The 57671-nt window shown below is 67.3% G+C and carries 47 protein-coding genes and 1 pseudogene (2 of these 48 only partly in view); 26 read left to right on the top strand and 22 right to left on the bottom strand.

The window, feature by feature from the left end:
- Nucleotides 1–164, bottom strand: partial view of an electron transfer flavoprotein subunit beta/FixA family protein gene (locus Q0907_RS00560; protein ID WP_296279563.1) — the 5' portion only. The gene continues 583 nt to the left of window position 1, outside the view; 164 of the gene's 747 nt are visible here — the first part of the coding sequence; the start codon lies at nt 162–164; its stop codon lies off the left edge, out of view.
- Between the two features lie 73 nt (nt 165–237).
- Entirely contained in the window at nt 238–1170 is a 933-nt protein-coding gene (locus Q0907_RS00565; RefSeq protein WP_299340462.1) for a hypothetical protein, read from the bottom strand.
- Nucleotides 1171–1282: 112 nt separating this feature from the next.
- Between Q0907_RS00565 and Q0907_RS00570 the strand changes: the two genes are divergently transcribed.
- The 3 genes from Q0907_RS00570 to Q0907_RS00580 all read left to right on the top strand — a co-directional run bounded on the left by Q0907_RS00570 (nt 1283) and on the right by Q0907_RS00580 (nt 6062).
- Entirely contained in the window at nt 1283–2014 is a 732-nt protein-coding gene (locus tag Q0907_RS00570) for a CoA transferase subunit A (protein WP_299340464.1), read from the top strand.
- Nucleotides 2014–2649 carry a CoA transferase subunit B gene (locus Q0907_RS00575; protein WP_299340465.1) on the top strand — a complete coding sequence of 212 codons (636 nt, stop codon included), beginning with the start codon at nt 2014–2016 and terminating at the stop codon, nt 2647–2649. Before Q0907_RS00570 ends, Q0907_RS00575 begins: the two co-directional genes overlap by 1 nt.
- Before the next feature lie 254 nt (nt 2650–2903).
- Nucleotides 2904–6062, top strand: coding sequence for an FG-GAP-like repeat-containing protein (locus Q0907_RS00580; RefSeq protein ID WP_299340467.1), 3159 nt, complete (start codon nt 2904–2906; stop codon nt 6060–6062).
- An 88-nt stretch (nt 6063–6150) separates the two neighbouring features.
- Here Q0907_RS00580 and Q0907_RS00585 read toward each other — a convergent pair whose 3' ends face one another.
- Nucleotides 6151–8208 (bottom strand): glycoside hydrolase family 99-like domain-containing protein, encoded by a 2058-nt coding sequence (locus Q0907_RS00585; protein WP_299340468.1) that lies wholly within the window; start codon nt 8206–8208, stop codon nt 6151–6153.
- Between the two features lie 7 nt (nt 8209–8215).
- Nucleotides 8216–9826: an electron transfer flavoprotein-ubiquinone oxidoreductase gene (locus Q0907_RS00590; protein WP_299340470.1), complete on the bottom strand. Its 1611-nt coding sequence runs from the start codon at nt 9824–9826 to the stop codon at nt 8216–8218.
- Nucleotides 9827–9908: 82 nt separating this feature from the next.
- Here Q0907_RS00590 and Q0907_RS00595 point away from each other — a divergent pair, with 82 nt between their 5' ends.
- Complete coding sequence (locus Q0907_RS00595) at nt 9909–10532, top strand: alpha-ketoglutarate-dependent dioxygenase AlkB (protein WP_296279572.1); 624 nt, start codon at nt 9909–9911, stop codon at nt 10530–10532.
- 15 nt (nt 10533–10547) lie between these two features.
- Here the strand turns inward: Q0907_RS00595 and Q0907_RS00600 are convergent, their stop codons facing one another.
- The 5 genes from Q0907_RS00600 to Q0907_RS00620 are packed head-to-tail and all read right to left on the bottom strand — an operon-like array spanning nt 10548 to nt 14922.
- Nucleotides 10548–11177 (bottom strand): ABC-type transport auxiliary lipoprotein family protein, encoded by a 630-nt coding sequence (locus Q0907_RS00600; protein ID WP_296279574.1) that lies wholly within the window; start codon nt 11175–11177, stop codon nt 10548–10550.
- Entirely contained in the window at nt 11174–12100 is a 927-nt protein-coding gene (locus Q0907_RS00605; protein ID WP_296279576.1) for an MlaD family protein, read from the bottom strand. Before Q0907_RS00605 ends, Q0907_RS00600 begins: the two co-directional genes overlap by 4 nt.
- A gap of 3 nt (nt 12101–12103) precedes the next feature.
- Nucleotides 12104–12913 (bottom strand): ABC transporter ATP-binding protein, encoded by an 810-nt coding sequence (locus Q0907_RS00610; protein WP_296279577.1) that lies wholly within the window; start codon nt 12911–12913, stop codon nt 12104–12106.
- A 6-nt stretch (nt 12914–12919) separates the two neighbouring features.
- Complete coding sequence (locus tag Q0907_RS00615; protein ID WP_299340472.1) at nt 12920–14035, bottom strand: MlaE family lipid ABC transporter permease subunit; 1116 nt, start codon at nt 14033–14035, stop codon at nt 12920–12922.
- Nucleotides 14032–14922 carry a DMT family transporter gene (locus tag Q0907_RS00620; protein WP_299340473.1) on the bottom strand — a complete coding sequence of 297 codons (891 nt, stop codon included), beginning with the start codon at nt 14920–14922 and terminating at the stop codon, nt 14032–14034. Before Q0907_RS00620 ends, Q0907_RS00615 begins: the two co-directional genes overlap by 4 nt.
- An 83-nt stretch (nt 14923–15005) precedes the next feature.
- Between Q0907_RS00620 and Q0907_RS00625 the strand changes: the two genes are divergently transcribed.
- On the top strand, nt 15006–16253 hold the full coding sequence (locus tag Q0907_RS00625) for a threonine/serine exporter family protein (RefSeq protein WP_299340475.1): 1248 nt from the start codon (nt 15006–15008) through the stop codon (nt 16251–16253).
- On the opposite strand, the pseudogene Q0907_RS00630 reads toward Q0907_RS00625, so the two are convergent.
- The 4 genes and pseudogenes from Q0907_RS00630 to Q0907_RS00645 form a co-directional block, all read right to left on the bottom strand.
- Nucleotides 16170–16683: pseudogene (locus tag Q0907_RS00630) on the bottom strand (H-NS histone family protein). The gene Q0907_RS00625 and the pseudogene Q0907_RS00630 sit on opposite strands and share 84 nt — an antisense overlap.
- A 120-nt stretch (nt 16684–16803) precedes the next feature.
- Nucleotides 16804–18498, bottom strand: coding sequence for a proline--tRNA ligase (locus Q0907_RS00635; RefSeq protein WP_299340478.1), 1695 nt, complete (start codon nt 18496–18498; stop codon nt 16804–16806).
- 70 nt (nt 18499–18568) lie between these two features.
- Nucleotides 18569–18856, bottom strand: coding sequence for a DUF4124 domain-containing protein (locus Q0907_RS00640; RefSeq protein WP_299340481.1), 288 nt, complete (start codon nt 18854–18856; stop codon nt 18569–18571).
- A 9-nt stretch (nt 18857–18865) separates the two neighbouring features.
- Nucleotides 18866–19267, bottom strand: coding sequence for a DUF4124 domain-containing protein (locus tag Q0907_RS00645; protein ID WP_299340484.1), 402 nt, complete (start codon nt 19265–19267; stop codon nt 18866–18868).
- Between the two features lie 91 nt (nt 19268–19358).
- On the opposite strand from Q0907_RS00645, the gene pssA reads away from it, so the two are divergent.
- Genes pssA through rimI form a run of 3 tightly spaced genes read left to right on the top strand, consistent with a single transcriptional unit; the run spans nt 19359 to nt 21078 of the window.
- Complete coding sequence (gene pssA, locus Q0907_RS00650; RefSeq protein WP_299340487.1) at nt 19359–20138, top strand: CDP-diacylglycerol--serine O-phosphatidyltransferase; 780 nt, start codon at nt 19359–19361, stop codon at nt 20136–20138.
- Nucleotides 20135–20572, top strand: coding sequence for an alanine acetyltransferase (locus Q0907_RS00655; RefSeq protein ID WP_299340490.1), 438 nt, complete (start codon nt 20135–20137; stop codon nt 20570–20572). The genes pssA and Q0907_RS00655 overlap by 4 nt, the downstream gene beginning before the upstream one ends.
- Complete coding sequence (gene rimI / locus Q0907_RS00660; protein WP_299340493.1) at nt 20569–21078, top strand: ribosomal protein S18-alanine N-acetyltransferase; 510 nt, start codon at nt 20569–20571, stop codon at nt 21076–21078. Before Q0907_RS00655 ends, rimI begins: the two co-directional genes overlap by 4 nt.
- Nucleotides 21079–21178: 100 nt before the next feature.
- Here the strand turns inward: rimI and Q0907_RS00665 are convergent, their stop codons facing one another.
- The 3 genes from Q0907_RS00665 to Q0907_RS00675 all read right to left on the bottom strand — a co-directional run bounded on the left by Q0907_RS00665 (nt 21179) and on the right by Q0907_RS00675 (nt 25940).
- The gene (locus Q0907_RS00665; RefSeq protein WP_299340496.1) at nt 21179–23950 is read right to left on the bottom strand and encodes a valine--tRNA ligase; all 2772 of its coding nucleotides are present in this window, start codon (nt 23948–23950) and stop codon (nt 21179–21181) included.
- Between the two features lie 69 nt (nt 23951–24019).
- Entirely contained in the window at nt 24020–24442 is a 423-nt protein-coding gene (locus tag Q0907_RS00670; protein WP_299340499.1) for a DNA polymerase III subunit chi, read from the bottom strand.
- A gap of 22 nt (nt 24443–24464) precedes the next feature.
- Nucleotides 24465–25940 (bottom strand): leucyl aminopeptidase, encoded by a 1476-nt coding sequence (locus tag Q0907_RS00675; RefSeq protein WP_299340501.1) that lies wholly within the window; start codon nt 25938–25940, stop codon nt 24465–24467.
- A 129-nt stretch (nt 25941–26069) separates the two neighbouring features.
- Here Q0907_RS00675 and lptF point away from each other — a divergent pair, with 129 nt between their 5' ends.
- Nucleotides 26070–27149 carry an LPS export ABC transporter permease LptF gene (gene lptF / locus Q0907_RS00680; protein ID WP_299340504.1) on the top strand — a complete coding sequence of 360 codons (1080 nt, stop codon included), beginning with the start codon at nt 26070–26072 and terminating at the stop codon, nt 27147–27149.
- The gene (gene lptG / locus Q0907_RS00685) at nt 27146–28249 is read left to right on the top strand and encodes an LPS export ABC transporter permease LptG (protein WP_296279600.1); all 1104 of its coding nucleotides are present in this window, start codon (nt 27146–27148) and stop codon (nt 28247–28249) included. The genes lptF and lptG overlap by 4 nt, the downstream gene beginning before the upstream one ends.
- Nucleotides 28250–28256: 7 nt before the next feature.
- Here lptG and Q0907_RS00690 read toward each other — a convergent pair whose 3' ends face one another.
- The gene (locus tag Q0907_RS00690; protein WP_299340507.1) at nt 28257–28727 is read right to left on the bottom strand and encodes an RDD family protein; all 471 of its coding nucleotides are present in this window, start codon (nt 28725–28727) and stop codon (nt 28257–28259) included.
- A gap of 178 nt (nt 28728–28905) precedes the next feature.
- Between Q0907_RS00690 and xerD the strand changes: the two genes are divergently transcribed.
- The 3 genes from xerD to purL all read left to right on the top strand — a co-directional run bounded on the left by xerD (nt 28906) and on the right by purL (nt 34786).
- Complete coding sequence (xerD, locus tag Q0907_RS00695; RefSeq protein WP_296279605.1) at nt 28906–29859, top strand: site-specific tyrosine recombinase XerD; 954 nt, start codon at nt 28906–28908, stop codon at nt 29857–29859.
- 109 nt (nt 29860–29968) lie between these two features.
- Nucleotides 29969–30811 (top strand): DsbC family protein, encoded by an 843-nt coding sequence (locus Q0907_RS00700; protein ID WP_299340509.1) that lies wholly within the window; start codon nt 29969–29971, stop codon nt 30809–30811.
- 78 nt (nt 30812–30889) lie between these two features.
- A complete protein-coding gene (purL, locus tag Q0907_RS00705) occupies nt 30890–34786 on the top strand; it encodes a phosphoribosylformylglycinamidine synthase (RefSeq protein WP_299340511.1) in 3897 nt (1298 codons plus the stop codon).
- Nucleotides 34787–34816: 30 nt separating this feature from the next.
- Here purL and Q0907_RS00710 read toward each other — a convergent pair whose 3' ends face one another.
- The 4 genes from Q0907_RS00710 to Q0907_RS00725 form a co-directional block, all read right to left on the bottom strand.
- A complete protein-coding gene (locus Q0907_RS00710; protein ID WP_299340513.1) occupies nt 34817–35389 on the bottom strand; it encodes a relaxation protein in 573 nt (190 codons plus the stop codon).
- 25 nt (nt 35390–35414) lie between these two features.
- Nucleotides 35415–36806 carry a hypothetical protein gene (locus Q0907_RS00715; protein ID WP_299340515.1) on the bottom strand — a complete coding sequence of 464 codons (1392 nt, stop codon included), beginning with the start codon at nt 36804–36806 and terminating at the stop codon, nt 35415–35417.
- Nucleotide 36807: 1 nt separating this feature from the next.
- Nucleotides 36808–37398 (bottom strand): hypothetical protein, encoded by a 591-nt coding sequence (locus Q0907_RS00720; protein ID WP_299340517.1) that lies wholly within the window; start codon nt 37396–37398, stop codon nt 36808–36810.
- Nucleotides 37399–37528: 130 nt separating this feature from the next.
- Nucleotides 37529–38101 (bottom strand): hypothetical protein, encoded by a 573-nt coding sequence (locus Q0907_RS00725; RefSeq protein WP_299340519.1) that lies wholly within the window; start codon nt 38099–38101, stop codon nt 37529–37531.
- Nucleotides 38102–38486: 385 nt separating this feature from the next.
- Between Q0907_RS00725 and gspE the strand changes: the two genes are divergently transcribed.
- From gspE to Q0907_RS00740, 3 genes are all read left to right on the top strand, one after another.
- Nucleotides 38487–40199: a type II secretion system ATPase GspE gene (gspE, locus tag Q0907_RS00730; protein ID WP_299340521.1), complete on the top strand. Its 1713-nt coding sequence runs from the start codon at nt 38487–38489 to the stop codon at nt 40197–40199.
- Between the two features lie 5 nt (nt 40200–40204).
- The gene (locus Q0907_RS00735; protein WP_299340523.1) at nt 40205–40654 is read left to right on the top strand and encodes a hypothetical protein; all 450 of its coding nucleotides are present in this window, start codon (nt 40205–40207) and stop codon (nt 40652–40654) included.
- Between the two features lie 136 nt (nt 40655–40790).
- Nucleotides 40791–42614: a family 43 glycosylhydrolase gene (locus tag Q0907_RS00740; RefSeq protein ID WP_299340524.1), complete on the top strand. Its 1824-nt coding sequence runs from the start codon at nt 40791–40793 to the stop codon at nt 42612–42614.
- 55 nt (nt 42615–42669) lie between these two features.
- On the opposite strand, the gene Q0907_RS00745 is transcribed toward Q0907_RS00740, so the two are convergent.
- Entirely contained in the window at nt 42670–48462 is a 5793-nt protein-coding gene (locus Q0907_RS00745; protein WP_299340526.1) for an ESPR-type extended signal peptide-containing protein, read from the bottom strand.
- Nucleotides 48463–49046: 584 nt separating this feature from the next.
- Between Q0907_RS00745 and Q0907_RS00750 the strand changes: the two genes are divergently transcribed.
- The 10 genes from Q0907_RS00750 to Q0907_RS00795 all read left to right on the top strand — a co-directional run.
- Nucleotides 49047–50846 carry a S8 family peptidase gene (locus Q0907_RS00750; protein ID WP_296279623.1) on the top strand — a complete coding sequence of 600 codons (1800 nt, stop codon included), beginning with the start codon at nt 49047–49049 and terminating at the stop codon, nt 50844–50846.
- Nucleotides 50847–50972: 126 nt separating this feature from the next.
- Complete coding sequence (locus Q0907_RS00755) at nt 50973–52187, top strand: type II secretion system F family protein (RefSeq protein ID WP_296279835.1); 1215 nt, start codon at nt 50973–50975, stop codon at nt 52185–52187.
- Between the two features lie 40 nt (nt 52188–52227).
- Entirely contained in the window at nt 52228–52644 is a 417-nt protein-coding gene (gene gspG / locus Q0907_RS00760; RefSeq protein WP_296279836.1) for a type II secretion system major pseudopilin GspG, read from the top strand.
- Nucleotides 52645–52688: 44 nt separating this feature from the next.
- The gene (locus tag Q0907_RS00765; protein ID WP_299340528.1) at nt 52689–53174 is read left to right on the top strand and encodes a GspH/FimT family protein; all 486 of its coding nucleotides are present in this window, start codon (nt 52689–52691) and stop codon (nt 53172–53174) included.
- Nucleotides 53171–53602, top strand: coding sequence for a prepilin-type N-terminal cleavage/methylation domain-containing protein (locus Q0907_RS00770; protein ID WP_299340531.1), 432 nt, complete (start codon nt 53171–53173; stop codon nt 53600–53602). The genes Q0907_RS00765 and Q0907_RS00770 overlap by 4 nt, the downstream gene beginning before the upstream one ends.
- Nucleotides 53599–54270 (top strand): prepilin-type N-terminal cleavage/methylation domain-containing protein, encoded by a 672-nt coding sequence (locus Q0907_RS00775; protein ID WP_299340533.1) that lies wholly within the window; start codon nt 53599–53601, stop codon nt 54268–54270. Before Q0907_RS00770 ends, Q0907_RS00775 begins: the two co-directional genes overlap by 4 nt.
- The gene (locus Q0907_RS00780) at nt 54267–55118 is read left to right on the top strand and encodes a type II secretion system protein GspK (protein WP_299340535.1); all 852 of its coding nucleotides are present in this window, start codon (nt 54267–54269) and stop codon (nt 55116–55118) included. Before Q0907_RS00775 ends, Q0907_RS00780 begins: the two co-directional genes overlap by 4 nt.
- The gene (locus Q0907_RS00785) at nt 55115–56254 is read left to right on the top strand and encodes a PilN domain-containing protein (protein WP_299340537.1); all 1140 of its coding nucleotides are present in this window, start codon (nt 55115–55117) and stop codon (nt 56252–56254) included. The genes Q0907_RS00780 and Q0907_RS00785 overlap by 4 nt, the downstream gene beginning before the upstream one ends.
- Entirely contained in the window at nt 56235–56855 is a 621-nt protein-coding gene (gene gspM / locus Q0907_RS00790; protein WP_299340540.1) for a type II secretion system protein GspM, read from the top strand. Before Q0907_RS00785 ends, gspM begins: the two co-directional genes overlap by 20 nt.
- Nucleotides 56845–57671, top strand: partial view of a general secretion pathway protein GspN gene (locus Q0907_RS00795; RefSeq protein ID WP_299340543.1) — the 5' portion only. Its footprint extends 7 nt past the window's final position; only the first 827 of its 834 coding nucleotides appear in the window; the start codon lies at nt 56845–56847; its stop codon lies off the right edge, out of view. Before gspM ends, Q0907_RS00795 begins: the two co-directional genes overlap by 11 nt.

Below are 57671 nucleotides of genomic sequence, written 5' to 3' on the forward strand. Positions count from 1 at the left end.
GCGATACCCTTGTCGCGCAGGCGCAGGGCTTCTTCCAGCGCGATCTCGTCGAAGGGATTGGGGGACAGCTTGACGCCGTCGGTGACCACGCCGGACCCGTCCGGCTTGACCTGGATGCGGACGTTGTAGTCCACCACGCGCTTGTAGGCGACGAGAATCTTCATCCTGAGGGAATTCCTGTATGCGACGGTGAGGCCCGGCGGCGGCTGGCCGAGGGCAGGCGTGGGATTTTAGCCGTCAGGCGGGGTCCATGCGAGTCCGTACGGTACCGTCCGCCAGCTGGGAGACCAGCACGGCCGCGAAACGGGCGGCGCTGCCGGGGGCCTGGGCGAAGAACAACGAGGGCTCCGTCAGCTCGAGTTCCAGCAGCTGCGGTTTGCCGTCGGCGCCCGTCAGCAGATCGATGCGCGCATACGGAAGAGGCGCCTCGAGCTGGCGCAGGCGCGCGGTTGCGGCAAGAACCTGTTCGGCCAGCGCTTGCTCGGCGGGGGGAGCGACCGTTGCCGCGATCTCACCGAGTGCCATGGGCGCCTGTCGCGCCGTCTCCCCCAAGGGCAGCTGCGCGCACTTGCGGGCGGCATGGCTGAACCGGCCGTCGAAATACAGCAGCGCGGTCTCGCCGTGCTGGTCGACCGAGGGCAGGTAGGGCTGCAGCATCACGCTGCGCTCCTGCTCTAGCAGGCGGCCGATGTGGTTGCCGGCCACGAACTGCTGGTCCCGGGCATACCGTTGGGTGTCGCGGGCGCCGGCGCTCACCGTGGGTTTGACGACGAACTCCGGTGCATCGAACTCGTCCAGAAATCCGGACAACGCGTCCATGGGCTCGGCATCGGGCTCGACGAACCGGGTTGGAACCACGGGGATGCCGATGGTGGCCAAGTCCGCGAGATAGTGCTTGTCGGTGTTCCAGCGGACGACATTCAGCGGGTTGAGCAGACGGGTCACCCGGTCCGCGTGTTCGCACCAGGCCAGGAACTCGGACAGTCGTTCGGTGTAATCCCATGGCGAACGCAGCAGAGCCGCATCGAAGCGGCCCCAGCTCACGGTGGGGTCGTCCCAGGCCACGGCACGGGCATGCAGGCCGGCGTCGGCGCACGCATCGAGCAGCGGTACGAGGTCGTCATCGTGGCCGGTGGCTCCCACGGCGGTGACGAGGGCAAGGGTCTTCATGTGCCTCAGTGTACGCGCACGTCCCGCGCGGGATTCCCATTGCCCGAAAGTACCTGTGTCGGCGACGGGGTGCTGGGTAGAATGCCGCTTTCCTTATCGAATGGATCACGCCATGGCGGGTAACCCCGGCTCCGGAGGCAAGCAGAAGCTCTATCCCAGCGCGGCGGATGCGCTGCGGGGTGTCGTAGCCGACGGCCAGACGCTCGCGGTCGGTGGCTTCGGCCTGTGCGGCATTCCGGAAGCGCTGATCGGCGCGCTGCGGGACAGTGGCGTGAAGGGGCTGACGGCCATTTCCAACAATGCGGGCGTGGACGGTTTCGGCTTGGGCTTGCTGCTCGAAACCCGGCAGATCAAGAAGATGATTTCGTCCTACGTAGGCGAGAACAAGGAATTCGAGCGCCAGTTCCTCTCGGGCGAGCTGGAACTGGAATTCAATCCGCAGGGCACGCTGGCCGAGCGCCTGCGCGCCGGGGGCGCAGGCATTCCCGCGTTCTTCACCCGTACCGGTTACGGCACGGTGGTGGCCGAAGGCAAGGAAACCCGCCAGTTCGGGGAGCACTGGTATGTCATGGAGACAGCGCTGATCGCCGACGTGTCGCTGGTCAAGGCGTGGAAGGCCGACAAGGCCGGCAACCTGGTGTTCCGCAAGACCGCGCGCAATTTCAACCCGGCCTGCGCCATGGCCGGCAAGGTCTGCATCGCCGAGGTCGAGGAAGTGGTGGAAGTCGGCCAGATCGACCCGGACCACGTCCACCTGCCGGGCATCTACGTGGACCGCATCGTCCACAACCCGACCCCCGAGAAGCGCATCGAACAGCGCACCATCCGCCAAGGAGACAAGTGATGCCCTGGACCCGCGATGAGATGGCGCAGCGCGCTGCCCGCGAACTGACCGATGGCGCCTACGTGAACCTGGGCATCGGCCTGCCTACGCTGGTCGCCAACCACATTCCCGCCGGCGTGGACGTCTGGCTGCAGTCCGAGAACGGCCTGCTCGGGATCGGCCCGTTCCCGACCGAGGACGAGGTCGACGCCGACCTCATCAATGCCGGCAAGCAGACCGTCACCGCCCGCGCGGGCGCCAGCTATTTCGGCAGCCACGACTCCTTCGCCATGATCCGCGGCGGCCACATCGACCTGGCCGTGCTGGGTGCCATGCAGGTCACCGACAAGGGCGATCTGGCGAACTGGATGGTCCCGGGGAAGATGGTCAAGGGCATGGGCGGGGCCATGGACCTGGTCGCCGGCGTCAAACGCATCGTCGTGCTGATGGAACACGTGGCCAAGGATGGCAGCCACAAGATCCTGCCGCAGTGCGACCTGCCGCTGACCGGCGTGGGCGTGGTGGACCGGATCATCACCGATCTGGCGGTGTTCGACGTGACCCCCGACGGTCTGGTGCTGGTGGAAAAAGCCGACGGTGTGACGGGGGAGGAACTGGTGGCGAAGACCGGCGTACCCTTCCGGCCTGTCGCCTGAGTCGCCCCGAGTCGTGACGCACGTCCACTTCTTTTGCGCGATGGCGCACGCCTGACTTTCAGCTGTACGTTTTGCTGCCGATAACCCGGAGAGGCGAACCCGTTGGCTGTTTTGTGGCCCGGGGGCTGGGCTATAGTGTCGGTTCAGGGGCTCTATCCGTTTTTCTCAGAGGCGTACGTATGAAACTCCGGGTCGGCGCTTGCGCCTTGATGTTGGTCTTGGCCGGGTGCAGTGGGGAAAGCCCCGAATCGGGCATGGCAGGGATGCGGGGTGTCGCCGCCAGCAAGCCGACCGGCGCGCTGCCGACGTCGCTGCCCCTGGCGCGCGCGATTGGCGCTTCCATCGCGAATTTGCCGGACCGCGGCGCGCTGCTGTCCTTTCCCGACAAGGCAAAGTCTACCAGGCAGGAGGGCGCCTATACTTGGTTCCCGACCGCGATCAGCGAAGCGCACGCCTTCAAGGGCATCGCCACGGGTGAAATGACCGTGCCCTCGCCCGATGGCAGCCAGGTCAAGTTGCGTTATGAGCGTCACGTCGAAGAGATCGACGGCAACTGGACCTGGATCGGCCGCGTCGTCGGTGGCGATCCGATGCAGGAAGCCATCATCACCTTCGGCGAGAAGGCCGTGTTCGGCTCGATTCCCCAGGCGAACGGCAAGCCGGCCCTGAGCCTGCAGACCCGCAACGGCACCGTCTTCGCGGTCCAGACCGATCCCACCAAGGTGGTGTCGGCGACGAAGGGCCATGTGGACGTGATGATCCCCGAGGCGAGGGCGCTTCGCTCGTCGATGGGCGCGGCTGCTAGCCTAGCGATGCCAACCACGCAAAATACGACTGCAATCGCGCAGGGCGCTGTTCAGACGGCAGCCAATACGGTGGACGTGGCAATTGGCTATACGCCGGAGTTCGCAACGGCAAATGGGGGCGCCTCCGCCGCTACGTCTCGTCTGGTTTTTCTGGTTCAAGTGGGCAATCAGGCGTTTACCAATAGTGGCGTCAACGGCTACTTGCGAATTGTCAACTTGGTGCAGGTCAACTACACCAATACGAATACTAATCAGACTGCACTGCAGGAGTTGACCGGTAATACTGGTAGTTCTTCTGTGGTAGTGCCCGCTAGCCTAGCGCCGTTGCGGAATGCGCGTGAACAGTACGGCGCGGACATCGCGGTGCTGGTCCGAAAGTTCAATACCCCCGAGAACGAAGGTTGCGGTATTGCATGGTTGAACGGTGCCAATCAGACAGCAATCACCGCGGCTGACGCTTCGTGGGGATATGCGGTAATTAGTGATGGTTTTGATCAGGGCACCGACGGTAAGACCTACTACTGTGCCGATGAAACGCTGGTCCATGAAGCAGCGCACTTGATGGGTTCGGCGCACGATCGCGCTAACTCGCTGAATTCATCGAATGGTCTATTGTATGGCCGATACCCATATTCCTTCGGTTACAAGACCGCTGCGAACGCCGGTAACTTCTACACGGTAATGGCGTATGGTGATACAGGGCAGATTGCTCACCGCATTTTCTCAACGCCGCTCAGGAGTACTTGTGGTTCAGGTGGTAACCTCGCCTGCGGTATCGTGGATAGCGAGGACAACGCGCGTAGTCTGAATCAGACTCTCCCGCTGGTCGCAGCGTTCAGGCAGAGTGTAGTCGCCGATCCTACCTTTGTGCTGGCTGGTGGTGATTTCAACGGGGATGGTCGCGCTGATTTGGTCCGTATTGACGACGGGACCCAGACACGTGTATGGCTCAAGTCTTATGGCGCGTCTTTCACACAGAAGATTCCAGCGGTTTACCCGGCAGGGTGGTCTTTAGTAGGTACTGCTGATATCGATGGGGATAGGAAGAGTGATTTGGTCTGGTACAACGCCACGACCGGCGCCCTCCATTATTGGTTGATGAATGAATCTGGCGTTGTTCGTTTTGTCAATGGAGGCACGGTTCCCAGCGGTTTTAGTCCTATTGCAGTCAAGGATTTGAGCGGTGACGGGCGCGCTGACATCGTTCTAACTGACAACTCGAGCCAAGTCCGTCTTTGGACGAAGAATGCGTCCGGTGATGCATTCACTGAAGGCGTGATCGGGGCGTTCCCCGGAGGTTGGCGCTTCGCTGGTGCCGCTGACGTTGACGTGGATGGGCGTGCCGATCTGTTCTGGCGCAATCAGCAGACTGGCGAGCTGCACTATTGGCTGATGAATGGAAGCACCATTCGTTCTTTCAACGCTGGCGGTACGCTTGACGGTGCTTACTCCGTGCTTGCCGTGACCGATCTCAATGGCGATGGCCGCGCCGACATTGTCTGGTCCAATGGCAGTGAGTTACGTGCATGGCTCAAAAATGCCTCTGGCACGGCCTTCACCTCCCTCAGCTTCGCCGGCCAACCCGGCGGCTGGACGCTCGTTGGGGCCGGTGATGTCGATGGCGATGGTAAGTCCGATTTGTTCTGGTACGAGCAATCGTCGGGAACGATCGATTACTGGTTGATGGATGGCGGGGCTGTGCGTGGCTTCAGACGTTCCCAGTTGACCGCCGGCAAGTACGCGCCGGTCGCCGTGGCGGATATCAGCAACGACAATCGGGCTGATATCTATTGGGCCAATGGCCTCTCCGACGTTCGGATGTGGATCAAGGATGCCGCGGGCACCAGTTATTCAACCGACGTGAGCCTGAATTTGTATCCTGGTGGCTGGACGCCGGCCGGTGCGGGAGATGTGGATCTTGATCGCAAGGCGGACTTGTGGTGGTTCCAGCCCACTACGCGAGAGCTGCACTATTGGCTGATGAACGAAGCGGGAATACGTTCCTATAACGCGGCGGGCACGCTGCCTGCTGGGTTCACTCCCAGATCAATCAGTGATTTCAACGGTGATGGCCGCTCCGATGTCCTGATATCGGATGGCAACATGCTCCGTATCTGGACGAAGAATGCCGGTGCCGGATTCACCGAGGCATCTGCTGGCAACTATCCGGCGGGCTGGGTATTGGTGGGTGCGGGTGATGTCGACGGCGACGGAAAGGTAGATCTGTTCTGGTATAACTCGACCGGTGCCCTGCATTATTGGCTGATGGATGGCCCAGTGGTCCGCAGCTTCGTGAATGGTGGCACCATGACAGCAGGCTACACGCCTCGTGCGGTTGGTGATTTCAATGGCGACGGTCGAGCCGATGTTGTCTGGGCCAACGGTGCGGATGTGCGCATGTGGATCAAGACCGCTGCAGGTGCCGGCTTCACGTCAGCCACATTCTCGAGCTATCCGACGGGTTGGAACGTGTTTGGCGCGCGCGATGCGAACGCTGATGGCAGGTCCGATCTGTTCTGGTATCACGAGGCCTCTGGCACGATGGATTATTGGCTGATGAACGGCGCTTCCATCACCGGTTATTACCGGGCAGGTGTGCTGCCCTAACGCCTGAAGGCTCTTCAACAAACGGCTCGCGACATCAGTGCGATGTTGCGAGCCGCTCTTCTTGTCGGGGATGGCGCGAATGGCGAACTCAGTCGGCTCGCGCATATGGATAGCGAATTCTGTTCGCGAGTTCGGCGGCTCCGGCTGGTGCAATGCGGTAACCGCTCGCATCCACACATGCCGCGAACAGGCGCTCCACAGCATGAGCTAACGTCCCGTCAAGCTGCCCGGCTTCCGTTTCGAAATCCGAGGGGCGGAGGCTGGATTCGAGTAGAGGCCGAATGGCATCTAGCCTCACCCAGAACATGCTGCCGGAAGCAAAGAAAGTCTTGTCAGTGACGGCGTCTAGTAGGCCGAGTTGGGATGCCAGCGCCCTAACTTTGGCGGCGTTTGATCCCATGTACGTGTCCAAGTGAAGGAAGTGGGCAGCCGGGGCAATAAGACCGAGCGTGGGATCGCGCTCGAATTCAGCCATTGCCGCGCTGCCTGCACGTACCAAGGTTTGCACCAGTTCTTTGCGCCACGCAGCGCCGTTGGTCAGGTGGGGAGACTTCTTCGTATGCAGCTTTAGGACAACTGCGACACCTTCTTGAGCGAGGCGTGACGCCAGCTGCAGGAACGGGAGAATGTCCCGGCCTCTGTTAGGAACCACGACGAGTTCATGCGGTAACGCGGCTTTTTGCATATGAATAGCAACCCTGCCAGCCAGGTCCAGGGGGCAGGTGATCAACAAGGGCGGTCGATCCTCCCAGTCGACTAGTTCCTCGACGATGTCATTGAGCGCGTCGAGATACCATACATGTAGGACTATCCTGGTACTTCGCGACGGATCGACGAATGGTCCGATGCCACCCAAGGCACGGCGAGTCGCGCGAAGATATGCGTGGCCATGCATGAGATCGGGCTCGAGTGTCGCCCCTTCGGCCCACTCGTTCCACGCGTTGATGAACACATGTCCCATTTTTTGCGGGGTCTGGTCAGATTTGGCGATCGAGCGTCTGAGCCAGCGCTCATATCGCAGCGGCGTGGCATGAAGGAAGCTAAGTCCTTTCCCCGGCCGTCTTGCCTCATTGTCCCAGCCGGGATTCACACCGGGATAAACCCTGCTTCCTGACGAGCTGGCTGTTCTCTCGAATGCACTTGCCATCTCCCGAAAATCCAGGATGCGCCCTGCGAAATGCTCATTGATAAGTTGAGCTTGTGCCACATCAGCCGCGTGAGATTGTCCCAAAGGTGGAAACTCTATTGCCGCGTCGAATCCAAACGTCGAGGGGTCGGATGCGTCAAACGACTGGACATAGGCAAGCTCTACGGCGCCGATGCCGTTGTCCATGCACCAGGCGCGCCAGCGTGCCGCAGTGGCTTTCATATCAGGGAACAAACCGGGCCGATACACCACCAGCATAGGCTTCCCATCAACTCGCAGATAGCGCGGGTCCCGCATGTAATCCGCCACATACTCGATGAAGGCGATATCGTCTTCCGGCGAGTGCTTCTGATCGATCAGGATCTCGTCGCCCCGGCCGTCCCACGTGCGTGTCCACTTTTCGTTCGCCCAGCACAGGCAGAACTTCAGGTCGATGGTCTTGTCGTTGAGCCAGTTGCGTAGCGGGGTTTCGAGCAGGGTCTTGCCGCCGAACCAGTAGAAGTAGAAGCAAAAGGCGCTGATGCCGTACTCGCGGGCGAGGCGGGCTTGTTCATGCATGACCTCGACGTTGCGCAGGTCGTAGAAGCCGAGGTCGCCGGGCAGCTTGGGTTGGTAATGGCCTTCGAACTGGGGCAGGGCACGGGTGACGTTGCGCCATTCGGTGAAGCCTTTGCCCCACCACTCGTCGTTCTCGGGAATGGTGTGGAATTGCGGCAGGTAGAACGCGACGAGCGTGGCGGGCAGCGGGTCCGGCAGCTCGCCCTTCTCATAGGGCACGTAGCCGATCGCGCGCTCATCGGAACGCACGTACGGCCGGCGCGGCAGCTCGCCGGTCGGCGCCTTGCCCTTGGGGCCTTCCGGCACCCAATGGCCCTTCGTGTCGAGGAAGCGCTCGCGCAGTCTGTCGCGCGTGCCTTGCGGCATCGGCGTCAGCCGGAATGCGGTTCGCAGCGCGTAGAAAAGACCGGTGCGAAGGCGGCGTGACAGTGGAGTCGCCACAGGCGTCCTAGAGGTTCTGGTAATTCGGCCCCGCGCCGCCTTCCGGCGTCACCCAGTCGATGATCTGGTAGGGGTCCTTGATGTCGCAGGTCTTGCAGTGCACGCAGTTGGCGGCGTTGATCTGCAGGCGCTTGCCGTCGCCGTCGTCGACGATTTCGTAAACGCCTGCCGGGCAGAAGCGGGTACAGGGGTTGTCGTATTCGGCGGCGCAGCGGGTGACGCACACGGAGGTGTCGTGCACGCGCAGGTGCACGGGCTGGTCTTCGTCATGCTCGGTGGCCGCGTAGTAAACGCCCTGCAGGCGATCACGCGGTGCCAGCGTGCGGTCCACGTAGTCGCGCTTGGGTTGCTCGTGCTCGCCGACCTTGTCGAGCGAGGACCAGTCGGGCTTCACCTTGAGCGTCCACGGCGACAGGCCGCCGGTGAGGGTTTCCCAGGCGGCGTTGGCCATGCCGAACCACAGGCCCTTCTTGAAGCCGGGCTTGATGTTGCGGACGGACTTCAGCTCGGCCATCGCGTCCGAGGCGCGCAGCTTCGCGTCGAATCCTTCGGGTGCCAGCTGCGATGCCACCAGGTGCTCGGCCGCCAGCATGCCGCTGCGGATCGCCTGGTGCGTGCCCTTGATCTTCGGCACGTTGAGCAGGCCGGCGGTGTCGCCGATCAGCAGTGCCCCCGGCATCTCGACTTTCGGCAGCGACTGCCAGCCGCCGGTGACGATGGCGCGCGCGCCGGCGGACAGTATGCTCCCGCCTTCGAGCAGCGGCTTGATCAGGGGGTGGTTCTTCCACTGCTGGAAGGCCTCCCAGGGCTTGTACTCGGGGTCCTTGTAGTCCAGGCCGCTGACGTAGCCGAGCGCGATCTGGTTGTTCTCAAGATGGTAGAGGAAGCTGCCACCGTAGATGTCGTTGCTGGCCGGCCAGCCCAGTGTGTGCACGATCTTGCCGGGCGTGACGCGGCCCTCCGGCACCTGCCACAGTTCCTTGATGCCGATCGAATACGCCTGCGGATCGCTGTCCTTGTCCAGCGCGAAGCGCTTCACCAGCCGCTTGGTCAGGTGGCCGCGCGCGCCTTCGGCCAGCACGGTGACCTTGGCTCGGATGTCGATGCCGGGCGTGTATCCTGGTTTGTGGCTGCCGTCTTTCGCGATGCCCATGTCGCCGATGCGCACGCCCACGACTTTGCCGTCGTCATCGTGCAGCGTTTCGGACGCAGCGAAACCCGGGTAGATTTCCACGCCCAGCGCTTCGGCCTGCGGGGCCAGCCAGGCGCACATCGCGCCCAGCGAGACGATGAAGTTGCCATGGTTGCGCATGCCCGGCGGTACCACCGGGAACTTGCGGCCGCCGTCCTTGCTGAAGTACCAGAACTCGTCGTCCTTGGCCGGCACGCAGACCGGCGGCGGGTTGTCGCGCCAGCCGGGGAGCAAGGCGTCGAGCGGCTCGGGTTCGATGACGGCGCCGGACAGGATATGTGCGCCGATGGTGCTGGCCTTCTCGATGACGCAGACTGAGATATCCGGATCCAGTTGCTTGAGCCGGATGGCAAAGGCAAGCCCCGACGGTCCTGCGCCGACGGTGACGACGTCGTACTCCATCACATCGCGTTCGACATCGGACATCGGGTTCGGCTCCAGCGTGGCGTTAGGCTTCCCGCATTTTCGGCGTTTGCGCGGAGCGGGGCAAATCCGCGAGCATCACGGCATGACCATACCCCTTCCGCTCTCGCCGGATGGACGCCATGAGGCGCTGCCGGGCGCATCGCTGGCCTGTCATGCCGACTGGCTGCCGGCCATGGAAGCTGACACGCTGTTCGCCGATTTGCGGGCGTCGCTGCCGTGGAGCGTGCATCGCATCCGCCTGTTCGGCCGCAGCGTCGATTCGCCGAGGTTGAGCGCATGGATCGGCGATGCGGATGCCGTGTACCGCTATTCCGGCACGGATTTCCTGCCGCATCCGTGGACCCCGGCGCTGTCGGGACTGCGGGCGCGACTGCAGGACGCACTGGGCGTGCCGTTCAACAGCGTGCTCGCCAATCTCTACCGCGATGGCCGCGATGCGATGGGCTGGCATAGCGATGACGAGCCGGAGCTGGGCCCGGCGCCTGTCATCGCGTCGATCAGCCTCGGCGGCGTGCGCCGGTTCCTGCTCAAGCACAGGCAGGATCCCGCGCAGAGGGCGGCGTTCGAACTGCCGCATGGCAGCCTCTTGGTGATGGCGGGCGAGACGCAAAGGCACTATCGGCATGCGCTGCCACGCACGGCGAAGCCGGTGGCGCCGCGCATCAACCTGACGTTCCGCCTGATCGATCCCGCGCGTCGGCGCTGAGGTTCCGGGGGGCCGCTAGCGGTTAGCCTTGGGGTCGCTGTTGCCCGACACCAGGATCCAGCCGGCGATGTCGCCAGTGGCCGCTTCCAATGCCTGTTCGAAGGCGTCCGCGACCTGCGGGACATCGGTGCTGGCGGCCGGCTTCTTTTGCAGGAACGTGCGCGACGCGACCACGCGCTGGTCGCGGTTGTTGACCAGCTTCGCGTTCACCTCGACCACGGCGGCGGGTACCGCGCCACCCGCGTAGTCGGCCTCGAAACGGCGCAGGTCCATGACCAGCTTGTAGTCGCCGAGGATGCCGGCGTCGGCGCTGGCCACGGCGGGAATCTTCCCGGAATCCTCAAGCGTGCGCTGCACGGCGTCCTGCAGCATGTCGGTCGCGGGCAGGGCCCACGAGACGCCGCGATACACCTGCAGCTCGCCGGGCGTCGGCCGCACGCTGATGCGCGGGCTGTCGATCACGCGCGCGGCGGTGGGCTTGGCCACGATAAGGGTCCAGGCGACCTGCGGCCAGCCCGGCTCGGGCGCGACCCTGACATCGGGCGCGTAGATCGTGACCGGGTCGCGCTGCTCGCTGCCCAGGATCGAGCAGCCCGCGAGGGCGAGGGAGACAGGAAGGGCGAACAGAAGGCGCATCGGCTTCATTTCGGGTCGAACTCCTTGGGTGCGTCGCGGCCGAGCAGGTAGCGCGCGGGATTGCCTTCGAGACGGTCGCTGACGCGGCGCAGATCGCGTACGAGGCCACGCAACTCGGTCAGCGTGGGGCCGAGCTGGCCGAGGCCATCGCTGGCGAAGCTGTTGATGGCGGCTCGGTTCTCGCCGAGGATCGCGTCAGCATTGCCAGCGGCGGAATCCAGCTTGCCCAGCGTGGTTTCCAGCTTGTCGAGGATGCCGGGCAGCTCCTGCACCAGGTTCTTGTCCAGCCGCTCGATGGCGCCGTTGGTGGTGGTGAGCGTCTTGTCCAGGTTCTGCGCGGCATCACGCGCGCTGACGATCAGGGCCTCGATGCCATCCTCGCGGCTGGCCAGCGACGTGCTCATTGCTTCCAGGTTCGCCAGCGTGGTGGTGATGCTGGCGACGTTCTTGTCGCTGAGGGCCTGGTCCAGCCGCTCGACGATGCGGTTGGCAGTATCGGTGATGTTCTGCAGTGCGGACGGCGCGGTCTGGATGACCGGCGCTTCGCGCGTGTCAACGCTGGTCAGCGACGGCGCCTGCGGCGTGCCGCCGCTGAGCTGGATGATGGTCGGGCCGGTGAGACTGGTGATGGCCAGCTTCGCGCGGGTATCGGTCTTCACTGGGGTATACGACTCCACCCGGATGCGGGCGATCACCTGGCGCGGATCGTTCGGCGCCAACGAGAGTTTGGTGATGGAGCCGACCGCAATGCCGTTGTACTGCACCGGGCTGCCGACGGTCAGGCCGGTGACCGCTTCGCGGAAAACCACCTGGTATTCCTGCCAGGTACGCTCGGAGGAGTACTTCGCCGCCCACAGGCCGAACAGCAGCAGCGCGGCGGCGATGATGAGGGTGAAGGCACCGATGAGGACGTAGTTGGCGCGTGTTTCCATGGATCAGACCGCCGTTTGCGATTGAAGGGGCCCGGAGGCCTGCTGCCCGCCGCGCGCTGCGCGTGCGCGGGGGCCGTGGAAGTATTCCTGTACCCAGGGGTGATCGAAGCGCTCCACCTCGGGCAACGGTGCCACGGTGATGACCTTGTGGTCCGCGAGCACCGCCACGCGATCGCAGATCGCGTACAGCGTGTCGAGGTCGTGCGTGATCAGGAAGACGGTCAGGCCGAGCGCTTCCTGCAGTGTCTTGATCAAACGGTCGAACGCGGCCGCACCGATGGGGTCCAGGCCCGCGGTGGGCTCGTCGAGGAACAGCAGCGGCGGATCCAGCGCGAGTGCCCGCGCCAGGCCGGCGCGCTTGCGCATGCCGCCGGACAGCTGCGACGGCAGCTTGTTCAGCGCATCGGCCGGCAGGCCGGCAAGCTTCACCTTCAACAGCGCCAGCTCGTAGCGCCAGCTGTCCGGGAGTTCCGGGTGATGCTCCTTCAGCGGCACCTGCACGTTCTCGCCGACGGTCAGCGACGAGAAGAGGGCGCCATCCTGGAACAGCACGCCGGTGTTGCGCTCGATGTGCTGGCGCGCGGCCGGATCTTCCGAACGCGCATCTTCCCCGAGCACGGTGATCTGCCCTTCGTCGGGTTGGCGAAGGCCCAGGATCGAACGCATCAGCACCGACTTGCCGGTGCCGGACCCGCCGACCACGCCGAGGATCTCGCCGCGACGCACGTCCAGGTCCAGGCCTTCGTGCACGGTCTGTGCGCCGAAGCGGTTGGCCAGTCCGCGCACCTGGATGATGGGGGATTCATCGGTCATGCGCCGTCACCAGTCCATGTGCATGAACCACAGCGCAGCCAGCGCGTCGATCATGATGACCAGCGAGATCGTCTGCACCACGCTGGAGGTCGTCCGCTCGCCCACCGACTGCGCCGTGCCTTCCACGCGCAGCCCTTCCAGGCAGCCGATCAGGCCGATCACCAGCGCGAATATCGGCGCCTTCGACAGACCGACGAGGAAATGCTTCACCTCGATGGTGTCGTGCATGCGCGCGATGTACATCTGCGGCGGAATGCCGAGATCGAAGGCGCCGACGGTGACGCCGCCGGCCAGGCCCGCCATCATCGAGATGAAGGTCAGCAGCGGCAGCATCACCAGCAGCGCGATCAGCCGCGGGATCACCAGCAGGTCGACCGGATCCAGGCCCAGCGTGCGGATCGCATCGATCTCCTCGCGGCTCTTCATCGCGCCGATCTGCGCGGTGAACGCGGAGGCGGTGCGACCGGCCAGGACGATCGCGGTCATCAGCACGGCGAACTCGCGCAGGAACGCGATGCTGACCAGTTCCACCACGTAGATTTCCGCGCCGAAGTCACGCAGCACGGTGGATCCGAGGAAGGCGATCACCGCGCCCACCATGTACGACAGCAGGATCACCAGCGGCACCGCGTCCAGCCCGACGGCTTCCATGTGCGCCACGGTGGCGGTGGCACGGAAGCGGCGCGGCTCCTTGACCATGCGGACCAGCTTGACCAGGTTCTCGCCGGTGAAGCTGAGCAGGGCGACGATGTCCTGCTTGTTCTGGTGCACCCGGTAGCCAAGGCGCGAGAGCGCAGCCAGGAAGCCGTAGTCGCGCTTGCGCGGCGGTCGGTCGTCGGCAACGTCCTCGATGGTGCTGACCAGGGCCTGGTGGTCCTGGCGGAACTCGATGTCCGACGGCTCCATGCCGCGGCGCTTGGCGAAGCGGAGCAGTTGCAGCACGCCCGCCGAATCGATGCGGTTGATGGTGGTCGCGTCGAGCCGGTTGACGGCGTCGGGCAACGTCTTCAGCTGTTCCGCCACCGTCAGCGCACTGGCGAGCGTCCAGTCGCCCGCCAGCTTCACGCGCTGGGGGTCACCGGGATCGGCTTCGTACTGCGGGCGGGCAAGGGTGGGGGTCATGGCGTCGCTCGGCCAAGGAGCATACAGGCTATCCCAGTGAACGTGAGTGCCACGCCGACAACGCCGCGACGGCCCAACGGTTCACGCAACCACAGCGCCGCCAGCACCACAAGGAAGACCGATGCGGACTCGTTTAGGATCGCCGCGACCGAGGCCGACGTGAACTTGTAGCCCCCCAGCCACAGCACCATCGACAATCCCTGGCCGATCAGGGCGGCCAGCACCAGCCGGTGCCAGGGAACATCTGCGGGGACGAAGCGCATGCGTCGGCGCATGGAGGGCAGCAAGGCGAGCAGGAGCAGGCCGGCCAGCGCGCCGGACAGACGCAGCAGGGTGACCCACAACAGCGGCTGCGATTCCAGCGTGCGTTTCACCATCACGATGGCGACTGCCATCAGCGCGATCGCCAGCACGCCGAGCGCGATGCCGCGCACGGTGTGCCCGGGATCGGCAGGGCGCCCGTGCGAGGGGCGGCTGACCAGCAGCACGCCGCCGGCCACCAGCGCGAACCCCACCCACTGCACGCCGCCCAGGCGTTCGTCGAGGAAGACGAACCCCAACAGCAGCACCAGCGGACTGTAGAGATTGCCGATGACGCCCATGCGGCCGGCACCGAGCTCGTTGAGCGCGCGGAAATACAACGTGTCCGCCAGCGCGATGCCGATCACGCCGCTGGCCAGGACGATCAGGAGGTCCTGCCTGGGCAGGACCGGCCACGCACCGGCATGCAGCAGCAGGGCAACCGGCGCCAGTACGCACAGCACCAGCGCGTTCTTGAGCAGGTTCAGCGTCAGGGGTGGCAGGTGCGCACCCAGCTGGCGCGCCAGGATGACGCCAACCGCCCATGCGGCCGCACTGCCCAGCGCCATGGCTTCGCCGATCCCCACGGTGCCCCCTGCCCACGTCGTGGTGCGTAGTGTAAGCAGCGCGAGGTGAAGTCATGTGCGGGTGCTTGGGCGATACTGTGCCGATGCCCGACGACATCCTGATGTCCGCCACCTACGCCCAGCGCATCGCCTTCGTCTGCGAGATCGCCGGGCGCCTGCACAGCTACGGCACGACCGCGCAGCGCCTGGAAGGCACGGTGGTGGGCCTGTCCCAGCGCCTGGGCCTGGATTGCGAACCGTGGTCGAACCCCACCGGGCTGATCCTCAGCTTCAGCGATCCTTCGCGCCCCCTGGGCGCCAGCGACAGCACGCGGGTCATCCGCCTGGCACCGGGCGAGACCGACCTGCACAAGCTGAGCGAAGCCGACCGCATCGCCGATGCGGTGTCGTCCGGCGAGATGAGCATCGCCCAGGGCCACACCGCGCTACGGGCCCTGGACCGCACCCCGAGCCGGCGCTGGCGCGCGATGCAGATCTTCGCCTCGGGCCTGGCGGCAGCGGCCGTGGCAGGCCTGTGGCGGTTGCCGTGGCTGGATATCGCCACGGCGGGGCTGATCGGCGTGATCATCGGCGTGCTGGGCGAGCTGATCGCGCGTCGTCCGCAGATGAAGGAGGCCAGCGATGCGATCTCTGCACTGGTCGCCGGCTTCGTCGCGATCCTGGTGGCGAACTTCATCGCCCCGTTGAACCTCAACACGGTGATCATCGCGTCGCTGATCGTGCTGTTGCCCGGCATGGCGCTGACCAACGCGGTCAACGAACTGACCAGCCAGCACCTGGTGTCCGGCGTGGCGCGCTTCGCGGGTGCGCTGGCGACGGTACTCAAGTTGACCGTGGGCAGCATGATCGCGGTGACGTTGGCGCAGCTGCTGGAGATGTACCCCGATGTGCGCGCCTCGCGTCCGCAGCCGGAATGGGTGGAATGGGGCGCCATGGTGGTCGCCGCCTACGCTTTCGCCGTGTTGTTCAAGGCGCATCGTCGCGACTATTTCTGGGTGATGGCGGCCGCCATCGCCGGCTACAGCATCTCCCGCTATGCGGGCCAGGCGTGGGGCGTGCCGGTCGGCATTTTCCTCTCCGCCCTGACGCTGACCGCCGCCGGCAATGCCTTCGCGCGCTGGGCCAACCGGCCGGGGGCGCTGATCCGCGTGCCGGGCATCCTGATGCTGGTGCCGGGCAGCACAAGCCTGCGCGGCCTGCTGACGCTGGTGCAGCAGCAGGATGTCGGCGTGGGCCAGTCGGCGCTGTTAGCCGTCACCAACGTGGTGATGGCGCTGATCGCGGGCCTGCTGTTCGGCAACCTGCTGATCTCGTCGCGCAAGAATCTCTGACGCGCGCAAACGGAAACGTGAGGCCCAGGCCTCCCGTTTCTTTCCATCACGCGAAGCGCGGTTACTTCTTCTTGATGATGAAGTCTTCGGCCTTCTTGCCCTTGGCGATCAGGGCGGCCATCCAGCGCGGATGCTTGCCGCGACCGGTCCAGGTTTCCTTCGGATTGGCGGGGTTGCGGTACTTCGGCGCGACCTTGCCGAGCTTCTTGCCGGCGCGCGGGCCAGGCTTGCTCGCTGCCTTGGCGGGGCGCGTGCCGCCGGTGCCGAACAGCTCCTCCAGCGTGTAGCCCTCGGCCTTGGCGAATTTGGTGATCTTGCCGCGCACCGTCGCGATGGGCGTGCGCTTGGCCAGCTTGCTCTGCTGTTGCTTGGCCTTTTCGATCAAGGCGCCAAGTTCCTTGGCGGACAGCTTACGCAGGTCGATCGACATCAACTATCTCCAGTCAGGAAGGGAAAGCCCGTCCTTGGCAGTGGCACGATGGTAAGCGACCACGGAATCGCCGCACAAACCCGGGGGTGCGGGGATGCCGGTTCGCGCATCCCCGCGGCATCAGGCGCGCAGGCGTGCGAGCAGGTCCTCGCGGCCGATGTTCTCCGCGTCCTGCGCGCGACGCGCACGGTATTCGAACGTGCCAGCCGCCAGCCCGCGCTCGGATACCACCACCCGGTGCGGAATGCCGATCAGTTCGATGTCGGCGAACATCGCACCCGGGCGCAGGCCGCGGTCGTCCAGCACTGCTTCGATGCCGGCAGCGTGCAGGTCGGCGAGGAGCGCCTCGGCGGCATCCTTCACCGCGGCGTCGTCCTTCGGATTGATCATGCACACCGCGACGGCCCACGGCGCCATCGGCGCGGGCCAGACGATGCCGTTGGCGTCATGGTTCTGCTCGATCGCCGCCGCGACGATGCGCGACACGCCGATGCCGTAGCAGCCCATGGCCGGCGTGGCGGCCTTGCCGGTTTCGTCCAGCACGGTGAACTTCATCGCTTCGCTGTACTTGCGGCCGAGCTGGAACACGTGCCCCACCTCGATGCCGCGCACCAGGCGGATCTCTCCACCGTCGGCCGCCGTGTCGCCCGCGACCACGTTGCGGATGTCGGCTACCGTCTCCGGTTCCGGCAGGTCGCGACCCCAGTTGACGCCGGCGAGATGGAAGCCGGCCTCGTTGGCGCCGACGACGAAATCCGCCATCGCCGCCACGTCGCGGTCGGCGACCACGCGGATCGCCTGCTTCGCGCCGATCGGGCCGAGGAAGCCCGGTTCGCTGCCGAGGTGGGCGAGGATCTCCGCCTCCGTCGCCAGCCGGTAGTCGGCCATGCCGGCGACCTTGCCCAGCTTGATCTCGTTGACGGCATGGTCGCCGCGCACCAGGGCCAGCACGAAGCCGGCGTCGGTCATGACGGCGACCGACTTCACCGTGCGCTGCAGCGGGATGCCGAGCAGCGCGGCGACCTCCTCGCAGGTCTTCTGCGTGGGCGTGGCGACCTTGCTCAACGTCTCCGTGGCGGCCGGCCGCGGACCCGGGGCCGCGGCCTGCGCGGCTTCGACGTTCGCGGCGTAGTCGGAGCCGGTGGAGAACGCGATGGCGTCCTCGCCCGAATCGGCCAGCACATGGAATTCCTGCGAGGCATCGCCGCCGATGGCGCCGCTGTCGGCCTGCACCGCTCGGAAGTCGAGGCCCAGGCGGGTGAAGATGCGCGTATAGGCCGCATGCATGTTGCGGTACTCGCGCACCAGGTCCTCGTCGGTGATGTGGAACGAGTAGGCATCCTTCATCACGAACTCGCGCGCACGCATCACGCCGAAGCGCGGGCGGATCTCGTCGCGGAACTTGGTCTGGATCTGGTAGAAGTTGACAGGCAGCTGCTTGTAGCTGGACAGCTCCTGGCGCGCGAAGTCGGTCACCGCTTCTTCGGCCGTGGGGCTGTAGCAGAAGTGCTGCTCCTTGCGGTCGGTGATCTTCAGCAACTGGCCGCCGAACTTCTCCCAGCGGCCCGTCTCTTCCCACAGCTCGCGCGGCTGGATGGTCGGCATGATCATCTCGATCGCGCCGGCGCGGTCCATCTCTTCGCGTACCACGGTTTCCACCTTGCGCAGCACGCGCAGGCCCAGCGGCGACCAGGTGTAAAGGCCGGCGGCGAGCTTGCGGATCATGCCGGCGCGGAGCATCAGCTGGTGGCTGACCAGCTCGGCATCGGCCGGGGTTTCCTTGGTGGTGCGGAGGTGGAACTGCGACAGGCGCATCGGCAGGGGGATCCGGGAGGGGCGAATCGCCTATTTTGCCAGCCTTGGCCGCACGCGGGGCGGCGCTGGGTCAATCGGCGTCGGTCGCGGCGTCGCCGCTCACGCGGATGCCGGCGGGCGTGTCGCGGTCGATGCGTTCGTAGCGCCGGCCCTTTGGCGGCTGCTCGGTGATCTGCAGCACGCCGGCGTCGTCGCGCCAGCGATACAGCGAAGGACGGGTTTCGCGCGCCTGGGCGGCCGCGGCGTCGTCCGCGCGCGCCTGCTTGCGCGATGTGGCGTCAGGGGCTTCCCGGCCGAGCCACCAGGCGACGCCGGCCCCCAGTGCGATGCCTGCCGCGATCGCCAGCCAGGCGCGCATCCGGCCGGATCAGGTGCCGGCGGCCGGCTTGCAGTAGGCCTTCACCGCGGCCTCGGCGAGATTGCGCTGGTTCTCCCGACCGGTGTCGTCCAGCGTGGTGTCCGGCTTGCCGTCACCGTCGGTGTCCTGCTGGATCGGGCCTTTGGTGGCCGCCAGCATCTGCAGGTTGGCGCGCGCGGTCGTGCACTGCGGGTTTTCGACCGGCTTGCCGGCCGGCTGCGGCGCATCCGCGGCCGCGGCACCATACTGGTTGATGCGGCGGTTCTGCGCAGCCTGCTGGTTGGGCGGCGGGCTGTCGGAGTAGTGCGTCACCCCGTTCTTGTCCTTCCACTGGTAGACCTGCTGGGCCTGCACGGTAGAGGCGGTCGCCAGGCAGAGCGCCAGCACGGACAGGCAGGACAGGAGGCGCATGGGAAGCTCCGGATCACGGGGGACCCGATTGCAGCACCCCGGGGCCGCGCAGGCAAGCCGGGCAGGGGAGCGCTGGGCTAAACTGCGACCCATGAACGAAATCAAGCCGCCCCCGCGCTCCCGCGGGATCTACCTGCTGCCCAACCTGTTCACCACCGCGGGCCTGTTCGCGGGGTTCTTCGCGATCATCGCCGCCGCCAACGGCCAGTTCGTGAATGCGGCCATCGCCGTGTTCGTGGCGGGCCTGATGGACGGCATCGATGGCCGCGTGGCGCGCCTGACGGGCACCAGCAGCGATTTCGGCGTGCAGTACGACTCGCTGGCCGACCTGGTCAGCTTCGGCCTGGCGCCGGCGCTGGTGATGTACCACTGGTCGCTGTCGGCGCTGAAGTTCGACGGTGGCGTGATGGGGCGCGTGGGCTGGGTCGTGGCATTCCTGTATGCGGCGTGCGCCGCCTTGCGCCTGGCGCGCTTCAACACGCAGGTCGGCACGGTGGACAAGCGCTGGTTCATCGGCATGGCCAGTCCGGCGGCCGCCGGACTGATGATGTCCTTCGTATGGGCGTTCGCCGACGGCGAACTGGGCTGGACGGGCGAGGAACTGCGTTATCTGGCGCTGGCGGTCACGCTGGTCGCGGCGCTGCTGATGGTGAGCCGCATCCGCTTCTGGAGCTTCAAGGGCACGGGCGAGGGCGGGGCGAAGGCCGACCGCATTCCGTTCGTGGTGCTGGCGCTGGTGCCGCTGGTGCTGGCGATCCTGTTCATCGACCTGCCGCGCACCTTGTTCGCGGTGGGCGTGGTGTACGCGCTGTCGGGCCCCGGTTACTGGCTGTGGCAGCGCGCGCGCCGGCACAAGGATGCTTCCGCATGACGCTGGCGGCGGACCGTTTGTGGTCGGCCGAGCAGCAGGGCTGGCTTCGCGCACTCGGCCACGCCATCTACCTGCCCGCCGACTGGCCGACCGAGGCCGGCGGCCCGGCGGCGGCTCGGGTGGATATGCAGGACGTACGCACGGAGGCGGCGACACCGACAACGCCTGCGCCGCGTGCAAGACCACCGGCACCCGACGCTGACGAGCGACCCGCACCCGTGCGCCAGGCATCGGCGCCCCGGACCGGTGGCGCGAAGCTGCCGGACCGCCTGCATTTCGCGCTGATCCGCGCATCGGGCTGCAATCCCAATGCGCCGGAAGCCGCCGCCCTGATCGCGCAATGGCCGAGTTCGGCGGAATTGCGCGGCAACCCGGCCGCCAAGCGCGCGCTGTGGCCGCTGTTGCGTCGCCTGCGCCGCGGTATCGCGACATGAGCGCGCTGGGCGTCGAGGCCTCGCCGGGGTCCACGTCCAGCCTGCGGCCGATGCGCGAGGGCGACCTCGACGCGGTGATGGCGATCGAGCAGCGCGCCTATCCGTTTCCCTGGACGCGCGGCATCTTCAAGGATTGCCTGAAGGCCGGTTACCCGTCATGGGTGATGACGGAGCACGGACTGGTGATCGGCTACGGCCTGCTGAGCATCGCGGCAGACGAGGCGCATGTACTGAACGTCTGCGTGGCACCGGAACGCCAGGGGCGCGGTCTCGGTCGCCACCTGTTGCGCGCGCTGGTGAAGATCGCCCGCGACCACCGCGCGCAGCGCGTCTTCCTGGAAGTGCGCCCGTCCAATCCGGGCGCGATCGCGCTGTACCACAGCGAAGGCTTCAACGAGATCGGCCGCCGGCCGCGCTACTACCCGGCCCGCGATGGTCGCGAGGACGCACTGGTCATGGCGATCGAGCTGGTCGCCGACGACATCAGCTCGATGCCGCCGCTGTAGGGCGGAGCTCGCTCCGCTGCTTTCCGGTCAGTCGATGGAAGGGTAACGCCTGCGCGGAGTCGAGCAAGCTCGACTCTACCGGGCCGGAATGACGTGAGCGTCAGAGCTTCGCGCGCTGGCCGTGCAGGGCGGCGAGCTGGTTGCTCCAGTCGACGAGGCGCTGGCGTTCCTGTTCGACCACCGCCGGCGGCACCTTGTCGGTGAACTTGGCCAGCTTGGCCTCGCTCTTCTCCTTCTCGCTGGCGACGCGCGCGATTTCCTTGTCCAGGCGCGCGCGTTCGGCATCGAGATCGACCAGGCCTTCCAGCGGCACCAGCAGCTTCAGCTCGCCGACGACCGCGGCCGCCGAGGCGGGCGCATCGGCGCCGGCGTCAAGCCACGCGATGCCTTCGAGCTTCAGCAGGAACGAGAGCGGCGCGGTGAAACGCTCGATCCGCGCGCGGTCCTGCGCGGCACCGTCCTGCAGCAGCAGGCGGACGGTCTTGCCCGGCGAGACGTTGAGCTCGCTGCGCACGCGGCGCAGCGTGGACACCATCGTCTTCAGCCATTCGACGTCGGCATCGGCCTGCGCGTACTCCTGGCCGGCGAAGTCGCTGGCGACCGGGTAGGGCCGCAGCGACACGGTGCCGCCGTCGATGCCCAGCTTCGGCGCGACCTGCTGCCACAGTTCCTCGGTAACGAACGGGGTCAGCGGATGCAGCAGGCGCAGCAGCGACTCCAGCACGTACAGCAGCGTGTGGCGGGTGCTGTCGGCGGCAGTCGCGTCATCGCCATTGAGCGCGGGCTTGGCGAGTTCGACGAACCAGTCGCAGAACTCGTTCCAGGCGAACTCGTACAGCGCCTGCGACAGCAGGTCGAAGCGGTAGGCGGCGAACTGCGTTTCGGCCTCGGCGACAACCTTGGCCAGGCGCGAGAGGATCCACTTTTCCGCATCGGTCTTCGGCTGCGGCGCACCGTTCGCAGTGAAGCCGTCGGTGTTCATCAGCACGAAGCGGGTGGCGTTCCACAGCTTGTTGCAGAAGTTCTTGTAGCCCTCGGCGCGGCCCATGTCGAACTTGATGTCGCGGCCGTGCGTCGCCAGCGCGGCGATGGTGAAGCGCAGCGCGTCGGCGCCGTGCGGCACGATGCCGTCCGGGAATTCCCTGCGCGTGGCCTTCTCGATCTTCTCGGCCATCTTCGGCTGCATCAGGCCGCCGGTGCGCTTGGCCACCAGGTCTTCCAGCGAGATGCCGTCGATGATGTCCAAGGGGTCGAGCACGTTGCCCTTCGACTTGGACATCTTCTGGCCGTCCTTGTCGCGGATCAGGCCGGTCATGTAGACGTCGCGGAACGGCACCTGGCCGACGAAGCTGTCGGTGGCCATCACCATGCGCGCCACCCAGAAGAAGATGATGTCGAAGCCGGTGACCAGCACCGACGACGGCAGGTAGCGGTCGAAACCGCGCGCGGCCATCGCCTGCGTGTCCGGCCAGCCCATCGTGCTGAACGGCCACAGCTGCGAGGAGAACCAGGTCTCCAGCACGTCGCTGTCCTGCGTCAGCGCGACGTCGGCGGACAGGCCGGCCTTGGCGCGCGCCTCGGCTTCGTCGCGGCCGACGTAGCAATTGCCCGCGCTATCGAACCATGCCGGGATGCGATGACCCCACCAGAGCTGGCGGCTGATGCACCAGTCCTGGATGTTCTCCATCCAGTGCCGGTAGGTGTTGATCCAGTTCGGCGGCACGAACTTCACCTCGCCGGACTCGACGAGTTCGAGTCCGCGCTTGGCCAGGCCGTCCATCTTCACGAACCACTGGTCGGTCAGGTAGGGCTCGATCACCTGGTTGGTACGGTCGCCGCGCGGCACCTGCAGCTTGTGCGGCTTGGTCTCGACCAGCAGGCCGAGATCCTCGAGATCCGCCAACACGACCTTGCGCGCTTCGTAACGATCCAGGCCGCGGTATTTCTCCGGCGCGTTCTCGTTGATCGCCGCCGTCGGCGTCAGCAGGTTGATCAGCGGCAGGTCGTGGCGCAAACCCACCTGGTAATCGTTGAAGTCGTGCGCGGGTGTGACCTTCACCACGCCCGTGCCGAACTCGCGGTCGACATAGTCGTCAGCAATGACGGGAATCTCACGGTCGGTCAGCGGCAGTTTCACCGCCTTGCCGATCAGGTGCGCGTAACGCTCGTCTTCCGGGTGCACCATCACCGCGGTGTCGCCGAGCATGGTTTCCGGCCGCGTCGTCGCCACCACCAGCGAGCCACTGCCGTCGGCCAGTGAATATTCGATCGACCACAGGAAGCCGTCTTCCTCGACGTTCTCCACTTCCAGGTCGGAGATCGCGGTCTTCAGTACGGGGTCCCAGTTGACCAGGCGCTGGCCGCGGTAGATCAGGTCTTGCTCATGCCAGCGCACGAAGGCTTCGATGACCGCCTTCGAGGCGTCTTCGTCCATGGTGAATGTGCTGCGCGACCAGTCGCCGGACGCGCCCATGCGGCGCATCTGCCGCTCGATCGTGTCGCCGGACTGCGCCTTCCAGTCCCAGACCTTGGCAATGAAACCGTCGCGGCCCAGCGAGTCGCGCGTTTCGCCCTTGCCTTCCTGCGCCAGGTTGCGGCTGACGACCATCTCCGTTGCGATGCCGGCATGGTCGGTGCCCATCTGCCACAGCGTGTCGAAGCCGCGCATCCGGTGGTAGCGCACCAGCGCGTCCATCAGCGTGTGCTGGAACGCGTGGCCCATGTGCAGCGTGCCGGTGACGTTCGGCGGCGGCAGCAGCACGGTGTACGGTTCGCCCTTGCCGCTGGGCTTGAAGTAGCCGGCGGCTTCCCACTGTGCGTACAGGCGGGATTCGAAGGATTTCGGGTCGTAGCTGGAGGCGAGGTCGGTCATCGTGTCGGTGTGGTTGCTGCGATCGTGCGAACGCGGATCGCGTGGCCGGCGGCAGCGCCGCCGAGGGCATTACATGTCGTGCTTGTTCACGTCGTAGCCGCGCGCCTTGTACTGCTTCCAGCGCTCGCGCAGCGGCTCGCGCGCGGACGGGTCGGCGGGCACCACTTCCAGCACGCGCTCGCAGGCGCCGGCGAAGGCGTCGTCGCGCAGGTTGATGACCAGCGCGCGGGCGGGTACGTCGACATCGGGCGTGGCGATCAGCACGGGCGTCAGCTCGTCCTCTTCGTCGCCGGCGATCTGGTGCGGGATGTAGGCGTCCGGGTCGAACTCCCACAACAGTTCGTCGAGCGCTTCGGCCTGCGCCGCGTCGCGCGCCAGTACCAGCGTCCACTGGTTGCTGTCGTAGGCCTTGCGGGCCAGTTCGCAGACCAGCTTGAGCGGTTCCTCAAGGAAGCGCGGCTTGGTGATCAGGTAGAAGTCGGCACGGGCCATGGCGTCGGGTTCGCGTCGCCGGTCAGGCGACGCGGTCCAGCAGCCACTGGCTCAGCAGGCCGACCGGTCGGCCGGTGGCCATGCCGCGCTTGCCTTCGTCATTGGAGACGCCGGCGATGTCCAGGTGCGCCCAGCGCTGGCCTTCGGTGAAGCGCGCGAGGAAGCAGCCGGCGGTGATCGCGCCGGCCCAGCGGCCGCCGATGTTGTAAACGTCGGCGAAGCTGGATTCCAGCTGGGTCTGATACTCGTCCCACAGCGGCAGGCGCCATGCGCGGTCGAACACGGTCTCGCCCGCACCGAGCAACTCGTTGCTGAGGTCGTCGTGCTTGCTCATCAGGCCGCTGGCGTAGCGGCCGAGCGCCACGATGCAGGCGCCGGTCAGCGTGGCGACGTCGACCAGCGCGGCGGGCTTGAAGCGCTCGGCGTAGGTCAGGGCGTCGCACAGGATCAGGCGGCCCTCGGCGTCGGTGTTGCCGACCTCGATCGTCTTGCCGGACATGCTGGTGATGACGTCGGAGGGACGGTACGCGTTGCCGTCGATCGCGTTCTCCACCGCCGGCACGATCACCACCATGTTCAGCGGCAGCTTCATCTTCACGGCAGCCACGAAGGTGCCGATGACGCTGCCCGCGCCCAGCATGTCGTACTTCATCTCCTCAATGCCGCCCTGCGTCTTCAGGTTGACGCCGCCGGTGTCGAAGGTGATGCCCTTGCCGACCAGTACGTACGGCTTGGTGTCGGCGTCGCCGGCACCGTTCCACTTCAGCACGATCAGGCGCGGGCGGTTGGCCGAACCGCGCGCCACGGCCAGCAGCGAGCCCATGCCGAGCGCTTCCATCTGCGTCTCGTCGAGGATCTCGGCTTCGGCGCCGTGCTCCGAGGCCAACTGCTGCGCCTGCTCGGCCAGATAGGCCGGGGTGCAGATATTGGGCGGCAGGTTGCCGAGTTCGCGCGTGGTCTGGACGCCGGCGGCGATGGCAATACCCTGCGCCAGGGCATCGGCATCCTCGCCGGCGATGGCGAAGTGGGTCAGGCCCGGGTCGTCGTTCTTCTTCTTGCCCAGCGTGGCGGTATAGCGGTAGCAGGCATGGTCGGCGGCGATCACGGCCTGGCGGATCTTCCACGCGGCGTCGCGCTCCTTCACGTCCACGTCGGACAGGGTGAACAGCGCGCTCTTCACCGGCCCGATCTTCAGGGTGCGGGCGGCATCGCCCACGGCCTTCAGGTACTGCGCCACGCCGAACTTGGCCGCTTCGCCCAGGCCCACGACCAGCACGCGCGGTGCGGCGACGCCGGGCAGGTCATGCAGCAGGGTGGTCTTGCCGGTCTTGCCGCCGATGTCGCCCCGCTGCAGCAGCGCGGACAGCTTGCCCCCGCTGGCCGCATCCACGGCCTGGCCGGCCGCGGTCAGGCGCTTGTCGGCGTACGCGCCTACCACGAGGCAATCGACGCCGGCCTGGGCGGGGGCTTCGTGGTTCAGGGTGAATTCCAGCGTCATTGATCAGATTCCCGGTTCAGTTACGTACAATCGCGGGCCGGATGAAGGTGGCTGACGCCATCCCGGACCGCAGAGACTGCCGCCGCAGGCGCGGCGCACAAGCCCGAGATTGTAAATCAAGCCCTCCTGATGCCGAAGCTGGACCGCTACCTCTTCCGGGAATTCACCCAGAGCTTCCTGGCCACCCTGATCATCCTGCTGATGGTCAGCGTGGGCGGCGTGATGGCGGACCTGCTGGGCGACGTGGCCGACGGCAAGGTACCGGCACGCCTGCTGCTGTCCCAGTTGGGCCTGCAGTTCCTCAACTACATGCCCTACATCATCCCGCTTGCGCTGATGCTGGGCCTGCTGCTGGCGTTTTCGCGCCTGTACCGGGATTCGGAAATGGCGGTCCTGACGGCGGCGGGTATCGGCCCGCGCCGGCTGCTGCGGCCGCTGATGATGCTGGTGGTGCCGGTGGTGGTGATCGTCGGCGTGTGCTCGCTCTGGCTGGGCCCGTGGGCGCTGCGCACCGCGCAGAACATGCTGGAGCATGCCAACCGCAGCCTGGTGGTGTCGGGCCTGGACGCGGGCAAGTTCACCGTCCTGTCCAGTGGTGCCGTGGTCTATGTCAGTGCCCTGTCGCCAGACGGTACCGGGCTGAGCAAGGTCTTCATGCACCGCGCCAACGAGGGCCGCATCGACGTGGTGACGGCGAAATCGGGGCAGATGTTCTTCGAGGGCGAACGCAACCGTTACCTGCGCCTGGACGACGGCTTCCGGGTCGAAGGTCCGGATGGTGCGGGGCTGGATTACCGGCTGATCCGCTACAAGTCCAATGAGGTCGCGTTGCCCGACCGGGCCGACACGCTCGACAAGGACGATCCTGCGCTGCAGCCGACGCCTCAGTTGCTCGGCGATGCACGCCCCGAGGCCAATGCGCAACTGCATGCCCGGTTAACCCCCCCGTTGCTGGCACTGGCGTTCGCTTTGCTCACCCTGCCACTGTCGCGCAGCTCGCCGCGGCAGACCCGCTACGGGCGCGTGATGCTGGGCTTCCTGGCGTATCTGGTCGGCGTCAGCCTGATGATCAACGGCACCCAGTTGCTGGTCGACGGCAAACTGCCCGGGCTTGTGGGCTTGTGGTGGCTGACCGTGCCGCTGCTGGCGGCGGCGATCTGGTTCTACCTGCGTGACGGCCGGCTGTCGCGGCCGCGGAGGCGCGCATGAGGCTGCTGCCGCGCCTGCATGACACCTACGTGGGCCAGGTGGTCCTGGTCACGGTGCTGCTGACCTGGGCGGTGCTGGTCGGCCTGGACGTGGTGATGGCGCTGTCGGGCGAGATCAGCGACCTGGGCACCGGCAACTACACCTTCGGCCATGCGGTCGCCTGGGTGCTGTACACCGTGCCGCGCCGCGCCTACACCATGTTCCCCACGGCAGCGGTGATCGGTTCGCTGATGGGGCTGGGCCAGCTCGCGGCCAGTTCGGAACTCACCGCCCTGCGTGCGCTGGGCCTGTCGCGCCTGCGCCTGAGCATTTCGGTGGCCGCCGCGCTGGGCATCCTGACCGTGCTGATGATCTTCAGCGGTGAGACGCTGGGTCCGTGGGGCCAGCGCCAGGCCGACGTGCTGAAGATGGCGGCGCGCACCGGCAACGTGGCGATGGACCGCTATTCGGGGCTGTGGGCGCGGGAAGGCAACACCTTCCTGTACGCGCAGAGCGGTGAAGAGAAGGACCAGGGCGGTGGCAAGGTGTCCCTGCAGCTGCGCGACGTGCGCATGTACGAACTCGCGGACGACGGCAGGCTCGCCTCGATTGCGCATGCCGCCACCGCCGAACATCTGGACGGTTACTGGCTGTTGAAGAACGTGCGCCGCACCACCTTCAAGGAGCGCTCGGCCGTGCAGACGACGGTACTGGGCGAGCGCTGGGAATCGGAACTGGACGCGGCTGTGCTGTCGTCCAGCCTGGTGCGCGCACGCAACATGCCCAGCACCGAGTTGAGCCAGAACATCGATTACCGCAAGCGCAACGGGCTGGACGCGCGCGACTACGAGGACCAGTACTGGGCGCGCTGGTTCTATCCGCTCAACGTGCTGGCCCTGTGCCTGGCCGCCATCCCGTTCGCGTTCGGCAGCCTGCGCAGCGGCGGCATGGGCAAGCGGTTGTTCCTGGGCATCGTGTTCGCCGTCGGCTTCTACGTGCTGCAGACGATGTTCGTGCGGCTCGCAGGCGCATTCCGGCTCGACTATCGGATCGCGTACGCCATCCCGCCGTTCGCCCTGCTGGGCATTTCCTGGCTGATGTTCCGGCGCAGGAGCCGCTGAGGCGCCATCAGGCGTGCTTCGGCAACCGCACCACGCGCGTGCCGCTGAAGCGGTCGTGGAAGGCCAGCCGGTCGCGGTCCAGCCACGCCCACCAGAAGCCCAGGCCCGCGGTCAGCGTCGAAAGTGTCGCCAGCGCATAGCGTCGCCACAGCGCGGCCAGCGTCGGTGTGCCGCCGTCGGCCGCGATCACCTTCAACCGCCACGGCCGCATGCCCAGGGTCTGTCCGCCGCGCAGCCAGCTGAAGGTGGCATACAGCCCGGCGGCGCCCCAGCAGCACGTCCATAACAGCCACCACATCGGGCTGAAGGGCTCGATGTTGTGGCGGACGTTGTCGCTGATCACCACGTCCACCAGCACGAACGGAATCGCCACCGCCAGCCACATGGCCAGCACGGGCCAGAAATCGTAGAGCAGCGCGAGCAGGCGCCAGCCGATCAGGGCGCGGGAGGATGCGGGGGTGGTAGCGGGATCCGTCATCGCGACAGGATACCGGCTACGCCCCGTCGACTCTCGTGGGAGCGACGTCAGTCGCGAAATGAGCCGGCGACGGCGCATAACGCCTTCGGGTGCGGTACTTCCATGCGTTCTGGGGCGATCGGCATTCGCAACTGCCGTCGCTCCCACAAGAACGATCCGCATCGCCTAAGCTTGGCGCATGACTGCCCGCACGCCCGCCGAACGCCGCCAGCAGGCGAGCACATTGCCTCCGGTACCGGACGCCGATGCGAACGACATCGCAGCCTTCCTGGATGCGATCTGGGCCGAAAGCGGTCTCGCACGGCCGTCGCTCGACAGCTATCGGCGCGATCTGGAAGGCTTCGCGCGCTGGCGCAACGGGCGCGGGGGAGGGTTGGCGGCGGCGGATCGTGCCGCGCTGTTCGACTACCTGGCCTGGCGCACGCGCGAGGGCTATTCGCCGCGCAGCAATGCCCGGCTGCTGTCCGCCCTACGGGCCTTCTACGCCCACCGCCTGCGCCGGGGCCAGCGTCGCGACGATCCCACGGCACTGCTCGAGCCCCCCCGCCTGCCGCGCTCATTGCCGAAGGCGCTGGCGGAAACCGAGATCGATGCGCTGCTGGCCGCGCCGGACATTGACACCCCGCTGGGCCTGCGCGACCGCGCCATGCTGGAGCTGATGTACGCGGCCGGCCTGCGCGTCAGCGAACTGGTCACCCTGCCGGCGACGGCAGTCAACCTGCGGCAGGGCGTGCTGCGGGTCACCGGCAAGGGCAGCAAGGACCGCCTGGTGCCGTTGGGGGAAGAGTCGCAGCACTGGCTGGAAACCTACCTGGCTCGGTCGCGGCCCGCGCTGGTCGGCAAGCGCAGCGTGCCGGCCCTGTTCGTCGGCGCAACGGGCGAGCCGCCGACCCGGCAGCAGTTCTGGTCGCTGGTGAAGCGCTATGCGGGCGCCGCGGGCATCGATCCCGTCCGCATCAGTCCACACGGGCTACGCCACAGCTTCGCCACCCACCTGCTGAACCGCGGTGCCGACCTCCGCGCGCTGCAACTGCTGCTGGGTCACAGCTCGCTGTCGACCACCCAGATCTACACGCTGGTCGCGCGCGAGCACCTGAAGCAGCTGCACGGACGCCATCACCCGCGCGCGTGAGCCCGCTCACACTGGCGGGCGGTTAAGCCGCCTGCCTGCCACCGTGTGCCAGAATTCCCGCCTGTTCCCTGCCAGCCAGCCGCGTCGCGGCTCATTCCGGATGCCCCTGATGCCCCGCCTGATCACCGCCGCCCTGCTGGGTGCCCTGAGCCTGACCGCCTGCGCGCAGGCCCCGCAACCGCCCGCCAAGGACCAGGCCGCGACCGCGTCGCCCGCGCCGGCCTCCGCGCCCCAGCTCAAGCCGGGAACCGGGAGCACACCCGACGACCGCGCGCGCTCCGCCGTGGCGCAGTTGAACCCCCGCGCCAAGATCGACTACGTCGGTGCCGCGCCGTTGCCGGGCTTCCGGGAAGTGATCGTGGGCGGGCAGTTGCTGTACATCAGCGACGACGGCCGCTACGTCATGCAGGGCGCCGTGCTGGACCTGCAGCAGCAGCAGGACGTGATGCAGAACAGCGTCGCCCTGGCCAAGCACCGCAGCGCGCTGATCGCCACCATTCCCCACAGCGAGAAGATCGTGTTCGCGCCGCCGAACGCCAAGTACACGGTCACCGTGTTCACCGACATCGAATGCGGCTACTGCCGCAAGCTGCACGAGGAAATCGCCGAGATCAACCGGCAGGGCATCGCGGTGGAGTACCTCGCGTTCCCGCGCATGGGACTCGGCAGCCAGGACCACAAGGACATGATCTCGGTCTGGTGCGCACCGGATCGCAAGCGCGCACTGACCGACGCCAAGGCCGGCAAGTCCGTCCCCGCGCGCGACTGCAAGAACCCGGTGACGATGGAGTTCGACGTCGGCCAGCGCATCGGGGTCAGCGGAACCCCGGCCATCTATTCGGCGGACGGCGTCCAGCTGGGCGGCTACCTGCCACCGGCCGCGCTCCGGGCCAAGCTGGATGAACTGGCCGCCAGAAAGGCCCCTGCCGCGCCCGCGGGCGCCGCCCCCTGATCCCGACGAAGCCGGCCCCGCGCCGGCTTCGCTACAATAGCGGGCCCCGTCTGACGGCACGCCCCCACGGTTCCGGACATGATCGTCCTCGAAGGCCAACCGGCCTTGTCGCACTTCCGCCGCGCGCGGCTCGAATCCAGGCTCCAGTCGATTGTTTCCGACGTCCGCATCTGCGGCGCCTGGCACGTCTATTTCATCGAACCCGAGGCAGGCGCCACGCCGGACCTGGCCACGCTGCGCCGCATCCTTCAGGCCGGTGACGGCAGCGAGGCGCTGGCGGCGGGCGCGGTCTCGCGCTTCGTCACCCCGCGCCTCGGCACGCTGTCGCCGTGGGCCAGCAAGGCCACCGAGCTGCTGCGCGGTGCCGGACAGCCGGTCAAGCGCGTCGAACGCGGCCTGCGCATCGACCTGGAAGGCTGGGACGACAGCCGGCCGGCACTGGCGAAGGCGCTGCACGACCCGATGACGCAATCGCTGCTGGCGAGCCGCGAGCAGGCGCAGGCGCTGTTCACCGCGCCGGCGCGCGGCGAACTGGAGCGCATCCCGCTGGCACAGCTGGAAGCCGCCAACGCGCGCCTCGGCCTGGCGCTGGCCGAGGACGAGATCGATTACCTGCGTACCCGTTACACCGAGCTGGGTCGTGATCCCTCCGACGTCGAACTGATGATGTTCGCGCAGGCCAACTCCGAGCACTGCCGGCACAAGATCTTCAATGCCACCTGGACCATCGACGGCAAGGACCAGGACCGCTCGCTGTTCCGGATGATCAAGCACACCCATGCGCAGACGCCCGAGCACACGCTCAGCGCCTACAGCGACAATGCGGCGGTGGTCGAGGGTTATCCGGCGGCCCGTTTCCGCCCCGACGGCAGCGGCCAGTACCGCATCGAGGCGACGCTGGACTCGGCGTTCTGCATCAAGGTCGAGACACACAACCATCCGACCGCGATCGCCCCGTTCCCCGGCGCCAGCACCGGTGCCGGCGGCGAGATCCGCGACGAGGGCGCCACCGGCCGCGGCGGCAAGCCGAAGGCCGGCCTGACCGGCTTCTCGGTCTCGCACCTGCGCATCCCGACACTGCCGCAGCCGTGGGAGATGCCTCGCGCGCTGAATCCGCGCATGGCGCCGGCGCTGGAGATCATGCTCGACGGCCCGCTGGGAGGCGCCGCGTTCAACAACGAATTCGGCCGGCCGAACCTGCTGGGCTATTTCCGCAGTTTCGAGCTGCCGGAAGGCGAGGCACTGACCCGGGCCTACGACAAGCCGATCATGCTGGCCGGCGGCCTGGGCGCGATCGACCGTATCCAGGTGGAGAAGAAGACGCTCTCGGCCGGCGATGCCGTCATCGTGCTCGGCGGCCCGGCGATGCTGATCGGCCTCGGTGGCGGTGCGGCGAGTTCGGTGGCTTCCGGCGAAAGCGCCGAAGCGCTCGATTTCGCCAGCGTGCAGCGCGACAACCCCGAGATGGAGCGCCGCTGCCAGGAACTCATCGACCGCTGCGTGGCGATGGGCGAGGACAATCCGATCCTGTGGTTCCACGACGTGGGCGCGGGCGGCCTGTCGAATGCGATTCCTGAACTGCTGCACGACTCCGGCGTGGGCGGGGTGATCGACCTGGGCAAGGTACCCAGCGACGATCCGTCGCTGTCGCCGATGCAGCTGTGGTGCAACGAATCGCAGGAGCGTTACGTGCTTGGCGTCCCGCAGGCGCGCCTGGCCGAATTCGCCGCACTGTGCGAGCGCGAGCGTTGCCCCTTCGCAGCCGTCGGCGTGGCGACGAAGGAAGAGCGCCTGGTAGTCGCGTACGGCGCAACGCCCGGCAGTATTCCTGCCGATGCGCCTATCGACCTGCCGATGGACGTGCTGTTCGGCAAGCCCCCGAAGATGCACCGCGACACCGCGCATCCGGCGCCGCCCAAGTGGCCCGCGCTGCAGACCGGGGCGCTGGACCTGCATGAAGCCGGCCTGCGCGTGCTGGCGCATCCGACGGTGGCCGCCAAGCAGTTCCTGATCACCATCGGCGACCGCAGCGTCGGCGGCCTGACCGCACGCGACCAGCTGGTCGGCCCGTGGCAGATGCCGGTGGCCGACTGCGCGATCACGCTGAGCGGCTACGACGGTTTTGTCGGCGAAGCGATGGCGATCGGCGAGCGTACGCCGCTGGCGCTGCTCGATGCCGCCGCCGCCGCCCGCATGGCGGTGGGCGAAGCGATCACCAACCTGTGCGCCGCGCCGGTGGAATCGCTGCACCGCGTGAAGCTGTCCGCGAACTGGATGGCGGCTGCCGGGCATCCGGGCGAAGACGCGCTGCTGTTCGACGCGGTGAAGGCCGTCGGCATGGAGCTGTGCCCCGACTTGGACATCAGCATTCCGGTCGGCAAGGACTCGCTGTCGATGCAGGCGCAGTGGCATCGCGACGGCCAGGCGCAGAAGTCGGTGTCCCCGGTGTCGCTGATCATCAGCGCCTTTGCGCCGGTCACCGACGTGCGCCAGCACCTGACGCCGCTGCTGTCGCGCGAAGACGACAGCGAGTTGTGGCTGATCGGGCTGGGCGCGGGCAAGAAGCGTCTCGGCGGTTCCGTGCTCGCGCAGGTCTACCCGCAGTCGGGCGGCGAGGGCGCCTGGCCGGCGTTCGCCGGCGACGGCCACGACGAAAGCGTGCCGGACCTGGACGATCCGCAGCGCCTGCGCGATTTCTTCCACCTGATCGCCGACGCACGCGAGGCCGGCCTGCTGCTGGCGTACCACGACCGCAGCGACGGCGGCGCGTTCGCCGCGTTGTGCGAGATGGCGTTCGCCTCGCACCGCGGCCTGGACATCAACCTCGACGGCTGGGGCGACGATGCGTTCCGCACGCTGTTCGCCGAAGAACTCGGTGCGGTGGTGCAGGTGGCCGACGAAGACCGCGCGGCGTTCGCCGATCTGGTCGAGCGCCACGCGCTGACCGAGTGCGCGCAGCGCATCGCGCGCCCGACCACGGCGTCCACGATCCGCGTGCAGCAGGACGGCGACGTGCTGGCGGAGTGGCGCTGGGAAGACCTGTTCGATGCCTGGTGGTCGGTCACCCACGCCATGCAGAAGCTGCGCGACAACCCCGAGGCCGCGGACCAGGAGCGCGATGCCGCGCGCCAGTTCGGGCGCACAGGCCTGAAGCCGAAACTGTCCTTCGACGCCGCCGAGGATGTCGCGGCGCCCTTCGTCGCCACGGGCAAGCGCCCGAAGGTGGCGATCCTGCGCGAGCAGGGCGTCAATGGCCAGATCGAGATGGCATCGGCCTTCGCCCGCGCCGGCTTCGATGCGTTCGACGTGCACATGAGCGACCTGATCGCGGGCCGCGTGTCGCTGAAGGACTTCAGCGGCCTGGCGGCCTGCGGCGGCTTCAGTTACGGCGACGTGCTGGGCGCGGGCCGCGGCTGGGCGACCTCGATCCTCGAGCGTGGTGCGCTGCGCGATGCCTTCGCGGCGTTCTTCGCGCGACAGGACACGTTCTCGCTGGGCGTCTGCAACGGCTGCCAGATGATGAGCCAGCTGAAGGACATCATTCCCGGTGCGCAGCACTGGCCGCAGTTCCTGCGTAACCAGAGCGAGCAGTTCGAAGCGCGCGTGGCATTGCTGGAAGTGCAGGAATCGCCGTCGGTGTTCTTCCGCGGGATGGCCGGCTCACGCATCCCGGTGGCAGTGGCGCATGGCGAAGGACGTGCCGAGTTCGCCGGCCCGGTCGACCAGGCCGCGGCCCGCGTGGCGCTGCGCTACGTGGACGGCGATGGTGCGATCGCGACCACGTATCCGCTCAATCCCAACGGCTCTCCGGACGGCATCACCGGCCTGACCAGCGACGACGGCCGGGCGACCATCCTGATGCCGCATCCCGAGCGCACACCGCGCAGCGCCAACCATAGCTGGCATCCGGCGGGCTGGCCGGACGATTCGCCGTGGCTGCGCATGTTCCGCAATGCGCGGGTGTGGGTGGGCTGAGCAGGCGTTGAGGGTTGCCGGTCCGGGCGCTTACGGGCGATCCCGGACCGGGCGATACTGGTCATCCTCTCCAAACGTGTCGCCTGTCGGGTCGATGTTGGCGCACAGCCTGCCATCGCACAGAGTCACGTCGGCAGCGTCATAGGCTTTCAGCAACTGCGCCGATAGCTGGTGGCGGCGGATCTCGTCGTAGTAGTGGCTGGAAAGCCAGCCGCCGCCCAGAACGAGCAGGGCGAGGCTGGCGAGACAGACGCCGACGACCTTCCATAGCAGATGCCGATGGATGGTGCGCGCGGCGTGGATCTGCGCAGCCAGTGCCTGCGAGGCCTGCCGTAGATCCTGTCCGGACGTCTCCAGGCGTGCCTGGTAGGTCGAGACGGATTGTCCGATGCCTGCATCGATGGCGCTCGCGATACTGCCCCGCAGATGCTGCATTTCCGTGTCGGCAGCGCGGCGGACCGTGTTGGGCAATTGTTGCGAGAGCTCCTGGAGCTGCCGGTGCGCAGCTTGCAGGCTGTCCTCGATCTGCTGCGTACGGCGCTCGAACCGCTCCATGAGGGCTGACACGCTGGCGACGAGGTCGGTGATCCGGTCAGTGTCCATCCTGCTTTCCCTGGCAATGTTGGTGTCAGATCGAACGTGCGATGCCGGCTGACACCGCGACCTGCCGCTGCTCCACACGTTGTTGTTCGGTGACCTGTTCCAGCAGCGCCTGCTGTCGTTCTTCGGCATCCACCTGAGCCACCGCAGTCGCACTCACCCGCCTCGCATAAGAATCGTTGGCTGCGGCCTGAGTCATCAGGCGGAAGTCGACCTGGTCGCCGGCGTCGTAGGCGGTCACCATGCGGTTGATGTAGGCGAGGGGGTCATCGCGTAGCGAGACCGGCGACGATGCGGAATCGCCGGCGGGCCGCGAGGGCCAGCCACTTCCACGCTCCGGCTTGCACTGGCTGTCTTCCAGCGTGGGAGCCCGACGAAGCTCCTGTATCCGCCCGTCGATCTGTTCCAGGGGGCTGCCGGCACGGTCCCGATAGATCAGCGGTCGATCGGGCGGCACGAAGTCGCGATTTCTCTCTTCCGTCGCGCGTTGCGCCCCAAGGCGAAGCTCCCGCAACTCGTCGTGAACTTCGTTGCCCATCAGGCCGTGCCTGACTTTGTGCATCACGTACTGAGAGCCGATCGCGGACGTATAGGCGATGCCCGCGCCGGTGAGCTTCGTAGCCAGCGCCACATCCTCCGCAGCCGAGCGGATGCTCTCCCGGTAGGCATCGAATTCGGGCTTGTGTTGCTGGTAGAGCGCTTGGTTTTCGTGATTTATAAGTGAGTTCGGGCCGTAGACTGCCAGTTGTTCGGCGGTGCGGTGGCCACCATGGAACTGCACTGCACCGTGGGTCGCGTCCGGGCCGAGTGTGCGCAGGTCGCCGATGAGTTCCCATCGGGTCTGCTGACTGGGTGCCGCACCCTGCTTGAGCAGTACGTCGACGTCCTGCTGCGTGGCATAGACGCGGACCTCGCCGAAGTGTCTGTTCGCCGCGCCTACCATGTCGGTGGCACGTACGTGGTTGATGACTTGGTTTCCGCCCTCGGGCACGCCATAGAGTCCGGCTGCGCCATAAGCGTTGAATGTCTCGCCCTTGAGTCCGTACTCGTGGCACGTGACTTGGGTATGGAATCCTCCCAAGGAGTGTCCGGCGACGGTGACGCGGGTGCCGTCCCTTTTGGCTATCTCGATGGCAAGCTCCACCAGGTCTCGGGCGTCGTCCAGTTGCTGGTTCACCTTCAGCAGAGCCATCTGGGCATCGGTGAGCAGCCCGTCGCGGATCTTGTCGGTGTCGAACTCGGTGCCGGTGTGGGACACGACGTAATCTCTTGTCTTGACATTTCGATAGATCGCTCCGTGGTAGCCGGATGAGGTTCGAACCTCTTTGACCAGTGCAAAAGCATCGATATCGATCCGACTATCGTGGGGCGAGTAAGATCTTTCAGACAGCCTTGCATGTGATTCCGTTAGCGTTGACATGTCAGTTCTTCCTTGAAGATATCTTCATCTTGTATGAGATGGGGTCCAGTTCCTGAATACGTCCATCGTCGAATGGGGTGAAGCAAGTGGAGTCGTATTTGTCGCGCATCAATGTTCTGCAATAGCCCACAGTCACCTCTTTTCCATTGAGTTCAGCGAGGCTCAGTCGCGTAGTCTGGCGAAGAGTGCTGCCGCGTTCGACAATGGCATCTGCATAAGCAAACTCCCACTTGCATAACCCCAGACCGTAGTAGTCCTCGTCGATGGGCCAGTCGAGGAAGATGTGACCCCTGTAGGTGTTGTTTCCAGTCGGGACGAGAGAGAACCCCCTCTCGTAGCGGGAGCCGGGGGTATATCCGGCGATACGGTCCGGCGTAGGCATGCAGATGACATCAGGAATACTGAAATACGCCATTCCGGAGATGTTCTCGATGTCGACCGGCGGATCGACCAGTTCCACCGTGATTTCGTAGCGTTGAGTCGGATTTGAGTTGGTTTTTACGGTGGGTGGTTTGAACTCGCTTGCGCCCCAGCATCCCGCGATCAGGAGGGATGCGACGATCAGGCAGTAACACGGGAATCGGCGATTCACGGATTGCATCCTCGGAAACTGTTGGAGCCGCCGTTGCTGGCAGCGGAGTCACAACCTTGCACAGGCGCCAAGTTGCCAGGTGGCCGGTCCGTGAGCCTTACATCACGTGCAGGCCGAAAGAACTGCAAGTTCAATCCTGGTGTGCCGGGCTTACGTTCGGGCAATCTCTGCCAGGAATGCGTGAGTCGCATATACGCACTTCCGCGAGATGCCGGAGCGCCAGGTGGGTATCGCGTTCCGAAGGTACGTGCCGGAACGCGAACTGGACGGAATAGAAGGCATCATTGCCTTCGATGGTCTTCGACCAGAAGTGTTCCGGCGTGCCGGTTGCAGGATTCAACGGGCAGACGTGCTGCCATAACGCGTACGTGTAGCCATCCTCCTCCCCCGCATCGATCTTGACAGCGTTCGCGCCGGGGCAGGCGCCGGAAAGGTTGGCTGCAAGCCGTTGCTGGAATCCGTCCGCCGGCATCCGTGCGCCGTGGAAGACCTGTGTGATGACCATGCGTGTCCAGCGTTCAACGGATTCATCCGATGGCACCATTTCGCTCATGCTCATATGGCCTTGTCGCGTCTGGTAACCGATCTTGTAGCCGTGCGGCAACGCCTGAAGCAGGTTCTCTCCCTGCATTGCGCTGTCTGCGATCGCCGTTGCAGTGGGAAAAAGAGCGGAAACAAGAAGTGCGAAGTGGAAATGCGTCATAAGGCCTCCTTGGCCAGCGGATAGCATGTCAGGGGATGGGGGTCGCCACTTCTTTTGAGTGAGTAAGCGCTCCTGGCGGCTGTGCAGTGCCGCTTGCTGCGTGCGATGTTTCATGCGACTGCTTGGCGTTTGTATCAGATGCATATCAGTACATGCCATTAACATTCTCGCGGAATGCCCCACGATTGCGTGTGCAGCGTCCCTCCATGCACGGGGCGTTTTGGGTCCGTGGTTGCGGTGTGACGGCATCCTCGCAAGTGACGGCCTGCGCAGCAGTCCTCTCCAGGGAGCACGGGGCTGCCTCGAAAAGCTCCCCTCGCGCCGCGCGTTGCGACAATCCCCCCCGTCCGGACCTGATAAAGTCCGGCCTTCAAGGAGGCCTTCCGTGGACGCAGCCGCGATCGACAATCCACTTTCCAACGACGAGCGCATCGTCGCGGCGCTTCTGGCCCGCGGGCGGTTGAAGGAAACTGACCTGGCGCGTGCGCGGCGCCTGCAGGAAGAGGCCGGCGGCGGCCTGCTGGCGCTGCTCTCGCGGCTGGGCCTGGTGTCCGAGCGCGATCATGCGGAGACCGCGGCCGAGGTGCTCGGGCTGCCGCTGGTCAACGCCAAGGATGCGCCGGACGTGCCACCGGAATCGGTGGCGCTGTCGCTGCGCTTCCTCAAGCAGTTCCATGTCTGCCCGGTGGGCGAGGACGAGACCCATATCGATCTGTTGATGGCCGATCCGCAGGACCACTACGCGCTCGAGGCCGTGCGGCTGGCGACCGGCCGCATCGTGCGCCCGCAGGTGGCGCTGCGGTCGGAGATCAGCGACCTGATCGAGCGTTACTACGGGCAGGGACGCAGCGCGATGGGCGCGATCGTCGAGAATGCGGATGGCGAGGCCACCGCAGACCTCGATGATGTCGAGCACCTGCGCGACCTTGCTTCCGAAGCGCCGGTCATCCGCCTGGTCAACCTGGTGATCCAGCGCGCCGTCGAATTGCGTGCGTCGGACATCCACATCGAACCGTTCGAGAACCGGTTGAAGGTGCGCTACCGCATCGATGGCGTGCTGGAGGAGGGCGAAAGTCCGCCGGCCAACCTCACCGCGGCGGTGATCAGCCGCGTGAAGATCATGGCGAAGCTCAACATCGCCGAGCGCCGGTTGCCGCAGGACGGCCGCATCATGCTGCGCGTGCAGGGCAAGGAACTCGACCTGCGCGTATCCACCGTGCCCACGGCGCACGGCGAAAGCGTGGTGATGCGCCTGCTCGATCGCGAAACGGTGGTGTTCGACTTCAAGAAGCTGGGCTTCACCGATGCCTTCCTGCCACAGTTCCAGAAAGTTCTGGAGCAGCCACACGGGATCCTGCTGGTCACCGGCCCCACCGGTTCGGGCAAGACCACCACGCTGTACACCGCGCTGAGCAAGCTCAATACGCCGGACGTCAAGATCATCACGGTGGAAGATCCCGTCGAGTACCAGATCGAGGGCATCAACCAGATCCAGGCCAAGCCGCAGATCGGGCTGGACTTCGCCCACGCGCTGCGCAGCATCGTCCGGCAGGATCCGGACATCATCATGATCGGCGAAATGCGCGACCTCGAGACCGCGCGCATCGCCATCCAGTCCGCGCTGACCGGCCACCTGGTGCTGTCCACGCTGCACACCAACAATGCGGCCGGCGGCATCACCCGCATGCTGGACATGGGCGTTGAGGACTACCTGATGACGTCCACCATCAATGGCATCCTCGCCCAGCGCCTCGTGCGCCGGCTGGAGCCGACGCATGCGGAGAGGTACGCGGCGTCGCCCGAGGAAATCGAAAAGTTCCACCTGCGCCGCTTCCAGCCCGAAGGCGACATCTTCCTGTACCGGCCGCGTGGCTCCGCCATCGCGCCGACCGGGTACCTCGGCCGCACGACCATCGTCGAATTCCTGGTGATGAACGACGACGTCCGCCGCGCCATCATGCGGCACGCGGGCATGGGCGAGATCGAGCAGCTGGCACGCGAGGCCGGCATGCGGACCATGTACGAGGACGGCATCGTCAAGGCGCTGTCCGGCGAAACGACCATCGAGGAAGTCCTGCGCGTGACGGAAGAGGGGTGAGGCGCATGAATGGCAGACTGGCGGGTTACCTGATCCTAGCGGCGTGTGCGTTGCCGACCGTTGCGTTAGCGGCCAAGCCCGCACCGAAGACCCTCGCACGCGGCGAGCTGCCTGCGGGCTTCGCCATCGGTACGGCCTCGCCCTCGCTGGCGCTGCAGGTCGAGGTCGCAGGCGGCAAGGTCATCGCGTGGGCGCCCGCCGGTGACTGGCCCGGCAACCTGCGCGCCACCCGCAGCGGCGATGCCACGCAGACCACGCTGATGGTCAGCAGTACGCTGGCGGAGGCGGTCAAGTTCGACCTGTACGTCTCGCGGGACGGCGAGCAGTTCACCTACGCCAGCAGCTGCGGCGTGACGCCGGGCATCTCCTCGTTCGAGATGTGGGAGAAACCGGTGACGCACTTCGCGATGGGCAATCCGCGCGTCCTGCCGAAGGGCGGCATGGCCTGCGACTGAGGCATGGCACTGCGGTTCCGGCTTACGCCTCGTCCTCCTCCGCTGCGGCGCGGCTTTCCGCCTGCGGGATCCTCGTGAATACTCCGTTGGAATCGTTTCCAGCGGGGGTGGCGTGGACGGGAAGGGATGTGTGCGCGTGGCATTGTTGGCCGCGCTGGCGGTGACGGGTGCGGCGGCAGCGAGGGAGGACGCAAGGAAGACTTACGCCAACCCGCTGGATATCGACTACCGCTACAACTTCGAGCAGGAAAGCCTGGGGATCTCCTATCGCACGGGCGCCGACCCGGTGATCGTGCGCCACGGCGACGCCTACTATCTGTTCCAGACCCTGGCCGATGGCTACTGGCGCTCGACCGATCTGGTCGACTGGCGATTCATCACCCCCGATCGCTGGCCGTTCGACAGCATGGTCGCGCCCGCGGTGATCTCCGATGGCGACCGCATGCTGGTGATGCGTTCGCTGTTCTCGCCGGGGGCCGTGCTGGTGTCGCGCGATCCCGCCAGGGGGCGGTTCGATTTCCTGACGCGCATGCTGCCGGAACTGCCGAATGCGGTCGCGCCCGGTCGCGATGTCGGCTTGCCCGGATGGCGCAACGGCGATCCTCAGCCGGCGAAGATTCCGCCCGGTCCGTGGGACCCGGCGTTCTTCAGGGACGACGACGGTCGCTGGTACCTGTACTGGGGTTCGTCCGACACGTTCCCGCTGTACGGCATCGAACTCGACATGTCCAAGGGCATGCGTTACGTCGGTAAGCCGCGCGCGCTGCTCGCACTCGATCCCGAGGCGCATGGATGGGAGCGCTTTGGCCAGGATCATCGCGGCGCGTTCTTCCCCGACGGCGAGCCGGTCGGCAACTACATGGAAGGCGCCTGGATGACGAAGGTGCGGGGCCGGTATTACCTGCAGTACGGTGCCCCCGGTACCGAGTACAACGCGTATGCGACCGGCACCTATGTGGGCGTCAGCCCGCTGGGCCCGTTCGCCTACGTGGCCTACAACCCGGTGGGCTACAAGCCCGGCGGCTTCGTGCAGGGGGCGGGCCACGGGTCCACGTTCCAGGATGCGCATGGCAACTGGTGGAATACGGGCACGCCGTGGCTCGGCTACAACTGGACCTTCGAGCGGCGCATCGCGATGTTCCCGGCGGCCTTCAGTACCGATGGCCAGATGTCGGTCAGCACGCGCTTCGGCGATTTCCCCCATTACGTGCCGGCGGGACCGAATGCGGATCCGGCCGACCTGTTCACCGGCTGGATGCTGCTGTCGTGGCGCAAGCCGGTGACGGCGTCGACCACGCTGGAGGGACATCCCGCCGGCAATGCGACCGACGAGAATCCGCGCACGTTCTGGGTGGCCGGCAGGAACACGGCGGGACAGACACTGACGGTGGATCTGGGCGCTTCCAGGACGCTGCGCGCGGTGCAGGTGAACTTCGCTGACTACCAGTCCGGGCGCTACGGTGATGCCGACGACATCTATACGGAATTCGCGCTGGAGTATTCGACGGACGGACGCCGCTGGCGGCCGCTGGCGGCCACCGGCGCACCGCGGCGCGATCGTCCGAATGCGTATTTCCAGCTGCCCGCGTCGGTCAGTGCGCGCTACGTACGCTACGTGCACGGTCACGTCGGTGCCGCCCATCTTGCGATCAGCGATCTGCGCGTGTTCGGCGATGCCGGCGGTCCTGCGCCGCGCGCGCCGCGGGGAGTGGTCGTCCGCCGCGACGCCGATCCGCGCCAGGCGTTCGTCAGCTGGCGCCCGGTACGCGGCGCGGTGGGCTACAACGTGCGGTGGGGCATCGCGCCGGACCGTTTGAACCTGACCTACCAGGTATTCGCCGACCGGCCGACCACGCTGGAACTTCGCGCCCTCAGCCGGGGTGTCGCGTACCACGTGGCGGTCGAGGCGTTCGACGAGAACGGCGTGTCACCGCCGAGCGCAACCGTCGCGCTGCCTTGATCGCGCAGAAGAAGGGCCCGGCATGCCGGGCCCTTCCGCATTCCACGACAGCGACTTACAGGTCGATACCGAAACCGACGCCGGCCGACTTCTCGTCACCGCTGAACGCACCGCCGATGCTGAACGATGCGCGCTCGCCGAGCGGCTTCGAGTAGCCCACCGACAGCGCGTTCTCGCCGTTCTGCCAGCCCGCGCCCACGGCGACGCGTCCACGCGGACTGCGGCTGCCCGCCGCGTTGATCGCCATGTTCAGCATCGCCGAGCTCATCGCGCCCATCCGGTCGAGACGACGGTCCTGTTCGGAGAAGCGACGGTCCACGTCGCCGCGGAAGGCATTGAAGTCGTCCTCCAGCGCCTTGACCTGGAAGTCGGCATACGCCTTCGCGCTGGCCAGCGTGCTTGCCGAGGACTGATCGGTGTAGGACTGCGCGCTGCTGAGCGTGTTGGCGTCGCCGGCGTCGGCGTACGACGCGGCGGCGGCCGGCACGTCCGCGGTGGCGCTGGCGTCGCTTGGGGCCGCAACCGCCGGCTGGCCACTGGCGACAGCGCCGCTGCCGCCAGCCTCCGTCGTCGTCGCCGTGCCGCGTGTCGGCGACGATGCATTGCCGCCGGTGCCGGGCGTGGAGGCCGATTCGCCGGTGGAATGCGCTTGGCTGGCCTGTGCTGGCGGTGTCGCGGCGGTCGATGCGGTGGAGGTGCCGCTGCTCAACCCGTTGTACATCCCGTACAGCTCGTTGAGCTTGGCATCGACGGCGGTGAATGCCGCGCCCACGTTGTTGTACGACGTGCCCTGGATCGTGTAGCTCGGCGCGATGAACACGCCGCCGGAGAAACCGGCGCCACCGCCCAGCGAACTGGCGACCAGGCTCAACTGCGACAGATTGACCGCATCGGTCGCCTGGGTACCGGCGGCGACGTTGGTGACCTGCCGCTCGCTACCCGCGCTGCCGACCGACACCGTGTCCTCGCGGTCGGCGACCGAATCGCCACCGATCGCGACGCTGTTGTCGGCTTCGGCGGTCGCCAGGTTGCCCAGCGCCACCGCATTGACGCCGGGCGTGTAGGCGCCACCGCCGACGGCGACCGAGTAATCGCCGGAAGCTTCGGTCGCCAGGGCACCGAAGAACGCGCCGCCGACGGCGACGCTGTTGTCGCCGCTGGCAAGCGCGCGTGAGCCCAGTGCCGTGCTGTCGTAGTTGTTCGCGGTCGCACCGAAGCCCAGTGCCGTCGCGCTCTCTCCGCTGGCATCCGCACCGTAGCCGAACGCCGAGGCGGCGAACTCGGAGGCACTGCTGTATCCGCCCACGGCCGTCGAGGCATCGCCCGCGGCATCGCTGCGGAAACCGGTTGCCGTGGCTTGCAGGCCGGATGCCGCGCTTTCCGTACCGTTGGCCGTGGCGTACGCACCGGAGGCGGTGGCTCCCGCACCCGTCGCCGTCGCACCGCTTTCACTGGCGACGGCGCCTGCACCGACGGCCGTCGCATCGTCTGCAGTGGCTTCCGTGCTGGCGTAGACCGGATTGCCGTCCTCGTCGAGGACCGGGTCGCCGTTGTCGTCGAGCAGCGGACGCTGGCCACCGAGCGCGACCGCGCCGGCGCCTGTCGCCTGCGCTCCCGCGCCGTTGGCAACGCTGTTCTCGCCGGTCGCGGTCGCATTGAAGCCGCTGGCCGTGGCGCCGTTCGCGAGGGCGAAGGCGCCGGAGCCCGTAGCAGTTGCCCCGACGCCGTCCGCCAGTGCCGCGGAGCCCGACGCCGTCGCGTAATCGCCGGTCGCGGTGGCGTCATCGCTGCCGTCGTTCGCACCGTTCGCCTTGAAGTAGCGCGTGGCGCTTTCCGACGCGTCGGCCAGCGCGTTCAACTGGTCGAGGTTCACCGCATCCGTGCCTTCCGTACCCGCGGCCACGTTGGTGATCTGGCGTTCGGCCCCCACGTCGCCCACCGAGACGGTGTCGTCGCGGTCGTTCCAGGAGTTGGCGCCGATCGCGACGCTGTTCGTCGCCCCCGCCACGGCGTTCACGCCCACGGCCACGCTCTCTTCGCCATCCGCGTAGCTGTTGTGACCGAGCGCAGTGCTGTACTCGCCCGTGGCCCAGGCTCCGTTGCCGAAGGCCGAGCTGCCGGTCCCGCTGGCACGGGTGTTGATGAGGCCGAAGAAGGTGGTGCCGCCCACGGCGGTGCTTTCATCGCCGCCAGCGGCGGCCCCTTCGCCGACCGCCGTCGCGCCGCTGCCGCCTGCATCGGCACCGTAGCCGAATGCCGAAGCGAAATCGCCGCCGGCACTGCTGTAGCCGCCGACGGTCGTGGATGCCAGGCCGCCCGCGCTGCTGCGGAAGCCGACCGCCGTCGCCTGCGTTTCGGATGCCGAGGCTTCCGTGCCCAGCGCCGTCGCGTACGCACCGGACGCATTCGCACCCGCACCGGTGGCGGTCGCGCCGACTTCGCCCGCGACCGCACCTGCGCCGATCGCCGTGGCATCGTCCGCCGTGGCCTCGGTGCTGGCATAGACCGGGTTGCCGTCTTCATCCAGCACCGGGTCGCCGTTTTCGTCGAGCAGCTGGCGCTGTCCACCCAGTGCGACCGCACCTGCGCCCGTGGCCTGTGCGCCCGCACCGTTGGCGACGCTGTTGTTGCCGGTGGCGGTGGCATTGAAGCCGGTCGCCGTGGCGCCGTCGGCGATCGCGAACGCGCCGGAACCGGTCGCCGTCGCGCCGACGCCGTCGGCCAGCGCAGCCGAACCGGAGGCGGTCGCATAGTCTCCGTTGGCGGTGGCATCGTCGGTGCCGTCGTTCGCACCGTTCGCCTTGAAGTAGCGTGTGGCGTTTTCCGAAGCTTCAGCGACTGCATTCAACTGATCGACGTTCACTGCATCGGTGCCTTCGGTACCGGCGGCGACGTTGGTGATCTGCCGCTCGCTGCCCACATCGCCCACCGAGACCGTGTTGTCGCGGTCCGCCGTCGAGTTCGCGCCGAGCGCCACGCTGTTGTCGCCCAGCGCCGTGCTGTAGAAGCCGACGGCCGTGCTGTTGTCGCCGCTGGCCCAGGATTCCGCGCCCAGTGCCGTGGCGTAGTCGCCCGGCGCGTAGGAGAAGAAGCCGGCCGCCGTGCTTTCCAGACCCGACGCCTCCGACAGACTGCCGGCCGCCAGGCTGTAGTCGCCTGCGGCGATCGCGCCCGACCCGAAGGCGGCCGCGCTGAATCCGCTCGCCTGCGTGTAGACCAGGAGACCGAAGCCGGGAATCAGGTCCGCCGGCCCACCCACCGCCACGCTGTAGTCGCCGCTGGCGCCGCTGGCGTGGCCGAAGCTCGACGCATACGACCCGGTGGCCGTACTGCCATAGCCGAAGGCGGAACTCGCTTCACCGCTGGCTTCGCTGAGCACACCGAACGACGAACTGCCGAGCGCCGAGGCGAGACTGCCGGAACCGACCGCCGTCGCGCCCAGCCCGGAAGCGACCGTATTGACGCTGATCGGATTGCCCTCGGCATCGAAGGCATCGACCGTGCCACCGATGGCGATGCTGGAATCGCCGCTGGCTTCGGCGCTGCTGCCGTTGGCCACGCTGTTGCTGCCGGTGGCGGTCGCGGAGAAGCCGGTCGCGGTGGCACCGTCGGCCAGGGCGAACGCGCCCGAGCCGGTGGCCGTGGCGCCAACGCCTTCGGCCAGTGCGGCCGACCCGGACGCCGTGGCGTAATCGCCGGTGGCCGTCGCGTCGTCCGAGCCGTCGTCCGCACCGTTGGCCTTGAAGTAGCGCGTCGCGTTCTCCGAGGCTTCCGCCACGGCGTTCAACTGATCGACGTTCACCGCATCGGTGCCTTCGGTGCCGGCGGCGACGTTGGTGATCTGGCGTTCGCCGCCGACGCTGCCGACGGACACGGTGTCTTCGCGATCGGCGACCGAGTCGCCGCCGATGGCGACGCTGTTGTCGGCCTCGGCCGTGGCCAGGTTGCCCAGCGCCACCGAGTTGAAGCCCGGCGTGTACGCGCCGCCGCCGACGGCCACCGAATAGTCGCCCGAGGCTTCGGTGGCGAACAGACCGAAGAAGGCACCACCGACGGCCACGCTGTTGTCGCCACTGGCGATCGAGTTCGAACCCAGCGCGGTGCTGTCGAAGTTGCTCGCGACCGCACCGAAGCCCAGCGCCGTCGCGCTGTTGCCGCTCGCCTCGGCGCCGTATCCGAAGGCCGATGCGCCGAAGTTGGATGCGTTGCTGTAGCCGCCGATGGCCGTCGCGGCATCGTCGGAGGCATCACTGCGGAAGCCGACGGCGGTGGCCTGGATGCCCGACGCAGAGGCTTCGGTGCCGATGGCGGAGGCATAGGCGCCCGACGCATTCGCACCCGCACCGGTGGCGGTCGCGCCGACTTCGCCCGCGACCGCACCTGCGCCGATCGCCGTGGCATCGTCCGCCGTGGCCTCGGTGCTGGCATAGACCGGGTTGCCGTCTTCATCCAGCACCGGGTCGCCGTTTTCGTCGAGCAGCTGGCGCTGTCCACCCAGTGCGACCGCACCTGCGCCCGTGGCCTGTGCGCCCGCACCGTTGGCGACGCTGTTGTTGCCGGTGGCGGTGGCATTGAAGCCGGTCGCCGTGGCGCCGTCGGCGATCGCGAACGCGCCGGAACCGGTCGCCGTCGCGCCGACGCCGTCGGCCAGCGCAGCCGAACCGGAGGCGGTCGCATAGTCTCCGTTGGCGGTGGCGTCGTCGGTGCCATCGTTCGCACCGTTCGCCTTGAAGTAGCGCGTGGCGTTTTCTGAAGCTTCGGCGACTGCATTCAACTGATCGAGGTTCACCGCGTCGGTACCTTCGGTACCGGCGGCGACGTTGGTGATCTGCCGCTCGCTGCCGGCGCTGCCGACGGAGACGGTGTCTTCGCGGTCGGCCACGGAGTCGCCACCGAGCGCAACGCTGTTGTCGGCATTCGCCGACGCGAGATTGCCGATGGCGGTCGCATTCGTGCCCGGCGCCCACGCGCCGCCGCCGACCGCGGTCGAGAAGTCGCCCGATGCTTCGGTCGGCAGGAAGCCGAGCAGGGATCCACCGACTGCGACGCTGTTGTAACCGGTCGCAAGGGAGCCGGAACCCAGCGCGGTGCTGTCGCCGCCGCTGGCATCGGCACCGTAGCCGACCGCCGTGTCGAAATCGCCCGACGCATTGGCGAAGCCGCCGACCGCGACGGTCGCAATTCCTGTCGCCGTGCTGGTGTGGCCTGCGGCCAGCGCCTGCGTGCCCGATGCAGTGGACGCGCTGCCGAATGCACCGGCATACGCACCGGTCGCCGTGCTGCCGGTGCCCACCGCGCTGGCGCCCGCGCCCGTCGCGTTCGCCTGCGTACCGACGGCAGTCGCGTTGGCGCCGGTGGCGTTGCTCTGGCTGCCCAGCGCCGTCGCGCCCTGCGCGGTCGCACTGCTGTCGTAGCCCACCGCCGTGGCATTAACCCCCTTTGCTTCCGCATAACCGCCAACGGCGGTGGCGCCCGCTTTGTTGGCGATGCTCTTGTAGCCGACAGCGACCGCATGGCGACCGGACGCGTCGACATCATCGCCGCACGAGACGGCGTTCTCGCCGGGGCGGCCGTCCTTGATCGGATTGCCGCGTGCATCCACGCAGTAGGCGGGGCCCGTTCCGATCTGCGGCTTGTCGTTCTGCGGTTGGCCCTTGTTCTTGTCGTGGGCCAATGCCGCACCGAACGGTGCACTTGCGAGCAGCGCCGACACCAGTAGTGTCACGCCGAGGCGCGCACGCACGCGCGCACCGGACGACATCATGCCATGCGCGCGGCGCGCGAACTCGGAGGCGACGACCAGCATGCCCAGGGAGGGGTTCCACACCTTGCTGTAAATCCTATTCATGGATCACGTCCTTCATTCTGTGTTTTCGGGGGAATACGACAGCACCCGGGCTTGGCGGCACGGGGATGCGAAGCGGATTGCGTCAGGAAAACGAAAGCCGCCGCATGCGACAGGGGAGACGCATGGACGGGTCGCACGAAGCAAAGGAAGCGGGGAGGAAGTTGCAGTCGGAGGCCGGCGGCGTCGGGGCGTGCCGCGGCTGGCGCGAAGAACACGACGCAATGGCGTCGCGGAAAAGACATGCAAGCGGATCAGCGAAGAACGATGTCGCGTCGAAAAGCCATGGCTGCATTCCCCATCCCCTCATCCCGAGATGATGCAAAAAACTCCGTGTGATCGAACACTACATCCGCGTTGTGCAATTTGCGAGAGATTTGCTACGTTCGGCGCAACGCGAAGAAAACGCTGAAAACAAGGCGTTAACGCCATGTGCATTCGTTGTTCTCGTCGCGTGAAGAGTGTCGTGGCAGGTAAACAGGGGTACCTGCACGATCCGCTTGAAAGGGAAGTCGCAAGTCGTTGAGTACGCACGTCGTAAACGGGTTACCCAGTTCGTTCATCCTTGTAGACATGGAGCAGGTCCAGTGAATTCATCTTCCTCATTCCGTCGTTCGCGCCGTCATCCCCTCGTTGCTGCACTCGCCGCAATCGTCACCGCCGGCGCGTTCGCCGGTACCGCATTCGCGGGCGATGTCAGTACCGCCGGTCTTCGCGACGGCCAGACCTACGACCGGTTCATCGTGAAATACCGCGATGGCAGTACCGCCCGTGCCAGCAACACGACGCTGCAGCGTTCGTTGTCGGGTGCGGTATCGCGCGCCGCGCTGGGTCCCGCGAACGGCAAGGCGGTGAGCGCCGCGAAGCTGCGCCGCCTTGGCATCGGCGCCGAGCTGGTGCAGACCTCGCGCAAGCTCGATCGCGTCGAGGCCGAGAGCCTGCTGCGGCAGCTGGCGACCGATCCGGACGTGGAGTTCGTCGAAGTCGACGCGCGCCGTTATGCGCGCCTCGTGCCCAACGACACCTACTACAACCAGTATCAGTGGCACTTCAAGGATCCGGTCGGCGGCATCAACCTGCCGGCGGCCTGGGACAACGCCACCGGTGCGGGCGTGGTCGTCGCCGTGCTGGACACGGGCATCACCACCCACAGCGATCTCGATGCGAACATCCTGCCGGGCTACGACTTCATCAGCGACACGTTCGTTTCGCGCGACGGCGACCTTCGCGATGCGGACCCGCGCGACGAAGGCGACTGGAATCCGGTGGCGGGTGAATGCTATGCGGGTTCGCCCGTGCAGGACAGCAGCTGGCACGGCACCCACGTGGCGGGCACGGTCGCGGAAGTCACCAACAATGCCAAGGGCATGGCCGGTGGCGCATTCAATGCGAAAGTCGTGCCGGCGCGCGTGCTGGGCCGCTGCGGCGGCTACACCTCGGACATTTCGGATGCCGTCATCTGGGCCTCCGGTGGCACCGTGGCCGGCGTACCCGCCAACGCGAATCCGGCCGAGGTCATCAACCTGAGCCTCGGCGGGTCCGGTGCGTGCAGCGCGGTGGAGCAGAACGCCTTCAACATCGCCATCGCCAACGGCAGCACGGTCGTGGTCGCGGCCGGCAACGATGCAGGCAACGTCACCGGCTACTCGCCGGGCAACTGCGCCGGCGTCATCACCGTCGGCGCCACGCGCATCACCGGCGGCATCGCGTCGTATTCCAATTACGGCACGCGCGTCGACATCTCGGCACCGGGCGGCGGCGGCAGCGTCGATGGCAATCCGGGTGGTTACGTATGGTCCACCGGCAACTCGGGCACCACCGTACCCACCACGGAGACCTACTTCGGCCTGGGCGGCACGTCGATGGCGGCGCCCCACGTGGCGGCGGTGGTGGCGCTGATGCAGAGCGTGGCCGATACACCGCTGACGCCGGCGCAGATCCTGGCGACGCTGAAGTCGACCGCGCGCCCGTTCCCCGTCGCGCCGCCGGCCAACCGTCCGATCGGTGCGGGCATCGTCAATGCCGCGGCAGCGGTCCAGGCCGTGATCGGCGGCGGCGAACCGCCCACCGCGACGCCGTTGACCAACAACGTCGCCGTCGGGGGCAATACCGGCGCCAAGGATGCGGTGGTGCAGTACGCACTCGTGGTGCCGGCCGGGGCCAGCAACCTGTCCTTCATCAGCTACGGCGGCAGCGGCAACGCCGACCTGTACGTCAAGTTCGGCAGTGCGGCCACGGCGACGAGCTACGACCTGCGCTCGGTGCGCCCCGGCAACAACGACGTGGTGAACATCGCGAACCCGCAGGCGGGCACGTACTACGTGTCGCTGGTGGGCAAGACGAAGTTCTCCGGCGTCAGCGTGCGTGGCAGTTTCACCGCGCCCTGAGTGTCCTCCGATGCATCGCGACGGCCCCGGGAGACCGGGGCCGTTTCGTTCCATGACATGATCGCCCCGCATGACGCTGGGCCGGGGAATACGGTAAGTTGGCGCATTCTCCTTTTGTCCTCCGGCATGCCGCTCTACCGCTACAAGGCCCTCAACGCGCACGGTGAAATGCTGGATGGCCAGATGGAGGCCGCCAGCGATGCCGACGTGGTCGCGCGCCTGCAGGAGCAGGGACACCTGCCGGTCGAAGCCGCACTGGCCGTGGCCGGGGGTGGACGCAGCCTGGGGCAACTGTGGCGACCGAATGCGTTCGCGGGCGACCGGCTGGTGCAGTTCACCCAGCAACTCGCCACGCTGCTGGGCGCCGGACAGCCGCTCGACCGCGCGCTCGGCATCCTGTTGGACCTGCCGGAAGACGAGAAAGCGCGTCGCGTCATCACCGACATCCGCGATGCCGTGCGCGGCGGTGCGCCGCTGTCCACCGCGCTGGATCGACAGCACGGTCTTTTCTCGCGGCTGTACATCAACATGGTCCGTGCCGGCGAGGCCGGCGGCAGCCTCCACGACACCCTGCAGCGGCTGGGCGATTATCTCGAGCGCAGCCGCGCGCTGAAGGGACGCGTGGTCAATGCGCTGGTGTATCCGGCGATCCTGCTGGTGGTGGTCGGGTTCGCGCTGCTGTTCCTGCTCGGCTACGTGGTCCCCCAGTTCGCGGTGATGTACGAGAGCCTGGACGTGGCGCTGCCGTGGTTCACGCGCGGGGTGTTGTGGGTGGGCGCGTTCGTGCGCGACTTCTGGTTCGTGCTGGTCGCCGTCCCTGCGCTGGCGCTGCTGTGGTTCGATCGCCGCCGCCGCGACCCCGGCTTCCGCAGTCGGCTGGACGGCTGGCTGCTGGGGCGCCCGCTCGTCGGTCCGCTGGTCGCCCGGCTGGAAACCGCCCGGCTCGCGCGCACGCTGGGCACGCTGCTGAAGAACGGCGTGCCCCTGCTCACCGCGCTGGGCATCGCGCGCAACGTGCTGGGCAACCGTGCCCTGGCGGCCGATGTCGACGTGGCCGCGGAGGACGTGAAGAACGGCCACGGGCTGTCCGCCTCGCTGGGCAAGGGAAAGCGGTTTCCACGACTGGCGCTGCAGATGATCCAGGTGGGCGAGGAGTCCGGTGCCCTCGACGGCATGCTGCTGAAGACGGCCGAAACCTTCGAGCAGGAAACGGCTCAGGTGCTGGACCGTATGCTGGCCGCCCTGGTGCCTGCCATCACGCTGATCCTGGCGGCGGTGGTCGGTGTCGTCATCATCGCCGTGCTGGTCCCGCTGTACGATCTGACCGGCGCCATCAACTGAGCATCCTGGAGAGTCCGCCACCATGTCCCGCACGCGCCCGATGACTGCGTTCCGCTCCCCGCAATCCCAGCAGGGCTTCAGCCTGCTCGAGATCATCATCGTGCTGGTGCTGATCGGCGGCATCCTGGTGCTGGTCGGCAGTCGCGTGATGGGCGGTGCCGACAGCGGCAAGGTGAAACTGGCCCAGTCGCAGGTGCAGACGCTGGCGGGCAAGGTCGAGACCTACCAGTTGGACACCGGCCGGTATCCGGCACAGCTGTCCGACCTGGTGACCAATCCGGGCAACGCGAGCGGGTGGCTGGGCCCGTACGCGAAGGAGAGCGAGTTGCAGGACCCCTGGAAGAACCCGATCGAATACCGCATTCCCGGCGAGACGCAGCGCTTCGACCTGATCAGCCTGGGCGCCGATGGCAAGGCCGGTGGCGACAGCGTCAACGCGGACATCACGAACGAGTAAGCGCGGCCACCGCCGCCGTGGCGCGCCGTGCCGCTACCGTCTCCATGCCTCCGGCCCGCAGGCCTGCCGCGGCGCGGCCGCACGTGGCCGGCTTCACCCTGCTCGAGACGCTGCTGGTCCTGGCGCTGATCGCGGCGGCGGGCATCCTCGCGGCGATGGCCTTCACCGGCGGCATGGACGGCATGCGGTTGCGCTCGGAATCCAAGGAAGTCGCTGCGCAGCTGCGCTACACGCGGGCGCGTGCGATCGCGACCGGGCAGCCGCAGCGTTTCCGAATCGATCCGCGCGCGCATGCGTGGGAGGCGGCCGGTGACCGGCGTGGCGACATCGATCGCGCCCTGGCGGTCCGCTTCACCGGCGTGCGCGAGGCACAGGAGCGGGCGGGCGAGGGCGCGATCCTGTTCTTCCCCGACGGAGGTTCCACCGGTGGCCGCATCACGCTGGCCGCCGGGACGGCCGCGTGGAGCATCGACGTGGCCTGGCTGACCGGCGAGACGCGCCTGCTGCGCGACGAGGTGCGCGCGCCATGACGCCGCCCAACCGCCGCCATCAGCGTGGCTTCACCCTGCTCGAAGTCATCGTCGCCTTCGCGCTGCTGGCGCTGGCGCTGAGCCTGCTGCTGGGGTCGCTCTCCGGAGCGAGCCGGCAGGTGCGCGAATCGGCGGACAGCAGTCGCGCGACGCTGCACGCGCAATCCCTGCTGGCGCAGCTGGGGGCGGGCGATGTCCTGCAACCGGGACGGCAGGAGGGCAGCTTCGAAGGCGATCGTTATCGCTGGCAGCTCGACATCGCGCCGTTCGCCGATCCGTTGGCGGCGCGGGCACAGCTCGATCCGGGCGCGCCGCAACTCCTCGATGTACGCCTGGTCGTTCGCTGGGGCGACGAGCGGGCACAGGCGATGCAATGGCGCACGCTGCGATTGGCACCGCGCGACGTCAACCAGGCCGTGTCGCCATGATGCGCGCGCGCACGCAGGGCTTCACCCTGATCGAAGTGCTGCTCGCGCTGGTGCTGCTGGCGGCAGGACTGGCGCTGGCGTTCGCGACGCTGCGCTCCTCCACCGCGGTGGTCACGCGCGGCGAGGACATGGCGCAGGCGAGCGAGCGCATGCGCGCGGTACATGGCTACCTGCGCGCGCGACTGGCATCGGCGCAGCCCATCGTGTTCGCGACGGACCGGGGCACGCTGCGCCAGGCGCGCTTCATCGGCACGCCGCAGCGCATGCGCTTCGTGGCGGACCTGCCGGACTATCTAGGGTATGGCGGCCCTTACGTGCACGACCTGGTCGCGGACGAGGAAGGTCGCCTGCAGGTGGCCTTCGCCGTCGCCCGTCCGGACGCGTCGCTGGAGGACGTCGATCTCGCCGCGCGCGGACAGCGGGCGGAGCGGCTGGCCGATGGGCTGCGTTCGGTGCGCTTCCGGTATCGCGGCCTGGATGCGGACAATCGCCTCGGTCCCTGGCAGGACCGCTGGGAGACTTCCGAGATGCTGCCGCTGCAGGTGAAGGTGGAAATGGTCGCGATGGCCGGCGGGCGCTGGCCAGACCTTGTCGTGACCCTTGCGCGCAGCGAGGGCGGCGCTGGTGGCGGGCTGTTGCCCGGCGGCACGAATACGGTACTGCCATGAAGCGCATGCACGGTGCCGCGCTGTTGCTGGTGCTGTGGCTGGTGGCCCTGCTCACCGCGCTGGTCGGTGCGTATGCGCTGACGGCGCGGATGGAGGCGTTGCAGGGTCGGGTCGGCAGCCGCGGCGCGATCGCACAGGAGGTCGCGCGCGCCGGCATCGAGTACGCGCTCGTGCGGGTGGCCGACCGCAATCCGGAAACCCACTGGCAACCCAATGGCCGCCCTTACGCGTGGACGTTCGATGGCCAGCAGGTCCAGGTGCGCATCGTCGATGAGACCGGCAAGGTTGATCTCAACCAGGCCGACGTGCCGCTGCTGTCGCGGCTGATGCAGGCGCTCGGAGAACCTGCGGACGCCAGCGATGCGCTCGCGGCGGCGATCGTCGACTGGCGCGATGCCGACAACCTCACCCAGCCGGTGGGCGGGGCCGAGGACAGCGACTACGCGGCGGCGGAGCGCGAGTACGGTGCCAAGGACGCGCCGTTCGACACGGTTGCGGAAGTCGAGCAGGTCCTGGGCATGACGCCGGACCTGTACGCGCGCCTCGCGCCATTCCTGACGCTGTATTCGGGCCGCGCGCAGCCGGACGCGACGTACGCGCCGGGGCCTGTGCTGCAGGCCATGGGCGTGGATGCGGCGGCATGGCTGGCGCAACGCAATGCGACCGGCGTCACCGGCGGCCCGCAACTCGTCGGCGCCGGCAGCGGCACGTATAGTATCGAGAGCCGTGCGCGGCTGGCCGATGGCCGCGAAGCGTCGGTGCGGACAGTGGTGCGCGCGGGGGCCAGCCCGGTGCCGGGTTCGGCCTATACCTTGTTGCGCTGGGAGGAGGGAGCGTCACCACAATGAGCGGCGTACGCGACACCTTGCAGCGGTTCCGGGCACGGCTCGGTCCCGGGCCACGCAGCTTCTTCGCGTGGTGGGGACAGGCGTTGGCGACCTGGTTGCCCGCGCGCTGGCGCGTGGTGCTGGGGCTGACGGGCGACCGCCTGCTGTTCCAGCGTCAGGACGACGAGATCGAAATGAGCTGGCTGGAGGGCACGCAGCGGCATCCGCTCGCACGCTTGCCGGCCACGGTGAGCCCTGACGACCTGCGTGCGCTGCTCGGCAGCCGGCTGGCCGAACTGCCGCGCTGGTGGCTGGTGCCGGCGGGGATGGCACTGCGTCGGCGCCTGTTGCTGCCGGCCGCGGCGGCGGACCGCCTGCGCGACGTGCTGACGTTCGAGCTCGACCGGCAAACCCCGTTCACCGCCAACGATGCGTGCTTCGACGCGCGCGTGGTGGGGGTGCGTGAGGATGCACAACTCGATGTGGAACTGGCGGCCGTGCAGAAGGCGGCCTTCGTCGATGGCCTGTCGCGGCTGGGCGCACTCTCGCAGGGTCTGGCCGGCGCGGACGTGGAAGACGCGGGCGGTGCGCCGCTGGGCGTGAACCTGCTGCCCGAGGCATCGCGCGTTGCGCGCCAGGCGCCGCGCCGCGGCCTGCATGCCGTGCTGGCGTCGGTAGCCGTCATCGCCGTGGTGTTCGCTGCCTGGGCCGTCCTGGACAACCGGCGCGCTGCCGCCGACGCCTTCGCCGCGCGGGTGGACAGCCGGGCCGATGCGGCGCGGCAGGTGGCGGCGCAGCGGCAGCAACTCGTCGACCTCGTCGCCGGCACCACCACGCTCAACCAGACCAGTGCGCGCCGGCCGACAGCGCTGGAAGTGATGGATGAGGTCACGCAGCGTCTTCCCGACAACACCTATCTGGAAAAACTCGCCATCGAAGGCGACCGGCTGACGCTGATCGGTTTCAGCCCGGAAGCCTCGGGACTGGTCGCGCGCCTGCAAGGCTCGCCGTTGTGGCGCAATCCTGCACTGAGTGGCGCGCTGCAGCCGGATCCGCGCACGCGCATGGACCGCTTCACGATGACGGCCGAGCTGCTGGGCAAACAGGACCCGGCTGCCGCGACGCAAGGAGGCGCAGATGCCGCTGGCCGTGACTGACCGCGATCGCTGGCTCGCGCTGGCGCTGCTGTTGGCAGCGCTGTTGCTGGGCTATGCGGTGCTAGTGCATCCCTGGTGGACGGTGCCGATGCAGGAAGTAGGCGCGCGCGTGGATGAGCTGCGCGAGCGCGAACTTCGCATCCGTACCCAGCTGCAGCAGGCACCGCAGGTGCAGCGCGAACTCGCCGCCGCGCTCGCGCAGCAGGCGCAGCGCCCGGGCTTCCTTCCGGAAGCGACGGTCGAGCTGGCGACCGCGGGCCTGGTGCAGCGGCTGGAAACCGTCGTCAGGCAAGCCAGCCCCGGCAACCGCAGCTGCGCCATCGCCAACCAGTCGCCGCTGGCGGTCGCGGGACGCGAAATCTATCCGCGCGTGGTCGTGCAGGTGCGCCTGCGCTGCGGCGCGCCGGAACTGGCATCGGTCCTGCACCAGCTCGAATCCGGCAGCCCGCGCCTGTTCGTGGAGAACCTCAACATCCTCGCGCAGCGGTACGCCTACCAGGCCAGCGAAAGCGGCGCCGGCGGCCTGGACGTGAACTTCGACCTGTACGGTTACCTCAAGCCCTCGCCGGTACTGACCCAGGAGCCGTCCGGTGCGCGCTGACAGCTGGGGGGTGCGCACGTGGATCCTCGCCGTCGTGGCGGGGTGGGCGGTGGTGGCCGCGCTGATGGCCCTGTTCGGGCTGGGCAGCCGCATCACGCCCCTGCCTGCCGATCCGGGCATGGTGCAGGCGTTGCCGCGCCTGCCGGCGAGCCCGCCCGAACGACTGGGCGCGCTGGACCAGTATGCAGGCGTCGGCGAGCGGCCCCTGTTTTCGGAGGATCGCCGTCCGAAGCCGTTCTTCCTCTCCGGCGAGGAAGCCGCGGCGCCAGCCTTCGACCTGGTATTGACCAGCGTGCTGATCACGCCCGCGCTGGAGCTGGCCATCGTGCAGCCCGCGCAGGGCGGCGAGGGCCTGCGGGTGAAGGTGGGCGATTCGCCGGCCGGCTTCCCGGGGTGGCGGCTGGTCGAACTCGATCCGCGCCGCGCCGTCTTCGAGGGTCCGGAAGGCCGTCGCGAGATGGCGTTGCGTGTCTTCGACGGTGTGGGAGGACAACCGCCTTCGCCGGTCGCAGGTGTACCTGCCGCCGTGCCGCCCGCCGCGACCGTCGTTCCACCTGCTGCGCCGGGCGGACGCACGACCGGCGGCAACAGCGCACCCGCCGCCATGCCCACGGTGGCATCGCCGCCAGGTCCGGCGCAGATGCCGACTCCGGCCCCTGCCGCCAGCCCATCGCCCTCGTCGACGGCGCCGTCCGTGCCCGTCCAGACGACGGACCAGCAGATGGACGCCATCCGCCAGCGCATCGAGCAGCGCCGCGCGCAGTTGCGGCAGCAGCAGGCGCAACCCACCACGCCGCCGGCAACGCCCGGCAAGAC

It is taken from the genome of uncultured Pseudoxanthomonas sp., assembly GCF_947498795.1.
GTDB lineage: Bacteria > Pseudomonadota > Gammaproteobacteria > Xanthomonadales > Xanthomonadaceae > Pseudoxanthomonas_A.

Bases quoted from the DNA above. Each gene is read 5' to 3' on its own strand.
- Q0907_RS00775 (WP_299340533.1), top strand. From the start codon at position 53,599: ATGATGCGCGCGCGCACGCAGGGCTTCACCCTGATCGAAGTGCTGCTC.
- Q0907_RS00580 (WP_299340467.1), top strand. From the start codon at position 2,904: ATGGCAGGGATGCGGGGTGTCGCCGCCAGCAAGCCGACCGGCGCGCTG.
- pssA (WP_299340487.1), top strand. From the start codon at position 19,359: ATGAACGAAATCAAGCCGCCCCCGCGCTCCCGCGGGATCTACCTGCTG.
- Q0907_RS00655 (WP_299340490.1), top strand. From the start codon at position 20,135: ATGACGCTGGCGGCGGACCGTTTGTGGTCGGCCGAGCAGCAGGGCTGG.
- Q0907_RS00600 (WP_296279574.1), bottom strand. From the start codon at position 11,177: ATGAAGCCGATGCGCCTTCTGTTCGCCCTTCCTGTCTCCCTCGCCCTC.
- Q0907_RS00755 (WP_296279835.1), top strand. From the start codon at position 50,973: ATGCCGCTCTACCGCTACAAGGCCCTCAACGCGCACGGTGAAATGCTG.
- Q0907_RS00625 (WP_299340475.1), top strand. From the start codon at position 15,006: ATGCCCGACGACATCCTGATGTCCGCCACCTACGCCCAGCGCATCGCC.
- Q0907_RS00575 (WP_299340465.1), top strand. From the start codon at position 2,014: ATGCCCTGGACCCGCGATGAGATGGCGCAGCGCGCTGCCCGCGAACTG.
- Q0907_RS00765 (WP_299340528.1), top strand. From the start codon at position 52,689: ATGCCTCCGGCCCGCAGGCCTGCCGCGGCGCGGCCGCACGTGGCCGGC.
- xerD (WP_296279605.1), top strand. From the start codon at position 28,906: ATGACTGCCCGCACGCCCGCCGAACGCCGCCAGCAGGCGAGCACATTG.
- Q0907_RS00610 (WP_296279577.1), bottom strand. From the start codon at position 12,913: ATGACCGATGAATCCCCCATCATCCAGGTGCGCGGACTGGCCAACCGC.
- gspM (WP_299340540.1), top strand. From the start codon at position 56,235: ATGCCGCTGGCCGTGACTGACCGCGATCGCTGGCTCGCGCTGGCGCTG.
- Q0907_RS00780 (WP_299340535.1), top strand. From the start codon at position 54,267: ATGAAGCGCATGCACGGTGCCGCGCTGTTGCTGGTGCTGTGGCTGGTG.
- Q0907_RS00715 (WP_299340515.1), bottom strand. From the start codon at position 36,806: ATGTCAACGCTAACGGAATCACATGCAAGGCTGTCTGAAAGATCTTAC.
- Q0907_RS00700 (WP_299340509.1), top strand. From the start codon at position 29,969: ATGCCCCGCCTGATCACCGCCGCCCTGCTGGGTGCCCTGAGCCTGACC.
- Q0907_RS00570 (WP_299340464.1), top strand. From the start codon at position 1,283: ATGGCGGGTAACCCCGGCTCCGGAGGCAAGCAGAAGCTCTATCCCAGC.
- rimI (WP_299340493.1), top strand. From the start codon at position 20,569: ATGAGCGCGCTGGGCGTCGAGGCCTCGCCGGGGTCCACGTCCAGCCTG.
- Q0907_RS00745 (WP_299340526.1), bottom strand. From the start codon at position 48,462: ATGAATAGGATTTACAGCAAGGTGTGGAACCCCTCCCTGGGCATGCTG.
- Q0907_RS00595 (WP_296279572.1), top strand. From the start codon at position 9,909: ATGACCATACCCCTTCCGCTCTCGCCGGATGGACGCCATGAGGCGCTG.
- Q0907_RS00665 (WP_299340496.1), bottom strand. From the start codon at position 23,950: ATGACCGACCTCGCCTCCAGCTACGACCCGAAATCCTTCGAATCCCGC.
- Q0907_RS00640 (WP_299340481.1), bottom strand. From the start codon at position 18,856: ATGCGCGCCTGGCTGGCGATCGCGGCAGGCATCGCACTGGGGGCCGGC.
- Q0907_RS00670 (WP_299340499.1), bottom strand. From the start codon at position 24,442: ATGGCCCGTGCCGACTTCTACCTGATCACCAAGCCGCGCTTCCTTGAG.
- lptF (WP_299340504.1), top strand. From the start codon at position 26,070: ATGCCGAAGCTGGACCGCTACCTCTTCCGGGAATTCACCCAGAGCTTC.
- gspG (WP_296279836.1), top strand. From the start codon at position 52,228: ATGACTGCGTTCCGCTCCCCGCAATCCCAGCAGGGCTTCAGCCTGCTC.
- Q0907_RS00770 (WP_299340531.1), top strand. From the start codon at position 53,171: ATGACGCCGCCCAACCGCCGCCATCAGCGTGGCTTCACCCTGCTCGAA.
- Q0907_RS00605 (WP_296279576.1), bottom strand. From the start codon at position 12,100: ATGGAAACACGCGCCAACTACGTCCTCATCGGTGCCTTCACCCTCATC.
- Q0907_RS00675 (WP_299340501.1), bottom strand. From the start codon at position 25,940: ATGACGCTGGAATTCACCCTGAACCACGAAGCCCCCGCCCAGGCCGGC.
- Q0907_RS00615 (WP_299340472.1), bottom strand. From the start codon at position 14,035: ATGACCCCCACCCTTGCCCGCCCGCAGTACGAAGCCGATCCCGGTGAC.
- Q0907_RS00635 (WP_299340478.1), bottom strand. From the start codon at position 18,498: ATGCGCCTGTCGCAGTTCCACCTCCGCACCACCAAGGAAACCCCGGCC.
- Q0907_RS00725 (WP_299340519.1), bottom strand. From the start codon at position 38,101: ATGACGCATTTCCACTTCGCACTTCTTGTTTCCGCTCTTTTTCCCACT.
- Q0907_RS00565 (WP_299340462.1), bottom strand. From the start codon at position 1,170: ATGAAGACCCTTGCCCTCGTCACCGCCGTGGGAGCCACCGGCCACGAT.
- Q0907_RS00785 (WP_299340537.1), top strand. From the start codon at position 55,115: ATGAGCGGCGTACGCGACACCTTGCAGCGGTTCCGGGCACGGCTCGGT.
- Q0907_RS00710 (WP_299340513.1), bottom strand. From the start codon at position 35,389: ATGGACACTGACCGGATCACCGACCTCGTCGCCAGCGTGTCAGCCCTC.
- Q0907_RS00645 (WP_299340484.1), bottom strand. From the start codon at position 19,267: ATGCGCCTCCTGTCCTGCCTGTCCGTGCTGGCGCTCTGCCTGGCGACC.
- lptG (WP_296279600.1), top strand. From the start codon at position 27,146: ATGAGGCTGCTGCCGCGCCTGCATGACACCTACGTGGGCCAGGTGGTC.
- Q0907_RS00590 (WP_299340470.1), bottom strand. From the start codon at position 9,826: ATGTCCGATGTCGAACGCGATGTGATGGAGTACGACGTCGTCACCGTC.
- Q0907_RS00690 (WP_299340507.1), bottom strand. From the start codon at position 28,727: ATGACGGATCCCGCTACCACCCCCGCATCCTCCCGCGCCCTGATCGGC.
- purL (WP_299340511.1), top strand. From the start codon at position 30,890: ATGATCGTCCTCGAAGGCCAACCGGCCTTGTCGCACTTCCGCCGCGCG.
- Q0907_RS00735 (WP_299340523.1), top strand. From the start codon at position 40,205: ATGAATGGCAGACTGGCGGGTTACCTGATCCTAGCGGCGTGTGCGTTG.